Origin of the sequence: Castellaniella sp., assembly GCF_049650445.1 — a bacterium.
Lineage (GTDB): Bacteria > Pseudomonadota > Gammaproteobacteria > Burkholderiales > Burkholderiaceae_B > Castellaniella.
Map to the genome: position 1 here is coordinate 1 of NZ_JBASAD010000012.1, position 50,354 is coordinate 50,354.

46 protein-coding genes and 1 other RNA gene are annotated in these 50,354 nt (G+C 65.7%); 10 read left to right on the forward strand and 37 right to left on the reverse strand.

What is annotated here, in order from left to right; translation table 11 throughout:
* Positions 1–806: tRNA (5-methylaminomethyl-2-thiouridine)(34)-methyltransferase MnmD (gene mnmD / locus WA983_RS03510; protein ID WP_424311606.1), on the reverse strand; the 806-nt coding region annotated here is incomplete at its 3' end.
* Positions 807–889: 83 nt separating this feature from the next.
* Between mnmD and WA983_RS03515 the strand changes: the two genes are divergently transcribed.
* The 6 genes from WA983_RS03515 to WA983_RS03540 all read left to right on the forward strand — a co-directional run bounded on the left by WA983_RS03515 (position 890) and on the right by WA983_RS03540 (position 5,736).
* The gene (locus tag WA983_RS03515; RefSeq protein WP_424251127.1) at positions 890–1,729 is read left to right on the forward strand and encodes an inositol monophosphatase family protein; all 840 of its coding nucleotides are present in this window, start codon (positions 890–892) and stop codon (positions 1,727–1,729) included.
* A complete protein-coding gene (locus WA983_RS03520; RefSeq protein WP_424251128.1) occupies positions 1,726–2,928 on the forward strand; it encodes a M20 aminoacylase family protein in 1,203 nt (400 codons plus the stop codon). The genes WA983_RS03515 and WA983_RS03520 overlap by 4 nt, the downstream gene beginning before the upstream one ends.
* Positions 2,929–3,057: 129 nt before the next feature.
* Positions 3,058–3,450 carry an acyl-CoA thioesterase gene (locus WA983_RS03525; protein ID WP_424251135.1) on the forward strand — a complete coding sequence of 131 codons (393 nt, stop codon included), beginning with the start codon at positions 3,058–3,060 and terminating at the stop codon, positions 3,448–3,450.
* Between the two features lie 13 nt (positions 3,451–3,463).
* Positions 3,464–4,951 (forward strand): magnesium transporter, encoded by a 1,488-nt coding sequence (mgtE, locus tag WA983_RS03530; protein WP_424251130.1) that lies wholly within the window; start codon positions 3,464–3,466, stop codon positions 4,949–4,951.
* A gap of 198 nt (positions 4,952–5,149) precedes the next feature.
* Complete coding sequence (locus WA983_RS03535; RefSeq protein ID WP_424251132.1) at positions 5,150–5,446, forward strand: CopG family ribbon-helix-helix protein; 297 nt, start codon at positions 5,150–5,152, stop codon at positions 5,444–5,446.
* Complete coding sequence (locus WA983_RS03540; RefSeq protein ID WP_424251133.1) at positions 5,434–5,736, forward strand: type II toxin-antitoxin system RelE/ParE family toxin; 303 nt, start codon at positions 5,434–5,436, stop codon at positions 5,734–5,736. The genes WA983_RS03535 and WA983_RS03540 overlap by 13 nt, the downstream gene beginning before the upstream one ends.
* A 390-nt stretch (positions 5,737–6,126) precedes the next feature.
* Here the strand turns inward: WA983_RS03540 and secA are convergent, their stop codons facing one another.
* Both secA and WA983_RS03550 read right to left on the reverse strand, forming a co-directional pair.
* Positions 6,127–8,886, reverse strand: coding sequence for a preprotein translocase subunit SecA (secA, locus tag WA983_RS03545; RefSeq protein WP_424311607.1), 2,760 nt, complete (start codon positions 8,884–8,886; stop codon positions 6,127–6,129).
* A 94-nt stretch (positions 8,887–8,980) separates the two neighbouring features.
* The gene (locus tag WA983_RS03550) at positions 8,981–10,003 is read right to left on the reverse strand and encodes a M23 family metallopeptidase (RefSeq protein WP_424249321.1); all 1,023 of its coding nucleotides are present in this window, start codon (positions 10,001–10,003) and stop codon (positions 8,981–8,983) included.
* 96 nt (positions 10,004–10,099) lie between these two features.
* On the opposite strand from WA983_RS03550, the gene WA983_RS03555 reads away from it, so the two are divergent.
* On the forward strand, positions 10,100–10,564 hold the full coding sequence (locus WA983_RS03555; protein ID WP_424249323.1) for a DciA family protein: 465 nt from the start codon (positions 10,100–10,102) through the stop codon (positions 10,562–10,564).
* An 11-nt stretch (positions 10,565–10,575) separates the two neighbouring features.
* Here the strand turns inward: WA983_RS03555 and lpxC are convergent, their stop codons facing one another.
* The 15 genes from lpxC to mraZ form a co-directional block, all read right to left on the reverse strand.
* Positions 10,576–11,499, reverse strand: a complete 924-nt coding sequence (gene lpxC, locus WA983_RS03560) for a UDP-3-O-acyl-N-acetylglucosamine deacetylase (RefSeq protein WP_424249325.1) — start codon at positions 11,497–11,499, stop codon at positions 10,576–10,578.
* Between the two features lie 296 nt (positions 11,500–11,795).
* Entirely contained in the window at positions 11,796–12,965 is a 1,170-nt protein-coding gene (gene ftsZ / locus WA983_RS03565) for a cell division protein FtsZ (protein WP_424249327.1), read from the reverse strand.
* Between the two features lie 77 nt (positions 12,966–13,042).
* A complete protein-coding gene (ftsA, locus tag WA983_RS03570) occupies positions 13,043–14,269 on the reverse strand; it encodes a cell division protein FtsA (protein WP_424249329.1) in 1,227 nt (408 codons plus the stop codon).
* Positions 14,266–15,069 carry a cell division protein FtsQ/DivIB gene (locus WA983_RS03575; RefSeq protein WP_424249331.1) on the reverse strand — a complete coding sequence of 268 codons (804 nt, stop codon included), beginning with the start codon at positions 15,067–15,069 and terminating at the stop codon, positions 14,266–14,268. The genes ftsA and WA983_RS03575 overlap by 4 nt, the downstream gene beginning before the upstream one ends.
* Before the next feature lie 15 nt (positions 15,070–15,084).
* Positions 15,085–16,026 (reverse strand): D-alanine--D-alanine ligase, encoded by a 942-nt coding sequence (locus WA983_RS03580; protein ID WP_424249333.1) that lies wholly within the window; start codon positions 16,024–16,026, stop codon positions 15,085–15,087.
* Positions 16,023–17,429, reverse strand: coding sequence for a UDP-N-acetylmuramate--L-alanine ligase (gene murC, locus WA983_RS03585; RefSeq protein WP_424249334.1), 1,407 nt, complete (start codon positions 17,427–17,429; stop codon positions 16,023–16,025). Before murC ends, WA983_RS03580 begins: the two co-directional genes overlap by 4 nt.
* A complete protein-coding gene (murG, locus tag WA983_RS03590) occupies positions 17,426–18,499 on the reverse strand; it encodes an undecaprenyldiphospho-muramoylpentapeptide beta-N-acetylglucosaminyltransferase (protein ID WP_424249336.1) in 1,074 nt (357 codons plus the stop codon). The genes murC and murG overlap by 4 nt, the downstream gene beginning before the upstream one ends.
* Entirely contained in the window at positions 18,496–19,704 is a 1,209-nt protein-coding gene (gene ftsW, locus WA983_RS03595; protein ID WP_424249338.1) for a putative lipid II flippase FtsW, read from the reverse strand. The genes murG and ftsW overlap by 4 nt, the downstream gene beginning before the upstream one ends.
* Positions 19,704–21,242 (reverse strand): UDP-N-acetylmuramoyl-L-alanine--D-glutamate ligase, encoded by a 1,539-nt coding sequence (murD, locus tag WA983_RS03600; RefSeq protein ID WP_424311608.1) that lies wholly within the window; start codon positions 21,240–21,242, stop codon positions 19,704–19,706. Before murD ends, ftsW begins: the two co-directional genes overlap by 1 nt.
* Positions 21,239–22,411, reverse strand: coding sequence for a phospho-N-acetylmuramoyl-pentapeptide-transferase (mraY, locus tag WA983_RS03605; protein ID WP_424252071.1), 1,173 nt, complete (start codon positions 22,409–22,411; stop codon positions 21,239–21,241). Before mraY ends, murD begins: the two co-directional genes overlap by 4 nt.
* A complete protein-coding gene (gene murF / locus WA983_RS03610) occupies positions 22,401–25,187 on the reverse strand; it encodes a bifunctional UDP-N-acetylmuramoyl-L-alanyl-D-glutamate--2,6-diaminopimelate ligase MurE/UDP-N-acetylmuramoyl-tripeptide--D-alanyl-D-alanine ligase MurF (protein WP_424252073.1) in 2,787 nt (928 codons plus the stop codon). Before murF ends, mraY begins: the two co-directional genes overlap by 11 nt.
* The gene (locus tag WA983_RS03615; RefSeq protein WP_424252075.1) at positions 25,184–26,920 is read right to left on the reverse strand and encodes a peptidoglycan D,D-transpeptidase FtsI family protein; all 1,737 of its coding nucleotides are present in this window, start codon (positions 26,918–26,920) and stop codon (positions 25,184–25,186) included. The genes murF and WA983_RS03615 overlap by 4 nt, the downstream gene beginning before the upstream one ends.
* Positions 26,917–27,207: a cell division protein FtsL gene (gene ftsL / locus WA983_RS03620; protein WP_424252077.1), complete on the reverse strand. Its 291-nt coding sequence runs from the start codon at positions 27,205–27,207 to the stop codon at positions 26,917–26,919. Before ftsL ends, WA983_RS03615 begins: the two co-directional genes overlap by 4 nt.
* Positions 27,204–28,262: a 16S rRNA (cytosine(1402)-N(4))-methyltransferase RsmH gene (gene rsmH, locus WA983_RS03625; RefSeq protein ID WP_424252079.1), complete on the reverse strand. Its 1,059-nt coding sequence runs from the start codon at positions 28,260–28,262 to the stop codon at positions 27,204–27,206. The genes ftsL and rsmH overlap by 4 nt, the downstream gene beginning before the upstream one ends.
* 8 nt (positions 28,263–28,270) lie before the next feature.
* Entirely contained in the window at positions 28,271–28,699 is a 429-nt protein-coding gene (gene mraZ / locus WA983_RS03630) for a division/cell wall cluster transcriptional repressor MraZ (protein ID WP_424252081.1), read from the reverse strand.
* A 471-nt stretch (positions 28,700–29,170) separates the two neighbouring features.
* On the opposite strand from mraZ, the gene WA983_RS03635 reads away from it, so the two are divergent.
* Positions 29,171–30,520, forward strand: coding sequence for an ABC transporter substrate-binding protein (locus tag WA983_RS03635; RefSeq protein WP_424311609.1), 1,350 nt, complete (start codon positions 29,171–29,173; stop codon positions 30,518–30,520).
* 105 nt (positions 30,521–30,625) lie between these two features.
* On the opposite strand, the gene WA983_RS03640 is transcribed toward WA983_RS03635, so the two are convergent.
* The 5 genes from WA983_RS03640 to rnpB form a co-directional block, all read right to left on the reverse strand.
* Positions 30,626–31,831, reverse strand: a complete 1,206-nt coding sequence (locus tag WA983_RS03640) for a branched-chain amino acid ABC transporter permease (RefSeq protein WP_424252085.1) — start codon at positions 31,829–31,831, stop codon at positions 30,626–30,628.
* Positions 31,832–31,841: 10 nt separating this feature from the next.
* Entirely contained in the window at positions 31,842–32,915 is a 1,074-nt protein-coding gene (locus tag WA983_RS03645; RefSeq protein ID WP_424252087.1) for a branched-chain amino acid ABC transporter permease, read from the reverse strand.
* Between the two features lie 4 nt (positions 32,916–32,919).
* Positions 32,920–33,627, reverse strand: coding sequence for an ABC transporter ATP-binding protein (locus WA983_RS03650; protein ID WP_424252089.1), 708 nt, complete (start codon positions 33,625–33,627; stop codon positions 32,920–32,922).
* Entirely contained in the window at positions 33,608–34,435 is an 828-nt protein-coding gene (locus tag WA983_RS03655; RefSeq protein WP_424311610.1) for an ABC transporter ATP-binding protein, read from the reverse strand. Before WA983_RS03655 ends, WA983_RS03650 begins: the two co-directional genes overlap by 20 nt.
* 143 nt (positions 34,436–34,578) lie before the next feature.
* Positions 34,579–34,982: RNase P RNA component class A (gene rnpB, locus WA983_RS03660), an RNA gene on the reverse strand.
* 167 nt (positions 34,983–35,149) lie between these two features.
* Between rnpB and WA983_RS03665 the strand changes: the two genes are divergently transcribed.
* Entirely contained in the window at positions 35,150–37,003 is a 1,854-nt protein-coding gene (locus WA983_RS03665; protein WP_424311611.1) for an ATP-binding cassette domain-containing protein, read from the forward strand.
* On the opposite strand, the gene pyrC is transcribed toward WA983_RS03665, so the two are convergent.
* Positions 37,000–38,082 (reverse strand): dihydroorotase, encoded by a 1,083-nt coding sequence (gene pyrC / locus WA983_RS03670; protein WP_424252119.1) that lies wholly within the window; start codon positions 38,080–38,082, stop codon positions 37,000–37,002. The two genes, WA983_RS03665 and pyrC, sit on opposite strands and share 4 nt — an antisense overlap.
* Positions 38,083–38,212: 130 nt before the next feature.
* Between pyrC and WA983_RS03675 the strand changes: the two genes are divergently transcribed.
* On the forward strand, positions 38,213–38,485 hold the full coding sequence (locus WA983_RS03675) for an SWIB/MDM2 domain-containing protein (RefSeq protein ID WP_424252094.1): 273 nt from the start codon (positions 38,213–38,215) through the stop codon (positions 38,483–38,485).
* Between the two features lie 60 nt (positions 38,486–38,545).
* Here WA983_RS03675 and WA983_RS03680 read toward each other — a convergent pair whose 3' ends face one another.
* The 13 genes from WA983_RS03680 to WA983_RS03740 form a co-directional block, all read right to left on the reverse strand.
* Positions 38,546–39,046: an Lrp/AsnC family transcriptional regulator gene (locus WA983_RS03680; protein ID WP_424252096.1), complete on the reverse strand. Its 501-nt coding sequence runs from the start codon at positions 39,044–39,046 to the stop codon at positions 38,546–38,548.
* 54 nt (positions 39,047–39,100) lie between these two features.
* Positions 39,101–39,862 carry an SDR family NAD(P)-dependent oxidoreductase gene (locus WA983_RS03685; RefSeq protein WP_424252098.1) on the reverse strand — a complete coding sequence of 254 codons (762 nt, stop codon included), beginning with the start codon at positions 39,860–39,862 and terminating at the stop codon, positions 39,101–39,103.
* Between the two features lie 14 nt (positions 39,863–39,876).
* Positions 39,877–40,896, reverse strand: a complete 1,020-nt coding sequence (locus WA983_RS03690) for a zinc-binding dehydrogenase (protein WP_424252100.1) — start codon at positions 40,894–40,896, stop codon at positions 39,877–39,879.
* A 90-nt stretch (positions 40,897–40,986) separates the two neighbouring features.
* Positions 40,987–42,501: a class I adenylate-forming enzyme family protein gene (locus WA983_RS03695; RefSeq protein WP_424252102.1), complete on the reverse strand. Its 1,515-nt coding sequence runs from the start codon at positions 42,499–42,501 to the stop codon at positions 40,987–40,989.
* 7 nt (positions 42,502–42,508) lie between these two features.
* Positions 42,509–42,940, reverse strand: coding sequence for a PaaI family thioesterase (locus WA983_RS03700; protein WP_424252104.1), 432 nt, complete (start codon positions 42,938–42,940; stop codon positions 42,509–42,511).
* Positions 42,941–42,970: 30 nt separating this feature from the next.
* The gene (locus WA983_RS03705) at positions 42,971–43,750 is read right to left on the reverse strand and encodes an ABC transporter permease (RefSeq protein ID WP_424252106.1); all 780 of its coding nucleotides are present in this window, start codon (positions 43,748–43,750) and stop codon (positions 42,971–42,973) included.
* Positions 43,743–44,525 (reverse strand): ABC transporter permease, encoded by a 783-nt coding sequence (locus WA983_RS03710; protein WP_424252108.1) that lies wholly within the window; start codon positions 44,523–44,525, stop codon positions 43,743–43,745. Before WA983_RS03710 ends, WA983_RS03705 begins: the two co-directional genes overlap by 8 nt.
* A 55-nt stretch (positions 44,526–44,580) precedes the next feature.
* The gene (locus WA983_RS03715) at positions 44,581–45,336 is read right to left on the reverse strand and encodes an ABC transporter ATP-binding protein (RefSeq protein WP_424252110.1); all 756 of its coding nucleotides are present in this window, start codon (positions 45,334–45,336) and stop codon (positions 44,581–44,583) included.
* A gap of 40 nt (positions 45,337–45,376) precedes the next feature.
* Positions 45,377–46,456, reverse strand: coding sequence for an ABC transporter substrate-binding protein (locus WA983_RS03720; protein ID WP_424252112.1), 1,080 nt, complete (start codon positions 46,454–46,456; stop codon positions 45,377–45,379).
* A 69-nt stretch (positions 46,457–46,525) separates the two neighbouring features.
* Complete coding sequence (locus tag WA983_RS03725; protein ID WP_424252114.1) at positions 46,526–47,167, reverse strand: VOC family protein; 642 nt, start codon at positions 47,165–47,167, stop codon at positions 46,526–46,528.
* Between the two features lie 16 nt (positions 47,168–47,183).
* Entirely contained in the window at positions 47,184–48,293 is a 1,110-nt protein-coding gene (locus WA983_RS03730) for a DUF2817 domain-containing protein (protein ID WP_424252116.1), read from the reverse strand.
* Between the two features lie 45 nt (positions 48,294–48,338).
* A complete protein-coding gene (metC, locus tag WA983_RS03735) occupies positions 48,339–49,550 on the reverse strand; it encodes a cystathionine beta-lyase (RefSeq protein WP_424311612.1) in 1,212 nt (403 codons plus the stop codon).
* A 248-nt stretch (positions 49,551–49,798) separates the two neighbouring features.
* Positions 49,799–50,167, reverse strand: a complete 369-nt coding sequence (locus tag WA983_RS03740) for a DUF4870 family protein (RefSeq protein WP_424311614.1) — start codon at positions 50,165–50,167, stop codon at positions 49,799–49,801.
* Positions 50,168–50,354: the final 187 nt, after the last annotated feature.

A 50,354-nucleotide genomic window follows, 5' to 3' on the forward strand; every position in this document is an offset into this window, starting at 1 on the left:
GCCAGGGCCTGCGCCACGCCAGCGCCCGCCAGACCGCCGCCCACCACCGCCACCCGGAGGCGGGCCGGATCGGGCAGCGCAGCGCCCAGGCCGGGACGCAGGACAGCCGTGGTGATCTCGCGCTTGCCGGCAATGCCCGGGGTCTTGTCGACCAGAAAACCGGCATCGCGCAGATCGCGCCGCACCTGCCCGGCCGAGCACCACGTGGCTACCGTGGCACCGGCCACCGCCAGACGCCGCAACTGGCCGAAGACGGCGGGCGACCACATGTCGGGATTGACCCGGGGCGCGAAACCGTCCAGGAAAAAGGCGTCAACACGGGCGTCCGCCTGGCGTGCCAGGCGGCGGATGTCGCCAAACAGCAAGGTCAGGGTGACACGGCCGCCTTGCAATTCCAGGCGATGGACGCCCGGCAGCAGCTCGGGCCAGCGATCCGCCAGTTCACGGGCCAGACTCTGGTGATCATCCGACAGCCGGCTCCAGGCCCGCCGCAGGTCGGCCACCGCAAAGGGATGCGCTTCGAATGCCAGATAATGCAGCCGGCTGCTGCGCTGTGCATCGTCCAGCCAGGCCCGCCAGGCCGCCAGAAAATTGTGCCCCAGGCCAAAGCCGGTCTCGGCGATCGTGAACGCCGCCCGCCCGCGCCAGCGATCGGGCAGGTCGCTGCCTCTCAGGAACACGTGCCACGCCTGCGGCAACGCCCCGGCTTCGCCGTGGTAGAAGTCCCCGTATTCCAGGCTGCGAGGCACGCCTCGCGCATCCTCGTGCCATACGGCAGCTTGCAAGATCTGATGGGAGTCCGACATGGTTCCGGTGTCACGTACAATGGGGTGAACCCGCCGCGCGGGCCGGCTGGCGGCCATGCGGGCGCATCACGGGAATCAGGCGCATGTCCAGTTCGCATTTCCTGTCGGCAGACTGCCTGGATGCCGCCGTCACGGCGGCGCATGCCGCAGCCGCCATTCTACAAACTCACGCCCTGCACCGCGCGGATCTCGTGGTCGACCACAAGATGCGCAACGACCTGGTCTCCCAGGCCGATCGCGAGGCCGAACAGGCCATCATCGACATCCTGCGCGACCGCACCCCCGACATCGGCATCATCGCCGAAGAATCCGGCGGCCAGCCCGGCGCCCAGGCGACCTGGTGCATCGACCCGCTGGACGGCACCACCAACTTCATCAGCGGCATTCCCCATTATGCCGTGTCCATCGCCTTGATCGGCCATGCGGGCTGCCGCATGAACAGCGGCAACCCGCTGCCCCAGGACACACCCCTGATCGGCGTGGTCTACGACCCCAACCGCGAAGAACTGTTCTCCTCGCTGCACGGCCTGGGCGCATGGCTCAACGGCCGCCGCATCCGATGCTCGGCCACATCGACGCTGGATCAGGCGGTGCTGGCCACGGGCTTCCCCTTCCGCGATTTCTCCTTCGAATCGCGCTACATGCCGACCCTGCACGCCGCCATCCACGCCACGCGTGGCATCCGGCGCCAGGGCTCGGCGGCCCTGGACTTGGCCTGGACGGCCTGCGGGCGCTACGATGGCTATTGGGAAATGGGCCTGGCGCCTTGGGATGTAGCCGCCGGCACGGCGCTGGTCCGCGCGGCAGGCGGGGTCTGCGAAGACATCCGCCACCAGGAGCCCTGGCCCGAGGGCGGCTACGTCTACGCCGCCAACCCGCATATCGCCACTGCGCTGGACGAGTTGATCAATCGACCCACATGACGCAAAAGCTCCTCGATACCCTGGGCGACTGGCTGCCCGACCTGACCGACATCCGCCGCGCCATCCACGCCTGGCCCGAACTCGCCTTCCAGGAAGTCCGCACGGCCGACACCGTGGCGCGCCTGCTGGAGTCCTGGGGCATCGAAACCCATCGCGGCCTGGGCGAAACCGGCGTGGTGGGCCGCATCGACGGGCGCGGCCCAGGCCGGTCCATCGGCCTGCGGGCCGACATGGACGCCTTGCCCATGCCGGAAACCAACACCTTCGCGCACGCCAGCCGCAACCCGGGGGTCATGCATGCCTGCGGCCACGACGGTCACACCACCATGCTGCTCGCCGCCGCCCGGTACCTGGCCGGACACCGCGACTTTGACGGCGTCGTGCATGTGATCTTCCAGCCCGCCGAAGAAGGCGGGGGCGGCGCGCGGCGCATGATCGAAGACGGTCTGTTCGAACAATTCCCCATGGACGCGGTGTTCGGCATGCACAACTGGCCCGGCCTGCCCGCCGGCACGTTCGGCCTGACCGACGGCCCCATCATGGCCTCCAGCAGCACCTTCAAGATCACGCTGCGGGGCAAGGGCGCCCACGCCGCCATGCCCCACCTGGGCGTGGACCCGGTGGTCGCCGCCGCCCAGTTGACCCTGGCCTTCCAGACCATCCTGACCCGCGATCTGGACCCGCTGGAATCCGGCGTCATCAGCGTGACCCAGATTCATACCGGATCGGCCGACAACGTCATCCCAGACCAGGCCGTGATGCGCGGCACGGTACGCACGCTGTCGCAAAACGCGCTGGACCTGATCGAGACCCGCATGCGAGACCTGGCCGGGCCGCTTGCCCAGGCGTTGCGCTGCGAGGCGGACTTCCACTTCCACCGCGAATACCCGGCCACCGTCAATCATCCCGAACAAGCCGCCCTCTGCGCCCAGGTTCTGACCGACCTGGTCGGCGCCGACCAGGTCGACGCCCAGGTGCAGCCCTCCATGGGGGCAGAGGACTTCGCCTTCATGCTGCAGGCCCGCCCCGGATGCTACGTCTGGATCGGCAACGGCACGGGCGATCACCGCACGGCGGGCCACGGCCTGGGCCCCTGCACCCTGCACAACGGCAGTTACGATTTCAACGACGCGATCATCCCATTGGGCGCCGCTTACTGGGTGCTGCTGGCCCGGCGCTTTCTCGAACCCGCCGCCTGATCGTTTCCGGGAAAAAAGAGACCGCGCACCGTCACGGGATCTTCACGCCGAACGGTTAAAATACGCGCTTTGCCGAAAGGCGCGCGCGTCGTCCCGGACGCCGCGCGCGACATCCACTTCGAGGCCTCCATGTCCACTACCCTGCCCTCATCCGATCGCCCGGTCACGCTGCGCGTCATGCCCATGCCGGCCGACGCCAACATCCATGGCGATGTGTTCGGGGGCTGGATCATGTCCCAGGTGGACATCGCCGGCTCCATCCCGGCCGCACGGCGCGCGGACGGGCGGGTGGCCACCGTCGCCGTCAACGCATTCTCCTTCAAACAGCCCGTGTTCGTCGGCGATCTGCTGAGCTTCTACACCGAAATCACCCATACGGGGCGAACTTCCATCACCGTCTCGGTCGAAGTCTACGCCGAGCGCCAGCGCCTGGAAGCCGAAGTCGTCAAGGTCACCGAGGCCACCCTCACCTACGTCGCCACCGACGAGGACCGCCACAGCCGCCCCTTGCCCCCGATCTGAGGAGCCTGCACCAATGGCCGATCAGCCCATCGTCAACGAAAACCCCATCCCGGTCGTCATTCCGCGCCGGCTGGACCCCGAGGATGCCCAACTCGCGCTGCAGGAACTGCAGTCCATCCTGAAACGCCAGGAGGTCGTGGACGCGCTTGCCCAGCGCCAGCACGAAGACGAGGACGAGGACGGCTCGAACCTGCTGGAAGGCATGCTGCAGCGCCAGCACGAGGACGAGATCCGCCAGATCGTCAACACGCTGCACCCGGCCGACATCGCCTTCATCCTGGAATCCCTGCCGGTGCAGCAGCGCCAGGCGGTCTGGCAACTGGTCAGCCAGGAACACGACGCCGACGTGCTCCTGGAAGTCGAGGACTGGGCCCGCGAATCGCTGATCGAGTCCATGGATCACGAGGACCTGATCGCGGCCACGGGCAACATGGACGCCGACGAGATCGCCGACCTCGCGCCCGACCTGCCCGCCGGCATCATCGCCGAAGTCCAGAAAGGCCTGACCGACGCCGAGCGCGCCCAGTTGATCGCGGCCATGGGCTACCCGGAGGACACCGTCGGCGCCATCATGGACTTCGACATGGTGCGGGTGCGCGAGGACGTGACCCTGGAGGTCGTGCTGCGCTACCTGCGCCGCCTGCATGAACTGCCCGACCACACCGACCAGATTTTCGTGGTGGACCGCGACGACCAGTTGCGCGGCACGCTGTCCTTGTCACGCCTGCTGCTGAGCGAACCCGAGACCCTGGTCAACGCGGTCATGGAGCCCGACGTCCTCAGCCTGAACCCGATGGACGCCGACACCGACGCCGCCAACGCCTTCGAGCGCTACGACCTGGTGTCGGCCCCGGTGGTGGACGAACAGGGCCGCCTGATCGGCCGCGTCACCATCGACGAGGTCGTGGACGTGCTGCAGGAAGACTCCCAGGAACAGGAGCTGTCACGCGCCGGTCTGCAGGAAGAAGACATCTTCGCCCCCGTCCAGGCCGCGCTGCGCAACCGCGCGCCCTGGCTGCTGGTCAATCTATGCACGGCGTCCATCGCGTCCTTCGTGGCCTCCCGCTTCGAGGACACGGTCAGCCACATCGTGATCCTGGCCTTCCTGATGTCCATCGTCGCCGGGATCGGCGGCAATTCCGGCAACCAGACGATGACGATGATCATCCGCGCCATGGCCACGGGCCGTGTGACCGGTGCCAACATCGCTCAACTGGTGAAGCGCGAACTCCAGGTGACCTTCCTGGTGGGCGCCTGCGGCAGCCTGGTGGCGGCCACTTTCGCCTGGATGATCTCGGATTCCTATGCGGTCGCCGGAGTGATGATGGCGGCCATGGTCGGCAATATGCTGATCGGCGCGGCGCTGGGGGTGATGATCCCCCTGCTGCGCGACCGCTTCGGCAAAGACCCCGCCGTGGGTTCGTCGGTGCTGCTGACCTTCGCCACGGACTCGCTGGGATTCTTTTTGTTTTTGGGGCTGGCGACGGTGTTCTTGCTGTAGTTTCTGGCTGCTGTCGCGCGGTGCTGCGGGTGCACGGCCCCTCCAGGACGCGCAGTTCACCCGGTTCCGGCTACGCCGGAACTGCCCAAGCTCCAGGTCGTCATCGGGGCGTTCGCCAAACTCGCAAGACACAGTAGGCAACGGGAATGTCTTGCAGTAACATCAGGTGTTACCTATAGTCAACCGAAGGCGAGACCCATGTCCAAGCACGCGACCGCCGCAAAAACCGTCTCCGTGAAGCTGGATAGCGAAATGCGTGACCGGATCAAGCACCTGGCAGACGCACGAAACCGGACAGCGCATTGGGTGATGCGTGAAGCCATTGCTCAATACGTTGTCCAGGAAGAAAAACGTGAGTCGTTCCGACAGGCCACGCTGGCCGCCTGGCGGGAATACCAGGACACGGGATTGCACGTCACCGGGGAAGAAGTGGATGCCTGGCTGGCAAGCTGGGGCACGGACAATGAACTGCCCGCTCCCGCATGCCACCCGTAAGATTCGCCCCTGGCGCACTTCAAGACCTACAACGCCTACGGGAGTTCTTACGCCCCAAAAGCCCGGGAGCAGCCCGCAGGGCGGGCCAGGCTATTCAGCAGGGCATCCGGGTTCCGAGTCAGCAATCCCGGATGGGCCGAACGATTGAAGATATGCCCGAGCATTTCCGGGAATGGCCAATCCACTTCGGCGATAGCGGCTATGTGGTGCGTTATCGCATCAGCCCAGACGGCAGCGTGACGATTTTAGCCATCTGGCACCAGCGAGAAGCTGCCACGCCCTCCCCCTGAGCGCCTCATCTCTCGTCAGGCGGCGCCCTGTGGCCACACCGGGCGCTGTTGGAGTCCGCCGGTCAGAGGCCTGCCAGCGGGGGTACAAGTGAGCCACTGCTTGAGCGGGACGCTTGTGGTCAGTCCGGAGGACTGACCACCCCGCGAGTTTGGCGAACGCCCCGATGGCTGGCCGGCGACCGGGCAGTTCCGGCTCAGCCGGAACCGGACGACCTGCGCCCGGGGGGGCATAGGGCGACGCCGAGGCCTCACAAAAGAACACCGCCGATCCTGGAGTGAACTCAACTAAACGCACCCTGCATACCAAACCTGCAAGAGTGCGTCAGCAACGCGTCCCAGGCAAGCAAAAGGCCGGAACACAGTCCGGCCCTTTCATCGTCCAAGAAAGCCTTACTTCAACTGCCCGTGACAGTGCTTGTACTTCTTCCCGCTGCCGCACGGGCAAGGATCGTTGCGCCCCACGCGAGGCACGGCACCAGCGGGCGTCTCCGCCTTCTGGCCTGCCGCACCCGCAGCCGTCTCATCCAGCCCCAGGTCCTCGCCACGCAGCGCCGCATCGTAGTCCGCGTGGTGATAGCGCACGTTTTCCAGTGCCGGGGAAGCCGGTTCCTCGACCTCCACCTGTTCGCGCGACTGGATGCGCACCGTCATCAGCACGCGGACCGTCTCGTTGCGGACACGATCCAGCATGTCGGAGAACAACGTGAACGCCTCGCGCTTGTAGGCCTGCTTCGGATCCTGCTGCGCGTAACCGCGCAGGTGAATGCCCTGACGCAGATGGTCCAGGGCCGCCAGGTGGGCGCGCCAGTTCGTGTCCAGCGACTGCAGCAGCACCGAGCGCTCGAAGGGCCGCCAGCCGTCCTCGCTGACCAGGGCGACCTTCTCGTCGTACAGCCGCTTGGCCTCGGCCAGCACCCGCTCCAGCAGATCGTCGTCCGTCAGATTGGGTTCCTTTTCCAGCATCTCGGCCAGCGGCAGCGCGATCGCCCAGTCGGAGTCCAGGGACGACTGCAGTCCCGGGATGTCCCACTGCTCTTCCATCGTCTCTTCGGGCACGTAGCGGCGGAACACCGACGTGATCTCCGCGTCGCGCAGATTGGCGATCGTGTCGGCCACCGACTCGACTTCCAGGACCTCGTTGCGCTGAGCGTAGAGCACCTTGCGCTGGTCGTTGGCCACGTCGTCGTATTCCAGCAATTGCTTGCGGATGTCGAAGTTGCGGCCTTCGACCTTGCGCTGCGCGGATTCGATCGAACGCGACACCATGCGGGCCTCGATCGGCTCGCCCTCGGGCAGGCGCAGGCGGTCCATGATGGCGCGCACCCGGTCACCGGCAAAAATCCGCATCAGCGAATCGTCCAGCGACAGATAGAAACGCGAGGAGCCCGGGTCGCCCTGGCGGCCGGCACGACCACGCAACTGGTTGTCGATGCGCCGCGATTCGTGGCGTTCCGTGCCGATGATGCGCAGGCCGCCGGCCTGCTTCACGGCCTCGTTGGCAGGCGCCCATTCGGCGCGGATGGCCGCAATGCGGGCGTCCTTGTCCTCGGGGGACAGGTCAGGATTGGCACGCACCAGATCGACCTGCTTCTCCACGCTGCCGCCCAGCACGATGTCCGTGCCTCGGCCAGCCATGTTGGTGGCAATGGTGATGTGGCCCGGCTTGCCGGCCTCGGCGACGATCTCGGCCTCGCGGGCGTGCTGTTTGGCGTTCAGCACTTCGTGGGGCAGACCGTCCTTTTTCAGGGCGTTGGACAGCAGTTCGGAATTTTCGATGCTGGTCGTGCCCACCAGCACCGGCTGGCCGCGCTTGTGGCAATCGACGATGTCGGCCAGGATGGCCTGGTATTTTTCTGCGTCGGTCTTGAAGACCTGGTCGTTCTGGTCCTGACGCGCCATCGGCCGGTTGGTCGGAATGATGACCGTTTCCAGGCCGTAGATTTCCTGGAATTCGTAGGCCTCGGTGTCGGCCGTCCCGGTCATGCCCGACAGCTTGTCGTACATGCGGAAATAATTCTGGAAGGTGATCGAGGCCAGCGTCTGGTTCTCGTTCTGAATCCGCACGCCTTCCTTGGCCTCGACGGCCTGATGCAGACCGTCGGACCAGCGGCGGCCCGCCATCAGACGGCCCGTGAATTCATCGACGATGACGACCTCGCCGTCCTGGACGACGTACTGCTGATCGCGGTGGAACAGATTGTGCGCCCGCAGAGCCACCAGCAGGTGGTGCATCAGCGAGATATGGCGCGGGTCGTACAGCGATTCGCCTTCGGGCAGGATGCCCTGGCTTGCCATGATCTGCTCGGCCTTGATCTGGCCGGCCTCGGACAGATGCACCTGCTGGGCCTTTTCGTCCACCCAGAAGTCGCCTTCGGGTTCAGGCTCGTGGGGCTTGGGTTCTTCCGTCATGCGCGTGAGCAGCGGCGGCACCGAATTCATGCGGATGTAGAGTTCGGTGTTGTCCTCGGCCTGACCGGAAATGATCAGCGGCGTGCGCGCCTCGTCGATCAGGATCGAGTCCACTTCGTCGACGATGGCGTAGGCCAGACTGCGCTGACGGCGGTCTTCCGGGCGGAATTCCATGTTGTCGCGCAAATAGTCGAAGCCGTATTCGTTGTTCGTGCCGTAAGTGATGTCGGCCTGGTAGGCGGCGCGTTTTTCTTCGTTTTCCTGCTGCGGCACCACCACACCGACCGTCATGCCCAGGAAACCGTAGAGCCGGCCCATCCATTCGGCATCCCGGCGGGCCAGGTAGTCGTTGACCGTCACGACGTGAACCCCGCGACCCTCCAGGGCGTTCAGGTAGACCGCCAGCGTCGCCATCAGGGTCTTGCCTTCGCCGGTACGCATTTCGGCGATCTTGCCGTTGTGCAGGGCAATCGCGCCCAGCATCTGGACGTCGAAGTGGCGCATGCCGAACACCCGCCGGCTGGCCTCGCGCACCACGGCAAAGGCCTCGGGCAGCAGAGAGTTCACGGATTTTCCATCCGCGATCCGCTGACGGAATTCATCCGTCTTGGCCTGCAGCGCATCGTCGGACAGGGCCTGCATGGAAGGTTCGAACGCATTGATCTGCGCGACCTGCTTGCGATACTGCTTCAACAACCGGTCATTGCGGCTGCCGAGAATTTTTTTGAGCAGAGAAACCATATCGTGTCGTCGCTGCGGGTCCGAACGGAAATCGGACACCGGGAAATTGTGAGATGCGGCCACCAGAATGGTGACCGCAGGTAAACGCTGCAGTTTAACGCAGCACGGACACCCCCGCATCGGCGGAAGGCTCTGCGGCAAACCCGGCCTGCGCAACCTGATCCGCCCCCTGCGCCAGGCGCGAACGGGCGTCATCCTGGATGAACAGGGTCGGGTCCAGGGGATAGTCCGCCATCCGCACCTCGAAATGCAGATGCGAGCCGGTGGACCGGCCGGTGCTGCCTACCCGCGCGATCAACTGGCCCTGGCGGACGATGTCGCCCGTCTTCACCAGCACGCTGGAAGCATGCGCGTAGCGGGTACGCAGGCCGTTGCCATGGTCGATCTCCACCATCCGGCCGTAGCCGTGCCAACTGCCCGCCCGTGTCACCAGCCCCCCGGAGGCCGCCCGGATCGGTGAGCCGCGCGGTGCGACGAAATCCAGGCCCTCGTGCATGGTGTGACGGCCGCTGACCGGATTGCGGCGCCAGCCGAACGAAGAACTGAGCGCGGGATAATCGACCGGCGACAGGGTCGGCAGGCTGGCCTGGAAACCCGCCTGGCGGGACAAGGCCGCGTCCACCAGGGTATAGGCGTCCTCCTGGGTTTCCAGACGTCGCCCCAGCGCATCGATGTGCCGCCCCAGCAGTTCCGCCGAGCCGATCGTGGGCGCCGGCAGCGACTGGGCGGGTATGTCGTCCATCACCTGGGCATCGCTCGTGTCGGCCGACAGGGCGGTCAGCCCTTCGGCAGACGCTGCGGGCGGAATGGTGGAAGTGATGGAGGCGATGGAAGTGGCTGCTGCAGACGGGGCGGCGGCAGCGCGGGGGGCGAGCTCCGGCGCCGTGTAGTTCAGGCCGGCCGCCTGAGCGACACGCGTACGCACGGATTCCATGGCCAATACACGGCCCTGCAATTCGCCCAGCTTGCCTGCCAGGCCCGCGATACTGCCTTGCAGCGTCGCCGAATCCTGCCGCAGGCGGGAATCGATCGCCTCGCGCTGGCCGGGGTCCATGGCCGGCGTACGCCATGCCTGCCATTGGGCGCCCCCCCAGGCTGCCAATGTCAGGGCGCACACCCCGCCCAACCCTCGCAGAAGCCGCGCGTTAGAATGCAGCCAGAGCGCTGCGCGAGCAGTTTGTTTCGATTTCTTCACTCAAAATTCCTTATGTCCATGGCGATGCCGCCCCGGCGGAACCGATCATCCGGCACCCCGGCCCTGGAATGGCTGGATCGCAATCCCCAGGGCGCGCACATGATGCGTGCGGTGCGCGAACTGCTGGCCGTGCAGGCCGTGGTGGCAGGCACCTTGCCGCCCGCCCTGGCACGCCACATTCGCGTCGCCAGCATGGATGGACAGCACATCACCGTGATGGTTCCCGGCCCCGCGCACGCCGCCCGGCTGCGCCAACTGACCGAAGCCGCCGCCCGCAGGGTCCGGGAGGCGGGCTGGCCCGTCGAACGGATTGTCGTCCGGATCGACGCCGCCATGGGCAAGACCTGGACACAAAAGCCTCGGCGGGAAGCCGAACCCCTGGGGGAAAACGCCCTGCAATCCTTCGAGGATCTGGGGCGCCAGGTGGCACCCGGCCCGCTGGCCGACGCCATCGGCCGGCTGCTGCGCCACCATCGTTCGTAGAAAAGAGAGTGTCAGGCGAGTTGCCAGTCGCGGGTGAAAGCGGCGGGTGCGGTGTCGCGCGATTCGTAGCTGACCAGTTCCCAGCAATCCTGCCGGGCCAGCAGGGCGCGCACCAGTTGGTTGTTCAGGGCATGACCGGACTTGCAGGCAACGTACCGCGCCACCAGCGGCTTGCCGGCCAGATACAGATCCCCGATGGCGTCGAGGATCTTGTGCTTCACGAATTCGTCGTCGTAGCGCAGCCCGTCGGCGTTCAGGACGCGGTATTCATCCATGACGATCGCGTTGTCCAGGCTGCCGCCGCGCGCCAGGCCCATGGAACGCAGAGCCTCGACTTCGCTGGCGAAACCGAAGGTGCGCGCGCGAGCGATGGTCTTGACGTAGGAGTCCTTGGCGAAATCGATTTCGGCCGCATTGGCCGTGGAATCGATGGCGGGATGCCGGAAATCGATCGAGAAGGACAGGGCGAAGCCGTCGTGCGGCTCCAGCCGTGCCCATTTGGCGGCAGGGCCTTCGCCCTCGCGGACTTCGACGGGCTTGAGTACCCGCAGGAAACGCTTCGGCGCGTTCTGCTCCAGCAAGCCGGCGCTGCGCAGCAGGTAGACGAACGTGCCCGCGCTGCCGTCCATGATGGGGACTTCTTCGGCGTCCAGGTCGACGTGCAGATTGTCCACGCCCAACCCGGCCAGGGCCGACATCAGGTGTTCGACGGTGGAGACGCGCACCGAACCCTGCTGCAGGACCGAAGCCATGCGGGTGTCGCCCACGGCGTCGGCGCGCGCAGGCAGGTCTACGATTTCAGGCAGATCCACGCGGTGGAACACGATGCCGGTATTGGGCTCGGCCGGGCGCAGCGTGATTTCCACGCGGCGGCCGGAATGCAGGCCCACTCCGGTGGTGGACACAGCCTGTTTGATGGTGCGCTGCAAGAGCATGTGAGTCTTTGTCAAAGAAAAAAAACGGCACGGCGAGACGCGCCCCACGTTGCCTGACTGCTTGCATTGTAATCAATATCCGGGTTTTCCACGATAGTTGAATGCAACACGGACAGATGCATGTGCAAGGAAATCCCCGGGATGACCGGAGCCTCTCTGAATGAGTCGAGCATTCTGCGACGTCCCAAAAAACCAAAGCGAAGGCGCGCCTTCCCCCAGGGGCAGGGGAAGACGCGCCAGGCGCCGCGAACTGCTGTACGACAGCCGCGATGTGAGGTTGCGCGAAACGGGCCGGGTCAGTCGGCCTGCTTGCGCAGGAAGGCCGGAATGTCGAAGTGATCCATACCGGCCGTCTCCAGGGCCCGGACCTGGGCCGAGGCGTGGCTGCGCGGATTGCGGATCACCGACGGCACGTCCGTACCGGAGAAGTCATGGCCGACACCCACCGGCATATTGTCCGTGCCGGTGCGCTGGGCCTCGACATTGGTCGACACCAGTTGCGGACGCGACGACGTGGCGCCCAGGCCGGTGGCAACCACGGTGACGCGCAGGTTCTCGCCCATGGATTCGTCGTAGGCCGTGCCGAAGATCACGGTGGCATCGGCCGAGGCGTAGCTGCCGATGGTGTCCATGATCTCGCGGGTCTCGCGCATCTTCAGCGTCCGGCTGGCAGTGATGTTGACCAGGACGCCGCGTGCACCGTGCAGATCCACGCCTTCCAGCAGCGGGCAGGCGATCGCCTGTTCGGCGGCGATGCGGGCGCGGTCAGCGCCGGAAGCCACGGACGTGCCCATCATGGCCTGGCCCGGCTCGCCCATGATGGTCTTCACGTCCTCAAAGTCGACGTTGACGTTGCCCTCGACGTTGATGATCTCGGCAATCCCGGCGCAGGCGTTGTGCAGCACGTCGTCGGCGGCGCGGAAGCAGTCGTCCTGCGTGGCATCCTCGTCCATCAACTCATACAGGTTTTCGTTCAGCACGACCACCAGGGAATGCACGTGTCGCGACAGTTCGCGGATGCCTTCCTCGGCCATGCGCATGCGCTTGGCGCCCTCGAAAACGAAGGGCTTGGTGACCACGCCGACCGTCAGGATGCCCAGTTCCTTGGCGACCTCGGCCACCACGGGGCCGGCCCCCGTCCCGGTGCCCCCGCCCATGCCGGCGGTGATGAACACCATGTGGGCGCCGTTCAGCGCCGCGCGGATTTCTTCACGGGCGGTCTCGGCGGCGGCACGGCCCTGTTCGGGTTTGGCGCCAGCGCCCAGGCCGGTACGACCCAGACGGATCTGGACCGGCGCCTCGCTGGTCAGAAGCGCCTGGGAATCGGTATTCGCGCAGACGAAATCCACACCCTGCACGCCCGAACGGATCATGTGGGCCACCGCGTTGCCGCCTGCCCCGCCGACGCCCACGACCTTGATCATGGTGCCGTTTCTGCTGGTATCCAGCATTTCAAAATTCATCATGGTTGACTCCCTCACATATACGGAAAACGAACAACTTCCCCTGAAAAGCTCACGGCTGCGGCAGCTTTGACGCCGCCTCAGTTCATGAACCATTCCTTCATGCGCGCCAGAATGGACTTGACCGTTCCCTTCTGTTGCGCCACCTTGCGACCGCGGGCGCGCTGGACGCGTGCCTCGGTCAGCAAGCCCATTACCGTCGAGAAGCGCGGATTGCGCATCACGTCGGCCAAACTGCCCTCGTACATGGGCACGGCGACGCGAACCGGCTTGAGGAACACGTCCTCGGCCAGTTCCACCATGCCCGGCATGAGCGCCGTCCCGCCGGTCAGCACGACCCCGGACGACAGCAATTCCTCATAGCCGGATTCGCGCACCACCTGCTGCACGAATCCGAACAATTCCTCCATGCGCGGCTCGATCACCGCTCCCAGGGCCTGGCGCTTGACGCTGCGGTTGGGGCGATCCCCCAGGCCCGGCACTTCGATCATTTCCTCGGCATCGACCAGCGTCTGCTTGGCCACGCCGTGACGCAACTTGATTTCCTCGGCGTCCGGCGTCGGCGTGCGCAGCATGGCGGCGATGTCGCTGGTGACCTGATCGCCCGCGATCGGGATCACCGAGGTATGACGGATCGCACCGCCGGTGTAGATGGCGATGTCGGTGGTGCCCCCGCCGATGTCCACCAGCACCACGCCCAACTCCTTCTCGTCGGCCGTCAGGCACGACAGGCTGGAGGCGAGCGGCTGCAGGATCAGATCCTGGACTTCCAGGCCGCAGCGGCGCACGCACTTGACGATGTTCTGGGCCGCGCTGACCGCACCCGTGACGATGTGCACGCGCACTTCCAGGCGCATGCCGCTCATGCCGATCGGCTCGCGGATGTCCTCCTGCGCGTCGACGATGAATTCCTGCGTCAGCACGTGCAGCACCTGCTGATCGGTCGGGATGTTGACCGCCTTGGCCGTCTCGATCACGCGCGCCACGTCGGTGGCGGTGACCTCCTTGTCCTTGACCGCCACCATGCCGCTGGAATTGAAGCTGGTGATGTGGCTGCCCGCGATGCCGGTATAGACCTCGCGGATCTTGCAGTCGGCCATCAGCTCGGCTTCCTCCAGCGCGCGCTGGATGGAGTTCACGGTGGACTCGATGTTGACCACCACGCCTTTGCGCATGCCTTCGGATTCGTGCTGTCCCAGGCCCAGCACCTCGAACCCGCCGTCGGGCAGGATTTCGGCAACGACGGCGGCCACCTTGCTGGTGCCGATATCGAGTGCAACGATCAGGTCTTTGATGTCACGGGTCATGGTCTGGTCGATCGGGAAGATGCAGAAGTTTCGGGGGACAGCGTGATGGCGAATCCGTTCGGATAGCGCAGATCGGCGCTGGCGATCATGCGACCGCCCAGGCGGCGGGTCAGTTCCGGCCAGGCCTGGACGAAGCGTTCAATGCGGGCGGCAAAGGGCAGCGCACCGGAGCGCCCATGGGGGTCGGCCACGTCGGCGGCCGGATCACGGCCCAGCGCCAGGCGCACGTCATCGGACAGGGTGACCTCCCAGGCGTAGCGGGGCGTCAGCGTGGCTTCGCGCACGCTCAGGCCCAGCGGCGCAAACCAGCGCGCGATCTCGGCGTAGCGCTGCACCACCAGCCGCTCGGAATTCACCGGGCCGTTCAACTGGGGCAGATCCAGGTCATCGGGCAGTTCGCCCTGGTTGGCCGTGAAGGCTTCGCCCCAGGTGTTGATCATCTGGTTCTCGTTCCAGTAGGCCAGCGGCTGCTGCTCCTCGATGCTCACCTGCAGCGTCGCCGGCCACACCCGCCGGACGATGGCGTGGCGCACCCAGGGCGCGGATTCGATGCGCTGCCGCGCCGCATCCAGGTCCATCAGAAAGAAATTGCCCCGCACCTGGCCCGCCAGCGCGGTCTGCAGGTTCAGCGGCGTGACGTATTGCAGGGTCGAGCCGCCCGCCGGGGCCAGCTCGATATGGGAAATCGCGAAATAAGGCCGCCGGATGGTCCAGACCAGGGCCCCGACCACGATCGCCAACACCGCCAGCAAAGCCAGCAGGTTGGCAATCAGATTGGTCAGTCGGGCTTCGGCGAACACGTCCGGTTCCTCCCCTCAGGCTGTCTGGCGCAGCTTGCAGCGCGCCGTCGACAGAATTTCCACACACAACCGGCCGTAGCTCATGCCGGCGGCCTTGGCGCCCATGGGCACGAGCGAATGGCTCGTCATGCCCGGCGAGGTGTTCATTTCCAGCAGCCAGGGCTGGTTCTGCTCATCGAGCATCACGTCGGCCCGGCCCCAGCCTTCACAACCCAGGACCCGATAGGCCTGCACGACGATCTCCTGAATCCGGCGCGTCAATTCGTCCGGCAGCGATGCCGGGCACAGGTAGCGGGTGTCGTTGGACACGTATTTATGTTCGTAGTCGTAATTGCCCTGGGGAGCGATGATCTCGATCACCGGCAAGGCCCGGGCCTGCAAGCCCGAGCCCAGGACCGGAACGGTCAGTTCGCGCCCCCGGATGAACTGCTCGGCCAGGGCCAGGTCGTCGAAACGGCAGGCCAGCGCCTGCGCGTCATGCAGTTGATCCGCCGATTCGACCCGGGTCAGGCCCAGCGTCGAGCCCTCATGCGGCGGCTTGACGATCAGCGGCAGACCCAGGGTCTGGGCCAGGTCCGACGGGTCGGCATCGCATGCCAGTTCGGCAAAGCGCGGCGTGGGCAGCCCGTGCTGCAGCCACAGGCGCTTGGTGGCGATCTTGTCCATGGCCAGGCAAGAGGCCAGCGGGCCGCTGCCCGTATAGGGAATCCGCAGCAACTCCAGCGCGCCCTGCAGCGTGCCGTCCTCGCCGTAGCGCCCGTGCAGGGCGATGAAGACGCGGTCGAAGCCCGCCGAGGCCAGTTCCGCCAGACTGCGTTCCCCAGTGTCGAACAGATGGGCGTCGACGCCCTCCTCGCGCAGCGCGGCGCAAACCCCGGTGCCCGACATCAACGACACTTCACGCTCGGCGGAACTGCCGCCGTACAGCACGCCCACGCGGCCGAATGCCTGGCTCATAGCGGACTCCCCAGTTGCGCGGGGACACGACTGATGGAACCGGCCCCCATGATGATCACGACGTCTCCGTCGCGAGCGAAATCCCCGATCGCGGTCGCCATATCGGTCACGTCCTCGACGAACACCGGCTCGACCTTGCCGGCCACCCGCAGGCCGCGCGCCAGCGCGCGCCCGTCAGCGGCAAGCAAGGGTGCCTCGCCGGCCGGATAGACCTCGGTCAGCAGCACCGCATCGGCCGAACTCAACACACGCACGAAATCCTCGAAACAGTCCCGCGTGCGCGTGTAGCGGTGCGGCTGGAAGGCCAGCACGATGCGGCGGTCCGGCCAGGCGCCGCGCGCGGCCGCCAGGGTGGCCGCCATCTCGACCGGATGGTGGCCGTAGTCGTCGACCACGGCATACGAGCCGCCGCCGTTCTTCGCCGACACCGGAAAGCGGCCAATCTGGGTAAAGCGCCGGCCCACGCCGCGAAACTGCGCCAGCGACTCGGCGATGACCTCGTCGGGCACGCCCAGTTCGGTAGCGACGGCGATGGTGGCCAGCGCATTGAGCACGTTGTGCCGGCCCGGCAGATTCAGGCGCACGGACAGGGGCGCCAGATCCCCCTGGGCGCCCTGGCGCTCGACCTCGAAGCACATGACGGTGCCTTCGGCGCGCAGGTCGCGCGCGCGCACCTGGGCCGGCGTATCGATGCCGTACGTCGTCACGGGCCGCGACACGAAGGGAATGATCTCGCGCACATTGGCGTCGTCCACGCACAGCACCGCGCTGCCGTAGAACGGCAGGCGCTGGGTGAACTCGACGAAGGCGCTCTTGAGACGCGCCACGTCGTGCCCGTAGGTGTCCATGTGGTCGAGGTCGATGTTGGTGATGATGGCCATCACCGGCAGCAGATTCAGGAACGAGGCGTCGGACTCGTCGGCCTCGACCACGATGTAGTCGCCCTGGCCCAGCCGCGCATTGGCGTCGGCCGCATTCAGTCGTCCGCCGATGACGAAGGTGGGGTCCAGCCCGCCGGCCGCCAGCACACTGGCCACCAGACTGGTGGTGGTGGTCTTGCCGTGCGTGCCGGCGATGGCGATGCCGCGCTTCAGGCGCATCAGTTCGGCCAGCATCAGGGCGCGGGGCACCACCGGGATGCGCGCGGCGCGGGCCGCCAGGACCTCGGGATTGTCGGCATGGATGGCGGTGGACGTGACCAGGGCGCCAGCGCCACGGATGTGCTCTGCGGCGTGGCCGATCAGGATGCGGGCACCCAGCGACGCCAGGCGCCGCGTCACGGCGGTTTCCTGGACGTCGGAGCCGCTGATGGAATAACCCAGGTTCAGCAGCACTTCGGCGATCCCGCTCATGCCCGAGCCGCCGATGCCGACGAAGTGAATATTACGAATGCGGTGCTTCATGCCGATTCCTCCAGACTATGGACGCAGGCATCGGCAATCTGCTGCGCGGCGTTCAGACTTGCGTGTTCGCGGGCATGGGCGGCCACGGCGGCCAGTTCGGGCCGTTGACGGGCGGCCAGCCAGGCCGACAGGCCGGCTGCGTCCAGATCGGCCTGGCGCATCATCCAGCCGCCCCCGCACTCCGACAGATAACGGGCATTGGCCGTCTGGTGATCATCGATGGCGTGCGGCAGCGGGATGAACAGGGCCGCCACGCCGACGGCCGCGACCTCGGCCACGGTCATCGCACCCGCCCGGCAGACGATCAGGTCGGCCCAGCCCAGGGCTTCGGCCATGTCGTCGATAAAGGCCGCGACCTCGCCCTCCACACCCAGGCGTTCGTAATGCTGGCGCACGCTCTCGGCGTGGCGCTCGCCCGCCTGATGGCGCACCTGGGGCCGCGCATCCGCCGGCAGCAGCGCCAGGGCCTCGGGCACCAGTTCGTTCAGGCGCGCCGCACCCAGGCTGCCGCCCACGACCAGCAGGCGCAGCGGCCCTTGGCGCCCGGCGTAGCGCTCGCTCGCAGGTGCAGTCGCCGCCAACGCGGCACGCACCGGATTGCCCACCATCAGGGCATTGGGCAGCGCCCCGGGAAAGCCGCACAGCACCCGGCGGGCAAAGCGGGCCAGGACGCGGTTGGCAGTGCCTGCAATGGCATTCTGTTCGTGTACGACCAGCGGGATGCCGGACAGGCGTGCCATCAGGCCGCCCGGGAAAGCTGCATAGCCGCCCATGCCCAGCACCACGTCGGGGCGCTGGGCGCGCAGCAGTTTGCGCGCACGCAGGCAAGCGGCGCCCAGGGTGAACGGCAGCTTCAGCAAGGCTGCGGCACCCTTGCCGCGCACACCGCCGAAACGCAGCGGCAGCAGCTCGATGCCGCGCGCCGGCACCAGCCTGCCTTCCATGCGGTCGGGATCGCCCAGCCACAGCACCCGCCAGCCGGCGGCGCGCAGGACTTCGGCCACGGCCAGCCCCGGCATGATGTGCCCGCCCGTGCCGCCCGCCATGATGAGGATCGTGCGCGCACTCATCGCCGTTTCCCCCGCATCATGCAGCGGGTCTCGTAATCGACTCGCAGCAGCAGCGCCATGGCTGCCAGGTTCATGACGATGCCCGAACCACCATAGCTGACCAGCGGCAGGGTCAAGCCTTTGGTGGGCAGCAGGCCCAGGCAGACGCCGACGTTGATGAAAGCCTGCACGCCCATCCACAGGGCCACGCCCTGGGCGACCAGGCCGTCGAAGACCCGCTCCAGCACCATGGCCTGGCGAGCGATGTCGAAGCCGCGTATCACGATGTAGACGAACACGGCGATCAGGGACAGCACCCCGACCAGGCCCAGTTCTTCGCCAATGACGGCGACGATGAAGTCGGTATGCGCCTCCGGCAGATAATGCAGTTTCTCGATGCTGGAGCCCAGGCCGACGCCGAACCATTCGCCCCGCCCCAGGGCGATCAGCGAATGAGACAGCTGGTAGGCGCTGCCGTAGGCGTTGTCCGGATTCCAGGGATCCAGGTAGACGAACAGGCGCTCACGCCGCCAGGGCGACAGCCAGATCAGCATCAGGAAACTGGACATCACCCCGCCCAGCAGCAGGGTGAACAGCTTGAGATTGATCCCGCCGATGAACAGAATGCCCACTGCGATGGCGCCGATGACGATGAAAGCGCCCAGATCGGGTTCCAGCAACAGCAGGACCCCGACCAGCATGAGCGCCAGCGCCATGGGCGTAAAACCGCGCACGAAACCGCGCACAAAACCTTGCAAGTGAGTCTGCTTGCGCACCACGTAATCGGCTGCGTACAGCAGAATGGCGGCCTTCATCAGCTCGGAAGGCTGAAAATTCACCGGCCCCAGCGGCAACCAGCGCCGGGCGCCGTTGACCTCGCGGCCGATTCCGGGCACCAGCACCACCACCAGCAGGACCAGCGACAGGGCAAACAGCGGCAGGGCGGCCTTCTGCCAGATGCGCATCGGGATGCTGGCGGTAAACAGCGCGGCCAGCAGACCGATGACGATGAAGGCGGCATGGCGGCCGACGAAATAGAAGCGGCCGTAGCTTTCGTAGCGCGGCCCGTCGGCCAGAGCGATCGAGGCCGAATACACCATGAGCAGGCCGAACAGGACCAGGGTGCTGACCGCCACGATCAGTCCCACGTCCACGCTGGGCATGGCCGTGCGGCCCGACCGCGCCGTCGTGTTCACACCGCCGCTCAGGGAACCCAGCATGCTCATCACACGATCTCCCCTCGTTCAGCTGCCAGCTCACGCACCGCCTCGACGAAGCAGGCACTGCGGTGGGCGTAGTTGCGGAACATGTCCATGCTGGCGCAGGCCGGCGACAGCAGCACGGCATCACCCGGCCGCGCCAGCTCCAGGCCCCGGACCACGGCGTCTTCCAGCGTCACGCAGGACCGCAGCGGCACCCCGCAATCCGCCAGCGCCTGGCCGATCAGCGGGCCGTCCTGGCCGATCAGCAGCACGGCCCGCGCATGGGCGCGCACGGCCGGCGCCAAGGGCGCAAAATCCTGTCCCTTGCCCAGGCCGCCGGCGATCAGCACCACCGGCCGGCCCAGCCCTTTCAGGGCGGCCAGCGTGGCGCCCACATTGGTGCCCTTGCTGTCGTCGATGAAATCCACCCCGGCAATCGCACGCACGAATTCCGTACGATGCGCCTCGCCCCGGTAGTCACGCAGGGCGTGCAGCATCGGTGCCCAATCCAGGCCGATGGCGCGGCCCAGGGCCAGCGCCGCCAGCGCGTTGAGCGCGTTGTGGGTGCCCTGAATCCGCAGCGCCTCGGCCGGCATCAGCGCCTGCGCGGGCACGGCGGGGCGCCGGGCGGGGGTTTCTTCGCGCGCCGCACGGCGCCGACGCGCCGGCGTCTGGGCGGTCGGATCGGCCTCGACTTCGGGCGCGGCCGCCAGCCAGGCCAGGCCCTGCTGCGTCAACAGGCCGAAATCCCCCGCCAAGGCAGGCGCATCGGCGCCGAAACTGCGCACCCGTTCGTCAGCCAGGTCGCGGACCATGTCCCGCACCAGCAGATCATCACGGTTGACGACGGCGATCCGCGCCATCTCCAGCAGCCGCGCTTTGGCCGCCGCGTAGGCCCGCATCGAACCGTGCCAGTCCAGGTGATCCTGCGTGACGTTGAGTACGGTCGCTGCATCCGGCGCCAGAGAGGTCGTGGCTTCCAACTGGAAGCTGGACAGTTCCAGCACCCAGACTTCCGGCAGCTCGCCCTGCTCCAAAGCATCTTTCAGGCTGGCGAGGGCGGCGGGGCCGATATTGCCGGCCGCACGCACACGGCGGCCGCAGGCTTCGACCAGATGACGCGTCAACGAGGTGACCGTGGTCTTGCCGTTGGTGCCCGTCACCGCCAGCAGCGCGGGCGCGTAGCCCTGCGCGCGCAGATCAGTCAGGGCGCGGGCGAACAGTTCGATCTCGCCCAGGATTTCGATACCCCGTTCACGCGCGGCCGCCAGCAAGCCGGCCACCGGCGCCTCGTGGGGATTCAGCCCCGGGCTGAGCACCAGCGTATGAACGCCGTCGAGCGCCTCGACCGCCAGAGCCCCGGCGCCCAGACGCAGATCGACCTCGACACCCTCCGCCTTCAGGGCGTCCAGCCCGCCCGGCTGCGTGCGCGTGTCCAGCACCCGCAGGCGGGCGCCTTGCGCAGCGCACCAGCGCGCCGCCGCCACACCGGTTTCCCCCAATCCCAGGATCAGGGTCAGGCCGTCGCGGCGAATGGAGGGGAAGTCGTAGATGATCGTCATCGCAGCTTCAGGCTCGCCAGGCCGATCATGACCAGCATCATGGTGATGATCCAGAAACGGACCACCACCTGGGTTTCTTTCCAGCCGCTCACCTCGAAATGATGGTGCAGCGGGGCCATGCGGAAGATCCGGCGGCCTTCCCCATAGCGCTTCTTGGTGTATTTGAACCAGGTGACCTGCAGCATCACCGACAGGGTCTCGACCACGAACACCCCGCCCATGATGAACAGGACGATCTCCTGGCGCACGATGACGGCGATGGTGCCCAGCGCGCCGCCCAGCGCCAGGGCGCCCACGTCCCCCATGAAGACCTGGGCGGGATAGGTGTTGAACCACAGGAAGGCCAGACCCGCGCCGGCAATGGCCGCGCAGATCACCATCAGTTCGGAGGCGCCCGGAATATAGGGGAACAGCAGGTACTTGGAATAGTCCACCCGTCCGACCACGTAGGCGAAGATGCCCAGGGCCGAACCGATCATCACGGTGGGCATGATGGCCAGGCCGTCCAGGCCGTCGGTCAGGTTGACGGCATTGCTGGTGCCCACGATCACCAGCCAGGTCAAGGCGCCAAAGCCGAACACGCCCAGCGGATAGCTGACGGTCTTGAAGAAAGGCACGATCAGGTCGGCACGGGCCGGCAGCGGCATGGTGAAGCCGCTCAGGACCCATTCGCGGAACAAGGGCCAGAGTTCCGTATTGGCAGGCACCGACACGGCAAAGCTGAGATAGACGGCCGCCACGGCACCGATCAGCGCCTGCCAGAAGAACTTCTGCCGCGCCGGCATGCCCTCGGGGTCGTGGTGCACGACCTTGCGGTAGTCGTCGGCCCAGCCGATCCAGCCAAAGCCGAAGGTCACCAGCAGCACCACCCAGACGAAGCGGTTGGTCCAGTCAGCCCACAGCAGAGTGCTGATGCCGATGCCGATCAGGATCAGCGCACCGCCCATGGTGGGCGTGCCATTTTTCTGCAGGTGCGTCTGCGGGCCGTAGCTGCGCACCGCCTGGCCGATCTTCAGCGCCGTCAGGCGGCGGATCAACCAGGGGCCGGCCAGCAGGCCGATGGCCAGTGCCGTAGCGCAAGCCAGCAGCGCGCGGAAGGTGATGTATTCCACCACGCCGAAGGCGCGGAAATGGGCGTCGGACAGCCAGCGCGCCAATTCAAGCAGCATGATCGCCCCCCCCCACGGATGCGTCCGTATCGAGTGCCTGCACCACACGCTCCATGCGCATGCTGCGCGAACCCTTGACCAGGATGTGACCCGGGCGCGCCGCCAGCAGGTGCGGCAGCAGCTCGTCAAAGGCGTCGAAAGCCTGGGCCTGCGGGCCAAAAGCCTGCGCGGCCCCGCGGGCCGCCGGCCCCAGCGTCAGGAGCGCATCCACGCCGCACTGCCGGGCGTAGGCGCCGACCTCGGCATGCATGGCCGGCCCCTGGTCGCCCACTTCGGCCATGTCGCCCAGCACCAGGATGCGCCGGCCGTCCAGACCAGCCAGCACGTCGATGGCGGCGCGCACGGAATCCGGATTGGCGTTGTAGCTGTCGTCGATCAACTGAAAGCCATCGGCCATCGGCCGAGGCTGCATCCGCCCGCCCACCGGCGCGAAGACCGCCAGACCGGCGGCAATGGCGGCTGCAGGCGCACCGGCCGCCCAGGCGCAGGCTGCCGCTGCCAGGGCATTGCGCAGATTGTGGCGTCCCGGGGCGTGCAGGATGACCGGGACCGTTTCCGCGCCCAGATGCAGGCGGAACTCCGTCTGCGCCGTCCCGGCCCGGATCTGCGAGGCATGCGCGTCGGCCGTGTCGGCAAAGCCGAAGCGCCGCGTCCGTCGGTTGCCGGCCAGTTCCTGCCACAGCCCGGTGTAGTCCTCGTCGGCCGGGAACACCGCCACGCCATCGGCGGGCAGGGCCTGCAGCACGGCGCCGTTCTCGCGCGCCACGGCTTCGACCGTGTTCATGAATTCCTGGTGCTCGCGCTGCGCATTGTTGACCAGCGCCACGGTGGACTGGGCGATGGCTGCCAGCACGGGGATTTCTCCCGGATGGTTCATGCCCAGTTCCAGCACGGCGGCGCGATGCGCCGGACGCAGACGCAGCACCGTCAACGGCAGGCCGATGTCATTGTTCAGATTGCCGCGCGTCGCCAGACGGCCTTCCTCGCCGCACCAGGCCGCCAGGATGGCACTGATCATTTCCTTGGTCGTGGTCTTGCCGTTGCTGCCGGTGACCGCGATGACCGGCATGTGGAACTGACGCCGCCAGGCCGTGGCTGCGCGCCGCAGGGCCAGGCGGGTGTCGCCCAGCACGATCTGTGGCAGACCGGCGTCCGGCACACGGCGGGCGACGATGGCCGCGCGCGCACCGGCCCGGGCTGCCGTGTCCAGATAATCATGACCGTCGTAGCGTTCGCCTTCCAGTGCCAGAAACAGGGCACCGGCCGGCAGCGCACGGGTGTCGGTGGACAGTTCTGCGCCCTGTTGCCAGGTCAGCGCAAAGCGCGCCCATTCGCGGTCGTCGAAGGGGCTGCGCACATGGTGGACTTCCTGGTAGGTCTCGTGACCCTTGCCGGCCAGCAGCACCACGTCCCGATCACCCGCCCCCCAGATGCCTTCCAGAATGGCGTCGGCCCGATCCGTTCGCACGTCCGGACGGTTCGGCATGCCCGCCACGATCTGTTCGATGATGGCCTCGGGCGATTCGGTGCGCGGATTGTCGGTGGTGACCACGATCTGGTCGGCCAGCCGGGCCGCCACGGCGCCCATCAGGGGGCGTTTTCCGGCATCCCGGTCGCCGCCGCAGCCGAACACGCAGCGCAGGCGGCCGCCGCGATTCCGGGCCAGCGGCCGCAAGGCCGTCAACACCCGTTCCAGCGCGTCCGGCGTATGCGCATAATCCACCACCACCAGCGGCTGGGGCCGCGCCGAACTGGCGCCGCCCAGTGCCGTGACCACTTGCAGACGACCCGGCACGGGATGCAGCACGGCCAGGGCGCGCGCAATGCGGCTCAATCCCCAGCCCAGTTCGCGCAGCACTCCGGCCACCAGCAGCAGATTGGAAATATTGTGCTCCCCGACCAGATGGGTCAGGATCTGGGCGCTGCCGTCGGGCACCACCAGATTGAAGACCAACCCATTGGCACCGTGCTGGATGTCCTCGGCCCGGAAGGCCGCCGCAACGTCGCGCTGCAGGCCGTAGCCCACCCGGTGGCCGGACGGCGCCGCGCCTGCCAGCAGTTCCCGCCCCGCCGCGTCGTCGGCGTTGATGACGGCGCCACGCAGGCCCGGACGCGCGAACAGAGCGAACTTTGCCTGTTTGTAGCGCGCTTCCGTGCCGTGATAATCCAGGTGGTCGCGGGTCAGGTTGGTGAAGCCCGCAACCTGGATGCTGACCCCGTCCAGGCGACCCTGCTCGATCCCGATGGAAGATGCCTCGATGGCGGCAGCCACGCCGCCCGCGCGCACGATGGCGGCCAGGCTGCGATGCAGCGTCAGCACATCCGGTGTGGTCAGCGCGCCGCCCAGGTTGCTGCCGTCAGCCAGCGTCACACCCAACGTCCCGACCGTGCCGCAGGGCATGTCCTCGGCATTCAGCGCCGCCGCGATCCACTGCGTGGTGGACGTCTTGCCGTTGGTGCCTGTCACGGCGATCACGGTCAAGGCGTCGGAGGGCCGGCCGTACCACAGGTGGGCGACCTCGCCCAGCAAAGCGGCCAGACCCTCGACCTCCAGGACCGGCACGGCGGCGGGCGAAGGATGATCGCCGCCCGCCTGTCGGACGATGGCGGCCGCGCCGGCGGCCACGGCGGCTTCCATGAAGGCACGGCCGTCCGAAGCAATCCCGGGACAGGCGAAAAACACATCGCCCGGCCGCACCTGACGCGAATCCAGGCAGAGGTCTGCTTTGCGATCGACCCGCTCGTCCAGCCAGGCCATAATGTCTAATAGGATCATTGAGTGCGTCCCCCCTGCTCTGCTGCGGCCACGAGGGCATCCACGGGCGCGTCCGGCCGCACGCCGAGCCGGCGCAGGGTGCTTGAAACGATGTCGGAAAAAACGGGCGCGGCCACGCGGCCGCCATAATACCCCCCGGCGCCGGGCTCATCGATGGAGACGGCCACGACGATGCGCGGGTCGGACACCGGAGCCAGACCCACGAAGGACCCACGATATTTGGTCTTGCTGTATTGGCCGTTGACGATCTTGCGCGCCGTACCGCTCTTGCCGGCGATCCGGTAGCCCTGGACCTGGGCGAGCTTGGCGCCATCGGGACCGGCGGCGGCCTCCAGCATGCCTCGCATCAGCAAGGCGATCTGGGGCGAGTAGACCTGCACGCTGGTGGGCTGGCCTTCGCGGCGCAGCAGGGACAGCGACACCATGTCGCCGTTACGGGCGAAGACGGTGTAGGCGTGTGCGACCTGCAGCAGGGACACGGACAGCCCGTAGCCGTAGGCCATGGTGGCGCGCTCGATCGGCCGCCAGCGCTGCCAGGGCCGCAGACGCCCCGAAGCCATGCCGGGGAAATGCGTCTGAGGCGCGCGCCCGAAGCCCAATGCCGAGAATTTCTCCCACATCGACTGGGACGTCAGTTTCTCGGAAATCATCGTCATGCCGATATTGCTGGAACGCCGGATGACGCCGCCCACATCCAGCACGCCATTGCGGCTGACGTCGGAAATCACGGCACCCTGATAGCTGTAGCGGCCGTTGCCCGTGTCGAACTGCGTGCGGGTCGTGATCTTGCCCTCGTCCAGAGCCAGCGCGGCCGTGAACGGCTTCATGATGGAGCCGGGCTCGAATGTGTCGGTGACGACGCGGTTACGCAGCGCATCGCCCGTGCGTTGGGTGTTGTCGTTGGGATCGTAGGACGGCAGATTGACCATCGCCAGGATCTCGCCCGAACGGGCGTCCAGCACAATGGCCGCCGCCGCCCGCGCCTGATGTTCCTTCATGGCGGCCTTGAGGGCCGTGTACGTGTCGAACTGGATGCCGGCATCGATGGACAGTTGCAGGTTCTGGCCATCGACCGGCGGCACTACAGCCTGGACGTCCTCGACCACGCGGCCCAGCCGGTCCCGGATCACACGCCGGGAGCCCGGCTGGCCCGAGAGGCGGTCGTTGAACGCCAGCTCGATGCCCTCGATGCCGCGATCCTCGATATTGGTGAAGCCGACGATGTGCGCCATGACCTCGCCTTCGGGATAGACGCGGCGCGTCTCGGCCAATTGCTGGACCCCGGGGATCTTCAGTTGCTGGATGGCCTTTGCCGTGTCGGCGGCCACCTGCCGCTGCAGGTAGACGAAAGTCTTGTCCTCGTCCTGGGTGCGCCGGCGCAGTTCGGCCGGCTTGATGTCCAGCAGGCGCGCCAGTTCGGCGACCTGGGCATCGGTGGCCTTGTGAAAATCCTCGGGGATCGCCCAGATGGCCCTGGCCGGCACGCTGGAAGCCAGCACCACCGAGCCACTGCGATCCAGGACTTTGCCGCGCGAGGCCTGCAGGACCAGGGTGCGCTCGTAGCGGCGCTCGCCCTGGCGTTGCAGGAATTCGTTGGACAGGATCTGCAGGTTCAGCGCCTTGGCCGCCAGCGCGGCAAAGCCCAGCATGAGCACGATCACCACCAGCCGCGCGCGCCAGAAGGCCGGGCGGCTGGCCAGCACGGGGCTTTCGTGGAAACCGAAGCGCTTCATTTCGGCGCTCCCTGCGCGGCGGGAGCCGGCTGCTGCAGATAAATCGTGCGATCCGGCGTCACCGACACCAGATGCAGGTCCGCACGCGCCAGCGAGTCGATGCGGGCGTTACGGGCCAGTTCCGCCCGCTCGAGCTGCAAGCGGCGCCATTCTTCATCCAGTTCGTGGGCGTGGGCCCTGAGCCGCTCGGACGCCACGAACAGCTCGCGCGTCTGGAAACGCACCGTGACCAGCGAAATCGCCGAGGCCATCAGCAGCAGCGCCAGAAACAGGTTCACGCGTATCATCGCCCCGCCCTCCCCGCCCGGCGCGGCGCGGCCTTGCGGCCCGGCAGGCGGACGAAGCCCATGGCCTCGCTCAGCGACAAGGGCACATCGGTGCGTTCAGCCACTCGCAGCACGGCAGAGCGCGAGCGGACATTGTCGGCCACCTCGGCCTCGTCCGCCTGAACACGGCCCAGCAGAGTGACGTAGGGCTGCGGCATGTCCCGCTCGGGAATCGGCAACCGCGCCTGTTCCCGCCCCGGGTGGGCGGCAGCGGCAAGACACTGCTTGACCATGCGATCTTCCAGCGAATGGAAGCTGATCACGGCCAGGCGGCCTCGCGCGCGCAAACGGGTCAGCGCTGCCGGGAGGGCGTGCGCGAGCTGCGCGAGCTCTTCATTGATGTGAATCCGTATAGCTTGAAAGGTGCGGGTTGCCGGGTGTTGACCCTTTTCGCGCGTACGGACGGTACCGGCGACGAGCTGGGCAAGTTCGCCCGTGGTGCACAGCGGCCCGGATTGGCGGCGCGCAACAATCGCCTTTGCAATCTGAAAAGCAAACCGTTCTTCGCCATAATCTGCGATGACCTCCTTGATCTGTTCCTGGTCGGCCTCGGCCAGCCATTGAGCCGCCGTCTGTCCACGGCTGGTGTCCATGCGCATGTCCAGCGGGCCATCCCGCATGAACGAGAATCCACGTTCCGCCTCGTCGATCTGGGGTGAAGACACGCCCAGGTCCAGCAGCACGCCGTCCACCTGATCGATGCCCAGGCGGTCGAGTTGTGCATCCAGCGTCGCGAAACCATCGTGGGCGATCTCGACCCGGGCGTCAGCGGCGCGCAGCGCCTGCGCCTCGGCAATCGCCATCGGGTCCTTGTCGAACACCAGCAGCCGCGCCTGCGGGGCCAGCCGGCTCAGCAGCAGGCGACTATGTCCGCCGCGCCCGAATGTCCCATCCACGTACACCCCGTCCAGCGGCGGGGCTTCCGCCGCCGGCACCGCCGACCGACGACCGAACGCGGGACTCAACAACGCGTCGATAGCCGGTTCCAGCAGAACGGTGCGATGGGAATACGCCATGTACGGGCTCAGAAAGAGATCTGTTCAAGGATGGCCGGATCGAGGTTGCCCACGTCCGTCATGCAACGCGCCTCCCATTGGGCGCGATCCCACAATTCAAAATTCGACCCCAGTCCCAGCAGCATGACGTCCTTGCCCAGGCCGGCCGCTGCGCGCAATTCGGGAGCCACCAGAATGCGGCCCGCCCCGTCCATGTCCACATCCTGGGCGTTGCCCAGCAACAGGCGCTGCAAGGGCCGCGCCGCAGCCGTCAGCGACGCAATCTGCTTGCGCTTTTCTTCCCAGATGGAACGGGGATACAGCATCAGGCAACCGTCAGGATGCCGCGTCAGAGTCAGACGCCCCTGTTCGTCGGCCAGCAGGACGTCACGATGCCGAGCCGGAATGGACATCCGGCCCTTGGCATCCAGCGTGAGCGCGCTGCTTCCTTGAAACACGAGGGTTTTTCTCCCACTTCATGACACAAAAATCTACTTTGCCCCACTCTACGGGATGGATCGGTGCCGGTCAAGGCAAAAATTGAAATTTCTTCAATGACAACAAGCACTTACAACTATTTTTAATAATTAATTGATAAATAAAGACCTGAAAAATCAATGCATTGCAAACTAAACTGAAAGTCCTTTGTCAGGTCAGGGCCTTTGCGGATGCCGCCCTGCACTGCTCAACCTGCACCAATTCCCGATTGACACGCCCGGGTCCAGCCGATGTAATGAAATTCCACCACTCCGGGCTGCAGCGTTGGTACTCCCGGGTGGCAGACTCGAAAGCATCCGAGCCTTTTTGTCGCCGGGCCGTCCCAAGACAAAATGCGCCCCCTCGGGGGGCAGCAAGCCCGCAGGGCGCGCGTGGGGGCATTTTTTGCGTTTGTCTGCCGTCTCGTCAGTCACCAGAAAGGAGATCTCTACATGTCGGATCAGAACCATCCCCCCCAATCACGCCGCCATTTCCTCCAATCCGTCGGGGCCACGGGCGGCGTCCTGATGCTCGGTGGCGTCCTGCCGCTGCATCGCGCGTTGGCTGCAAGCGCCCCGCCCGCCATCAACCTGGGACAGGTCTTGCCCATGACGGGTTCCGCAGCCGAATTCGGTCCCTATTACCGCGATGCCGTGCGGCTTGCCGTCGACCAGATCAACACCGCTGCCAAGGAAGTCTTCGGCGGCCCCCTCATCGCCCACCACGTCACGGCCGACAGCGCGACCCTGCCGACGGTCGGCGTCCAGGCCGCCCGTCAGATGATCGACACCCAGCACACGCCGGTCATCATCAACGGCTGGTCCAGCGGCGTCACGGTCGCCGTGGCGACCTCGGTCACCATCCCGGCAGGCGTGCTGCAGATCGGCAACGGCACCACCTCGCCGCTGGTCAGCGTGCTGCCCGCCGACGCCAAGGCCGATCTGCTGTTTCGCACCAGTGCATCCGACGCCATGCAAGGCGTGGTGGCCGCTCAATTCGTCAACGGCGAAATCGACCCGAACTACAAGTTCAAGCGCGTCGCCACCATCTACATCAACAACCCCTACGGGCAAGGCCTGTCCAACGCCTTCGCCGCAGCCTTCAAAAAGCGCGGCGGCACCGTCCTGGCCGAAGTCCCGCACCCCGAGGAAGTTCAGCCCACCTACAAGTCCATGCTGTCCCAGGCGCTGAAGGACAAACCCGATCTGCTGCTGATCGTCAGCTACCCGGCGCACACCATCGCCATCTGCAAGGAATCCCGCGACACCTTCAACTTCACGAACTGGCAGTTCACCGATGGCAACGCCAGCATCGACATCATCAAGGAGGTCGGCGGCAAGGACATGGACGGCCGCTACGGCACGGCCCCCGGCGAGGACACCACCACGCAGTCCTACAAAGACTTCGCCAAGACCTACCTGTCCACCTACAAATACGATCACTTCCCGCCCTTCACCACCTGCTCGTACGACGCCGGGATGGTCGCGGGGCTGGCCATGGCGGCCATCGTGGCCGGCGGGGCCACCGACGTGGCAAAGATCACGGGCGTCATGCTGCGCGACGAACTGCGCAAGGTCGCCAACCCGCCGGGCGAAATGATCGACGGCGGCGATCAGGACCGCGTCACCGCCATGCTCAAAGCGCTGAAGGACAAGAAGAAGATCAACTACAACGGGGTCGCCGGCCCGTGCGACTTCGACAAGAACGGCGACGTCATCACTCCCGTCAATATCTGGAAGTACGCCGGGGACCAGATCGAAACGGTCAAGATGGTCGCCGCCAAGGACATTCCTGCCAGTTGATTCTCCGCCGCCGCAACGACAAAGGCCACGTTCACGTGGCCTTTGTCACATCATGCGCCCGAGAGCGGTACGCCCATCGGCGGTGGCGCCGGACGCCAGGCGCCCTCAATCCTCAGGCTCCTGGTCCAGAAAGCGGGAGACCCGCTTCTTCTCGGGCAGGATGCCCTGCGGACGATACAGCACGATCAGCGCCAGCAGCAGCCCCACAAAGGCCCAGCGCAGGAAGGACATCCGCGAGGCCACGTCGGGGGCGATGCCCTGCAGGGCAACCTGCAGGTAATCCGTGACGAAGCCCGTGCCGCTCCAGACGGCCCAGATCACGAAAGCGCCCAGGATAGCGCCCTTGTTGTTGCCACTGCCCCCCAGCATCAGCATGACCCAGACCAGAAAAGTGGCGAACAAAGGCTTGAAGTGACTGTAGTCGATCGTCACCATATACGGCGCATACAGGGCTCCGGCCACGCCGATGACCACGGCACCCAGCACGAAGGACTGCACGCGCAGGGACTTGACGTGCTTGCCGCTCATGGCGGCCGAGTCTTCCTCGTCACGGACGGCGCGCAGCGCGCGCCCCCAGGGCGAGCGCACCATGGCTTCCAGCACGACGTACACCAGGGCCAGCGCGAGCGTGACGATCACCAGGTACAGATAGCTGTAGTCCCTGGGCTGCATGGCGGACAAGGCGGCATGCAGGGCCTCCGGCAGCCAACTGCACCCTGCGCTGTCAAACACACAGGACAGGGGCTGCGGGATGCCCGACATGGGCTGGGGCCCGTTGGCCAGCCAGCGCTCGTTCTGGAAAATGAGCCGGATGATCTCGGCGATCCCCAGCGTGGCGATCGCCAGGAAATCCGCCCGCAGATGCAGGATGGGCTGGGCGATCAGCCAGGCCACGACGCCCGCCATGATGCCGGCGGCCACCACCCCGAGCAGATAGGGCGCGTTCAGGCCGAACCACTGCTGGGCATAGGCCGCCATCAGGCCGGAAGGCGGCGAGGTGACGAACAGGGCCATGGTGAACGCCCCCACGGCAAAGAATCCTGCCACACCGAAGTTCAGGTGGCCGTTGTAGCCCCACTGCGCGTTCAGCCCCAGCGACAGGATCGAGTAGATGATCGCCATGATGCTGAAGGACACCAGGTAATCCATGATGCCGGGCATCAGGCCCGCGACCCCGAAGGCCAGCACGCCCCCCAGGATCAGGGCGGCCGGCAGGCGCGTGCGCCAGCGTCGACGTGAAAACAGCAGGCACCCCAGCAGAAAAGCGGGGACCAGCAGGAAGCAGGCTTTGAGCAGAAGCAAAGCGTCCATGGCATAGCTCCTAACGCTGGGCGAACAGCCCCTGGGGCCGCATCAACAGCACCAGCACCATCAGCACGAAGGCGACTGCCGGTCCATAGGCCGGATTCAGGAAGGCGGACGTCAACTGCATGGCGATCCCGATGATGATGGAGCCGACCAGCGCCCCCCAGGCGCTGCCGATTCCGCCCATGATCACCGCCGCGAACAGAGGCAGCAGCAGGACGAACCCCATGTCCGGGCGCATCTGCGACGCCAGCCCATACATGACGCCACCGATGGCGGCCAACCCCGCGCCGATGGCCCAGGTCCAGGCGACGACCTGCTCGGTGTCGATGCCGCGCACCTGGGCCAGATCGGGATTGTCGGCCGTCGCGCGCATGGCCTTGCCGATGCGCGTGCGAGTCAGCATCCAGTACAGCAGCGCCACCAGGACGAGGGCCAGGGCGAAGACGAAAAGCTGGTCCGCCTGCAGACGCAGGCCGAAGGGCAGGTACAACGCCGGATTGGAACGCCCCGAATAGTAGAAATGGAAGTCCGATCCCCAGATCAGATACACGATGCCCCGCAGCAGGAATTCCATGCCCAGCGAGGCCATGGCCAGCAGCACGAGCGGCGACTGGTACCGGCGCAGCGGCCGGTACAACAGCCGGTCGATCACGATCGCCACGACGGCAGTGACCGCCGCCGCCAGCAGCAGGCCGACGACGAGTTCCCAGCCAAAGGAAAATCGCCAGATGGGATCGGACTGCGGCAGGACGAGCACCATGCCGTAGGTCACGTAGGCCCCCAGGGTCAGGAATTCTCCGTGGGCGAAATTCGGAAATTTCAGAACGCCGTAGCACAGGGTCAGGCCGATGCCGCCCAGCGCAATGATGCCGCCCAGCATCACCCCCCAGGCGGTCAGGGACAGCATATCCTCGGCGCTGGTGCCCGAGAGCCAGCCGGCGACCCACATGCCGACCAGCACCAGCAGCAGCACCCCGCCGACGAAGCGGCTGCTGCGCGCGCCGCCGGCATCGCGGGCATCGACCGCCTCGACGGCCGAAACATCCGGGGATGCGGCGTCCGCCGCAGGCTGCGCCGACTCGTTCATCGCATCATCCTCCGAGATAGAGGCGCCCGACATTCGGGTCATCGAGCAGATCCCGGCCCGTGCCTTCATGCCGGTTTTCGCCATTGGCCAGCACATAGCCGCGATGGGCCATCCCAAGGGATTGCCGGGCGTTCTGCTCGACCATCAGGATGCCCACGCCGCTGTCATTGATCCGGGCGATGCGCTCGAAGATCTCATCCACGAGCTTCGGGGACAAGGCGGCCGTGGGCTCGTCCAGCAGCAGCAACCTGGGATTCATCATCAGGGCGCTGCCCATCGCGACCATCTGCCGCTCGCCGCCGGACATCTTGCCCGCCAACTGGCGGCGACGCTGGCGCAGCTTGGGAAACATCGAATAGACCCGTTCCTTGTTCTCCGACAGATCGACCTTGCCCATCGGGAAAGCGCCCATCTCCAGATTTTCCTCGACCGTCAGCGCGGTGAAGACATTGGCCACCTGCGGCACATAGCACATGCCCAGGCGGACGATGCGGTGCGGCGCCTGATGCGTGATGTCGTGACCGTCGAAGGTGATCGCACCCTGGTGCGGATGCAGCAAGCCGAAGATCGTCTTCATCAGCGTGGACTTGCCCGCCCCATTGGGACCGATGATGGCAACGACCTCGTCGGCCTCGATCCGAAGGGATACGGCGCGCAGGATTTCGGTGTCGCCATAGCCCGCCGTGACGGCGTCAACCTGCAGCAGCGGCATATTGCCCTCCCAGGTAGGCCTCCAGCACTGCCTGGTCGTTGCGCACGGCATCGGGCGCGCCTTCGGCCAGCTTGCGCCCTTCGCTCATGACGATGACCGGGTCGCACAGGCTCATGACCATGTTCATGTCGTGCTCGATCAGCAGGAAAGTGATCCCGCGCTCGCGCGACAGGGCCTGGATGTTCCGCACGATGCTTTGCAGCAGCGTGCGGTTGACCCCGGCTGCCGGCTCGTCCAGCAAAATGATCTGCGGGTCCGCCATCAGCATGCGGCCCATTTCCAGCAGCTTCTTCTGCCCACCCGACAGGTTGGCCGCGTATTCGTGGCGGACGTGAGTGAGCTGCAGGTATTCCAGGACCTCCCGCGCCTTGGCCAGATGGCGGGCTTCCTCGATCCGCACCCGGCCCGGACGCAGCAGCGCGTTCCACCAGTGCTCTCCCGATTGCCCGGGCGGCACCAGCATGAGGTTTTCCAGGACGCTCATGGTGCCGTGTTCGCGGGGAATCTGGAATGTGCGGCACAGCCCGCGGGCAAACACCTGATCCGGACGCAGATGGCCGATGTCCTGCCCGTCCAGCAGAATCCGCCCCGAATCGGGGGGAATGAAGCCGGTCATGAGGTTGAACACCGTGGTCTTGCCGGCGCCGTTGGGGCCGATCAGACCGGTGATGGTGCCGCGTTCCACCTGAAAGGAACAATGATCCACGGCCCTCAGGCCGCCGAAATTTTTCGTCAGATCACGAACTTCGAGCAGCGGATGCCGCTGGCCGACATCCGTTTCCGACAGGGATGCTGTCGAATCTGCCACCGATGCCTCCTGCTGGATTTCCACGACGGGAATCCGGCCGGCGTACCCCCGCGTATCCACGCGGCAAGTCGTCGGTTCGAAATGGTGATTCAGGGTAGCACACGCGCCACGATGACCGAATGCGCAACATCCCTATAAGAAAAAAGCGGAACAGATCTATAGGCCGGATTCTGTACGCCGGGTTGCCCCGGCGGGCGATCATTCCTCTGGGCGGACCATTGCTGGCCCGCTCTAGCCATCTACCCGCATGCTCGGGCGGGCCGCCCTGTCGGCACGAAGCCGGCGCATGCCTATTTGATGTTGCTCCCGATAGAGGTTGCCGCGTTTCACCCTGCCGCGACCCGCCCGGACGAGCCGGACGGACAGTACGGAGATGGCCGTACCGGTGCGCGCCTTGCGGCACGCCCTCGCGGCAGACTCGTCTCTGTGGCCCTGGTCCTCGGCTTTCCCCGAAGGGATTGCCGGACGGCCGTTAGCCGCTATCGCGCCCGATGGAGTCCGGACCTTCCTCGATGCCTGACGGCACCGCGATCGCCCGATCTGCCCCGCGACGGCATTGTACGACAGCCCGGGCACTGCCCCCGGCCCTCCTCCCGCGCCGGGCGCCACTGCGGATTCCGGGCGCTGCGACACACCCCCGCCCAAACTGCGACAATACCCCTTTGGCCCCGGCGCACCGCCAGGGCCAGCGACCGCCTCACCGCCGCCTGCCTCATGTCCGACACCCTGCTCGCCCTCGCCCAGGCCCAGCTCGCCTACGGCCACCATCCCCTGCTCGACCATGCCGACCTGAACCTGCTGGCCGGCGAACGCATCGGCCTGATCGGCCGCAACGGCGCGGGCAAATCGTCCCTGCTGCGCGTCCTGGATGGCCGCACCCGCCTCGACGACGGCGAAATCCGGCGGCGCGGCGGCCTGCGCATCGCCACCGTCGAACAGGAACCCGATCTGCCCGAGGACGAAACCATCCTCGACTATCTGTCCGGCGACCTGCTGGCCACGGAGGACTGGCAGCGCGCGTCCCGCGCCGGAGCGCTGATCGACGCGCTGGGTCTCAGTCCCGATCTGCCCATCCGCGGGCTGTCCGGCGGCACGCGCAAGCGTGTGGCCCTGGCCCACGCCCTGGTCCAGGAGCCCGACCTGCTGCTGCTCGACGAACCGACCAACCACCTGGACTTCACGGGCATCGCCTGGCTGGAGGACCTGCTGCGCGCCACGCGCGCGGCAGTGGTGCTGATCACCCATGATCGGCGTTTCCTGGATGCCGTCGCCACCCGGATCGTCGAACTCGACCGGGGACGCCTGCTCAGTTTCCCCGGCAATTTTTCCGCCTGGCAAGCCCGCAAGGCCCAGTGGCTGGACGCCGAACAGCAGGCCAACGCCCGCTTCGACAAGCTGCTGTCCCAGGAAGAGGTCTGGATACGCAAGGGCGTCGAGGCGCGCCGCACCCGCAACGAAGGCCGGGTCCGCCGTCTGGAAGCCCTGCGCCGCGACCGCGCCGAACGGCGCGACCAGCAGGGCCAGGTACGCTTTTCCCTGGCCGACGGCCAGCGTTCCGGCAAACTCGTCGCCGAATTGTCGAACGTCACCCACGGTTATGGCGACCGCACCCTGATCCGCGATTTCAGCACTTTGATCCAGCGCGGCGACCGCATCGGCCTGATCGGTCCCAACGGCGCCGGCAAGACGACGCTGCTGCGCATCCTGCTGGGCGAGCTGCAACCGCTGCAGGGCAGCGTGCGCCTGGGCACCAATCTGTCGATCGGCTATTTCGATCAGATGCGCGACCGGCTCGACGAATCCGCCACCCTGGCCGACACCATCAGCCCGGGCAGCGAATGGGTGGAAATCGGCGGTCAGCGCAAGCACGTCATGAGCTACCTGGAGGACTTCCTGTTCCCCGCCGCACGCGCCCATTCCCCGGTGTCCAGCCTGTCGGGGGGCGAACGCGCCCGCCTGGCGCTGGCGCGCATGTTCGCCCAGCCGCACAACGTGCTGGTGCTGGACGAGCCCACCAACGATCTGGATATAGACACCCTGGAACTGCTGGAAGGCCTTCTGCAGGACTATCAGGGCACCGTGCTGCTGGTCAGCCACGACCGCAGCTTCCTGGACAACGTGGTCACGCAGACCATCGCCGCCGAGGACGACGGCCACTGGCAGGAATACGTGGGGGGCTATGACGACTGGGAGGCCCAGCGGCCCCGACCCGCCACGCCGGAAACCGCGCCGCGCGCCGGACGACCATCCGCTCCGGACCGCTCCGATGTGCCGGAGGGCTCGAAGGCACAAACGGCGTCTGCACCGGCCCCGGCCGAGCCCGCCGACAAGCCACGCAAGAACCGCCTGGCGCCCTGGGAGGCCGAAGAACTGTCCGCACTGCCCGACCGGATCTCTGCGCTGGAGTCAGAGCAGGCCGCCCTGGCGGCACGCCTGTCCGACCCCGATCTGTACAGCCAGGGGACCGACGAGGCGCAGCGCGTCCAGCAAGCCCTGGGCGAACTGGACAGCCAACTGGAAGCCCTGTTCGAGCGCTGGACCCTGCTGGAGGAAAAGCGCGGCGATTAAGCTGCGGCTTCAATTCTCCAAGCCAAGGACTCCCCCGCCGCCAGGGGCACGATCACGTCGTCGCCCAGCGGCAGTTCCTGGGGAATGGGATTCGCGACCCGCTCCAGGGTCAGGGTGCCGGAATTGGGCGCCAGACCGTAGAACGCCGGGCCGTTCAGGCTGGCGAAGGCCTCCAGCCGATCCAGGCGGCCGACGGACTCGAATGCCGTTGCGTACAAGGCCATGGCATGGCGGGCCGTATAGCAGCCCGCACAGCCGCAATCCTGCTCTTTGGCGCCGCGCGGATGCGGGGCACTGTCCGTCCCCAGGAAAAAGCGCGGATTGCCGCTGGTGGCCGCCTCCAGCAAGGCCAGGCGGTGGGTTTCCCGCTTCAGGACCGGCAGGCAATACCAATGGGGCCGCAGCCCGCCCTTGAACAAGGCGTTGCGGTTGTACAGCAGGTGCTGCGGCGTCAGCGTGGCCGCGATGGGTCCCTCGGCCTGCGTGACGTAGGCGGCACCGTCCGCCGTCGTCAGGTGCTCGAACACCACCTTCAGTTCAGGAAAAGCGCGCCGCAGGGGCTGCATGACCCGTTCGATGAAAACCGCCTCGCGGTCGAACACATCGACCGCCGGATCCGTGACCTCTCCGTGGACCAGCAGCGGCATGCCGCAGTCCTGCATGGCCGCCAGCGTCGCCTGGCACTGACCCAGCAGGTCCGTCACGCCTGCGTCCGAGTGGGTCGTCGCCCCGGCCGGATAGAGCTTCACCCCGTACACGAAGCCGCTGTCACGCGCCCGGCGGATCTCGTCGGGCGAAGTCCGGTCCGTCAGATACAGCGTCATCAGGGGATCGAAGGCCGGCACCTGCGCGCCCGCCTGCTCACTGGCCTGCAGCAGGGCCGCCAGGATGCGCTCGCGATAGGCGCGCGCATCTTCGGTCGTCAGTACCGGAGGCTTCAGATTGGGCATGACGATGGCCCGCCCGAACTGCTGCGCGGAATCCAGCACCACGCTGTGCAGCACCGCACCATCGCGCAGATGCAGGTGCCAGTCGTCGGGCCGTGTCAGGCGGATGCGAGCGGGCGTGACAGCGGCCATGGACGCGGCGAGATCAGGGGAGGCATGGGTAGAAGTCTGTGACACAGTCTGACAATCCTGTTTTGTCTTTCAAGGAAACACGCGTTATGCTGCGAGGGCTATTCACTTAACACTGTAGGAGCCTGCATACATGGCAACCACCGAAAAAGCCGGTCGCAAACCCAATGCGGCATTCATGAAGCCCCTGACGCCCAGCGCCACCCTGGCGGCCGTGATCGGCAACGAAGCCGTGCCCCGCACCGAAGTCACCAAGCGCATCTGGGACTATATCAAGAAGCACGATCTCCAGGATCCCGCGAACCGCCGCAACATCAATGCAGATGCCAAGCTGCGCCCCCTGTTCGGCAAGGACCAGGTGTCGATGTTCGAACTGACCAAACTGGTCAGCCAGCATCTGAAGTAAGCCGGCCCCAAGGCATGTACGCTCTCGGGGCCGATCCATTCGGCCTCCGGGCGGACGCAGTCACTTGTGCTTGCGCTCAGCGCGCGAGCGCGCCGACGGCTCGGCGAGCAAGTCCAAGGGTAGCGCCGTCGAATACTTGATCCGTTCCATGGCAAAACTGGCACTCACGTCGTGCAGTTCGCACCCCTGGATCAGTTTCTTGTAGACGGCATCGTATCCCTGGATATCCCGGACGACGACACGCAACAGGTAGTCGACATCGCCGCCCATCCGGTAGACCTCGATGATTTCGGGGATATCCCGAACGGCCTGGGCAAACTGCTGCAACCAGGCTTCATTATGGTGATTCGTGGAGATCTTCACGAACACCGTCGTATTCAAGTCCAGGCGTTCGGGATCACACAGCACGACCTGCTTCTGGATGATGCCATCCTCCTTCAGCTTCTGGATGCGCTTCCAGCAAGGCGTGCTGGACAAGCCGACCCTGGCCGCCACTTCGGTCACAGCCAGGTCGGCATCTTCTTGCAAGACCGCCAGGATGTGGCGATCGATCTCGTCCAATGACATATTCCTCCAGTCCATGGCACCGGGGGTCTCCCGGGCATGGAGCACACATCAAATACGCTGGCCTCCGCTGACCTCGATGCACTGCGCCGTCACCCACCGTGCGTCCTCCCCGGCCAAAAACGCGATGACGCCAGCAATGTCGTCCGGCTGCCCCAAACGCCCCAAGGCAATGCTCGCGACCGCCTGCCGCCCGGCCTCCGAGGTGGCAAGCTGAGGATTCATCCCGGTCTCCGTCAGGCCGGGAGACACGGTATTCACCGTGATGCCGCGCGGCCCGAGTTGAGCCGCCAGCAACCGGGTCAGCGCCTCGAGGCCGGCCTTGGCCGGCGCATAAGCCGCCATGGCCGGGAATGCGACACGCGTCCCCAACGACGAGACATTGATGATGCGGCCCTGATCCCTCAAGCGAGGCAAAAGCCCCTGGATCAGGAAAAAAGGCGCCTTCAGATTCACGTTCAGCGTGAGATCGAACTGCGCCGGCGTGACCGCTTCGATGGGCTCGCGCTTGAGCACCCCTGCATTATTGACCAGAATGTCCAGGTCCGGACATCCCAGTCGATCTCGCAGCAAGGCATCGAGCCGTTCACATAACTGCGCCGGACCGTCCTCCTGGGCAAGATCGGCCTGCAAGGCCGCCGCCCGGCCACCTTGCGACTCGATGCCACGCACCGCATCGTCGGCCGCCTGCATGGATCGATTGCCCTGAATCACGACGAACGCCCCTTGGGCCGCCAGCTTGCGGGCGACGGCCAGGCCGATACCCTGGCTGGCACCCGTCACCAGCGCAACCTTGTTTTCCAGTCGAGTCACGGTCCTGTTCCCTTTTACGGCACGATGATGAGTTTGCCGAAGGCTTCGCGGTCTTCCAGCATCTTGAACGCCTTGGGCGCGTCTTCCAGGGAAAAGCGCATATCGACCGGAGGATTCAAGCGCCTCTGCCGCACCAGATCCAGCAGGGCGTGCAGATCCTCGCGCATCCAGCCGTTCGAGCCCAGGATGTTCAGTTCAAAGGTCCAGATGTAGCGCATATCGGTCTTCGGGTCGAAGCCTGCGGTCGCCCCGCAGGTCAGGAGGCTGCCGCCCTTGCGCAAACTCTTGATGGACGGCACCCAGGTATCACCGCCCGTGAAATTGACGATGGTATCGACCCCGCCCTCGCCCCAGATACGGGGCTTGCCGGCGATGCCGTGCAAGGCCTTCATGAAGTCTTCGTCCCGGTAGTTGATGCCGTGGTCCGCACCCAGCGCCTTCAGGCCGTCGAGCTTGGACTGACTGGACGCGGCCACGATGACCTCGGCGCCACTGAGTTTGGCCAACTGCACACAGCAGGTTCCGACCCCGCCCGAAGCGCCCAGGATGAAGACCTTGCGGCCCGCCTGGCTGCCGTCCAGCGCCATGCCGCCACGGGTGACCATCATGCGATAGGCCGTGCCGTAAGCCACCGGCAGCGCGGCCGCCTGATCAAAACCCACCTCGTCGGGCAGGGCGATCAGTTGATCCGCAGGCACCTTGCAGAATTCGGCCAGGCCGCCATCCACCGTTTCGCCCATGAGGCTGTAGCGCTCCCGCGCCAAGGGGTCCACCAGCACACGGTCGCCTTCTTTCCAGGCACCGCAATCCGGGCCGACCGCTGCGACCGTCCCGGCCATGTCGATCCCCATGATGATGGGCATCGGCACCGTAATGCCCGGCATGCCTTTCAAGGTAAAGAGATCGTGGTAATTCAGGGAGCAGGCTCCCACGCGGATCACCACCTGGCCCTTTTCGGGCTGGGGCGTCGGCCAATCCTGTTCGTAGGTGATCTGGTCGATGGCGCCATGGGCGCGGATGACTTGTGCTTTCATGGGTGGCAACCTAATAGGATGATGAAGTGAGTGAGTAAGCGGGCGCGCTGCGCCCCGGAAGCATGGAGACACGAACGCCCTGCGACCGCCTCAGCGGTGCAGGCCGTCCGCCATTTTCTTGATGCGCTGTTTGTCGATCTTGTTCGCGGCCGACAAGGGCATTTCATCGATGAAGCGCACGAAGCGCGGATGTTGATACGCCGGCCCCCGGCTCAGGGCGAACTGCTTGATCTCATCCTCGCCAACCGAGCTTCCGGCGCTGCGCACGATGAAGGCGGCCGGCACCTGGCCCTTGATTTCATCGGGCACGGCCACCACGGCGGCCTGGGCCACACCGGGATGTTTTTCCAGCAGCAGTTCGATTTCGCCCGGGTACATGTTTTCCCCGCCGCAGACGATCATGTCGTCGGCGCGGCTGACGAAATAAAAGAACCCGTCGGCATCGCGCCGCATGACGTCGCCGGTCCGATACCAGCCATCCTTCAGGCACCGGCGGGTCTCGTCTTCACGGTTCAGATAGCCCGGCATGATGGCGCCGTTGCGCACATGCAATTCGCCTTCGTCTGCCGTGCCGCCTTCGAGACGCACCTCCACGCCGGGCAGCGGATGGCCGAGAGACAGGCGGGGCCGGGGCAGTCCCCCGGGATGCGGCCCGAACACTGCGGGCCCGGTCTCGGTGGTCCCCCAGCCGTTCTGGACAGCGGCCTGCGGGAACATCGTGGCAATCCGTTCGAACAAGGCATCCGTGATGGGGGCGGAGCCGACTGCGACGCTGCGCACCGAACTCAGATCCAGCCGCGCCAGCGCCTCTGTTTCCCGGGCACACAAGGCCAGCATGGTCGGCACGGCAGTGACGATACCGCACTGGTGCCGCGCACAACTCTCGAGAAAGGTCCGTGCATCGAACTGCGTCATCAGCACCAGGGTGCCGCCGTAGGCAGCCACCGTCTTGGACAGGAAGAGCGCATTCATGTGGGACAGCGGAGCCGCAGTCAACACCCGGGCTGCCGTGCGACGGATGAAATCACCGCCATTGACCGAGACCTGGCCCAATGTCCAGATATACCCGCCGTGCGTCAGCGGCACGCCTTTGGGTGTCCCGGTCGAGCCGGACGTATAGAGGATCGTCGCGGCGTCCCGCGCCTGGACGAACTCGATCTCGAAAGGTCCTTCATCGAGATGCGCCTGCCAGGCCGCCGGGTCCCCCAGCGGCAGCACGGGCAGCTTGCCGTCCAGCCGTGCGGCCCAGTCGGCATCGGCATACAGGCAGTCCACCTGGGCATCGCCCAGGATGTATTCCACGGTGGGCTGCGCCAGTTTGTAGCCAATCGGCACCGCGCTATACCCCGCCTGCATGATCCCGTAATAGCTCAGCAGATACTCGGCGCTATTCAAGCCGATGAGGCCCACGCGCGCATTCCGCTTCAGGCCACGCGCACGCAAGGCGCGCGCGACACCCGCTGCGGCACGGTGCAGATCATCGTACGTGAAGACGCGCTCGGCACCGTCGGCCTCTACCTCGATCAACCACGGCTGCGCCCCGTCGACAGCGGGGGCGATCATCCCCCCCAGATTGGAGCCCGCCGGAAACGCGGAGTTGTCCATGCGCCCCTCACCCGACCTGCGAGCTATAACAACCACGGCCCACGGCGGTCAGACGGCCCTGATCATCGAAGACATCGACGTCGGCCACACCGACGGTGCGCCCTACCCGCCGGGCCGTGGCCCGCGCCACCAGGCAAGTCCCGCCCGAGGGGCGCAGGTAATCAACGCGGAAATTGATGGTCGGCACGCCACCGCCCGCCATCAGTGCGACGGCGAAGTCTCCGGCGGTATCGATGAACGACGCGATCGGGCCGCCATGGAACTGCCGTGCCTCTGGATCACGCGCCAGTTCGGCCAGCAGCGGCATCTTCATTTCCACGACACCCTTGTCGGCATCGACCAGGGTGACCTCCATGCGACAGAACCGGATGAAAGGCGATGCATCGGCCCATGATTGCAGCAACTCACGGGTGACGGGCGGGTTGGAACCAGCGGTCATTCGAAACTCCTCAATGGAAATGAATTGGGTTCAGTGCTTACGGTATTTCCAGAACACGACGCGGTGGTGAGCCACACGGACAGCCAGCGCGAGCAAAGAGGCCAGGACAGACAGGACGACGACCGCCGCGAACATCGAACTGGCGTTGATGTCGTACGAAGCGGCACGCAGGTAATAACCCAGCCCCGCCCTGGCCGCCAGAAACTCGCCGACGACGCACAGGATGAAGCTCAGGGCCGCGCAGACCTCGAGGCCGCTGAACACGTAATCCAGCGAAGCACGCACCTTGATGGCCAGCGCGATGCGCCAGCGCCGCCCCCCAAAGGCCTGACCCATGTCGAGCAGTTCGATCGGCGCTGCCTGCATGCCCGCCACGGTATTGATGAACATGACGAAGAACGTCCCCACCACCACCAGCGCCATCTTGGAAGCCAGGCCGATGCCAAACCACACGATGATCATGGGCGCCACCGCCACGATGGGCATCGCCTGCAAGGCGAGCACCATGGGGTACAAGGCCCGGTTCAGGAGACGCACCTCGCCGACGATCACACCGGTGACGAACCCCAGCCCGGCGCCAATGCACAGCCCCCCCAGGGCGCCATACACCGTCGCCAGCAGATGCGGCATGAATCCGCCGCTCAGCATCCAGGCCCACAGGTTCCGCCCGACTTGCCCAGGCGTGGGCAGGAGACTTGGATCGGCCACCACGAACTGTGCCAGGCCCTGCCACACGACCAGAAGCAGCACGATACCGATCGTTGGCAAGGCCACGCGCAGCCGGCCTGAAATGATTTCGCCGTTATTCATTGCGACGGCCTCCTTCCCAGAAAACGATGCGCCTCTTGGCTTCGGACAGGACGCCGCCGCCGATGTACCCCAACAGGCCCAGCAGGATCATGGCCGCCACGGCGGTCGCGGTGTCGAGCGCATTGGCGGAGTTGTCGATCAGGAACCCGGCACCGCCCATCCCCATGATGAACTCCATGACCACGCAGCCCACCAGGGCAAACCCCCAGCCCACCTGCAAGCCCGCGACGATCGAACCGGCCGCATGGGGCAGATTGCAGTGGACGTACGTCTTGAAGGCGGAGGCCCTGAGGGTGTGAAACAGATCCAGCAGCACCGCAGGCGTGGAGCGCACCCCGACGAAAGCGCCGACGAAGGCGGGGAAGAAACAGATCAGGCCGACCAGGGTGACCGTGCTGCGTTCGTCGAAACCCAGCCACAGCAGGACGAGTGGGGCAATCGCCACCTTGGGCACCGCCTGGATCAGCACGACCAGGGGATAGACCAGCAGTTCCAGCTTGCGATTCATGGCCAGCACGCTGCCCAGCGCGATCGCAAGCAGGGACCCCAGCACGAAGCCGGCGAACGTGCTTTTGAGCGTCAGCCAGAGATGAGACCAGAGATCGCCCTCTGTGAAGAGCCCGGCATAGATGCGCAGGCCTACGGTGACGGGGTCCGGCATCAGCCGCTCCGGAATGCCGAATCCGTGCACGATGCCATACCAGACGAGCAGCAACGCGGCGATCGGCGCCAGACGCAGCGCGAGGCCTCCTAGAAATTCCGTGGATCGGTTCATGCCAGCCCCCTCGGAAACGACGGCAGGCCGATGCATGCACAGTGCGGTCCCATCGTCACTTCTCCGTATTGAACAGATCGCGTAACTGGTTCGACAGTTCGACGAAACGGGGATGCGCCAGCGTCTGCAAATCGCGGGGACGCGGCAGATCCACCGGAACGTCGGCAATGATCTTGCCGGGCCGGCCACTCATGACCACGACCCGATCCGAGAGAAAGACCGCCTCCTGGATCGAGTGCGTGATGAACAGGACGGAGGGACGCGCATCCAGCCAGATCCGCTGCAATTCCACCATCATGTTTTCGCGCGTCATCGCATCCAGTGCCGAGAACGGCTCGTCCATCACGAGGACCGACGGCCCGCGGATCAGGGAACGGGCCAGCGAAACGCGCTGCTGCATGCCCCCCGACAGTTCATGGGGATACCGGTCGTGAAAGCCCGCCAGGCCCACCAGATCAAGCAGCGAGCGGGCCCGTTCAAGCGCCGGTTCGGCCCGCTGACCCGTCAAGCGGATCGGCAGCAGCACGTTTTCCAGAGCGGTCTTCCAGGGCAGCAAGGCCGCCTGCTGAAACGCCACCCCGACGTCATCGCGCGCGCCGCTGGCCGGTGCGCCATCGAACTCGATCGATCCCGTGGTGGGCTTTTGCAGACCCGAGACCAGACGCACCAGGGTGGACTTGCCGCAGCCCGACGGTCCCAGCACTGAGACGAAGGACGAAGGCTGGATGGTCAGGCTGAGCTTGTCCAAGGCCAGGACAGGCCCGCGCCGGCTCGGATAGCTGACGCTGATATCGCGGAGATTCAACAACATGTTTTTACCCAATCCGTTTCATGTGGCCGGTTCGTGCCGATCAGTGAGCGGCCCGGGCGGCGGCCCGCACGGCTTCGATGTTGAAATCGTTGAACGCCTTTGCAAAGCGGGCGGTATAGAGCAAGGACAGATCGAAGTCCGACGTGCTGATCTGCTCGCCCTCTTTCATTTTCTGGACGACATTGCGCCAGTCGGGTTCGGCATAGGTGCCGTACTTGCCCTCGAGCGCCGACAGTTCCCCGATCTTGTACGTCCCCTGATTGACGGCGACGAAGGTCTGGATCCATTTCGCCTCATGCTCCGGCGTCGGCTTGGCGCTGGGATCGATTTTCCAGTAGGCCCGAACGCAGGCTTCGGTATCCGCCATGCAGGCGACCATGGACTTCGCCACCGCGCGGCCCATGCCCGCCACCAGTTCCGGATTGCTCTGAATGAGCGCATCGCTGGTGGCGATGCCGTTGGAGAACACCGTGCGGAACTCTTCCGGCAGCGTGATGCGACGGATCGGCGTGCCCGCCTGCTCCATCATGACGTTCTGCGTCGCAGGCAGATTGAGCACATCGACGCTGCCCGACTTCAGCCGATCCCAGGCAGCGGGTCCCACGCCGACCGGCAGGACTTGCGCATCCTTCATCCAGGTCACGCCCACATCGCGCAGCATCAGGCGCGACATCGGCAGGTTGCCCCAGCTCAGGGCGCCCACCCCGATTTTCTTGCCCTTCAGGTCAGCCAGGGTCTTGATCGGGCTGTCTTTCAGGACCGTGAACTCAAAAATGTTCCGGGGATAGAAGTTATAGAAGAACTTGATCGGAAACGGTTCCCCCTTGGACGCGGCGATGATGGCCAGGTCCGGGTTCATGATGCCGAATTCCACCGAACCATTGGCCACCTGCGGCAGCAGCACCGCAGTGCCCTGCACAGAGACATAGTCCAGCGCCAGGCCTTCTTCCTTGAAGAAACCCAGGGTATCGCCGAAGGGAATCGCGGCCTCGACGGCGGACCAGGCGGGTGGATAGCCGATCCGCACTTTGTGGAGAGGATCGGCCTGCGCTGCCGCCGCAACGACAAACACGGAAGCCGCAAGGACAGTGCTGCGAAATGCCCGGGAAAATGAAATCATGGTGTCTCTCTCCTGTAACTCTATTTATGAACAATTGATCTTCTGGTGGGATGTATCCGGCATCGGGGGTCAGGACTCACTCGTCGTCAGTGCGACCTCTCCCTGGGGTGTCTTGAACAGCACCCTCATGTAGGGCGCATCTGCGGCCCGCAAAGCCATGTCGACCCCAAGCCCTTGCCACAAGGTCGCCAGGCGCGCAGCGTGCGGGTGCCCCGCTTCGCACGCCAGGACCTCGACATCCGCCGGCAGGCGCGTCGATGGATGCGGAGTATCGAGCCAATCGATGAAAAACGGTGCAAACAGGCCGTAGGCATTGGCTTCGGGAATCATGAGGCGCCACTGGATGGTCTGCCCTTCGGGGGTGATGCGCTGAAGGTCATGTACCGGGGCCTCGATCCCCGCCGCACGGTAGGCCTTGGCCAGCGCAGGAAAGTCATCCGATGTGCAGCGCATGATGAAACGATACAGTTGAGGGCGCGCCAAGGCCTGGAGCCCGATACGCATTGCGCTGTGCACGTCCGACGCGGGATCGGGTGCGATCAGTTCGAGATAGGTCGGCGTCCCCGTACCCACCAGACTATTGTGTGTGCCGAGCGTGGGGTGTCGCCCTCCTTGCCTGGGAGCAACGCCGGTCAAGGCCGTAAACCGGGCAGCCAGGTCTTCGAGGCTCGTGCCGGCATACATGAAATGATCGAGATTATTCAGCATCATCACTCCCGTGGACGATTCAAGACCAGGCGCACAGGCCGTCGAAGGCGCGACGAGCAATGGCAAGGCCTTCCTGCATGACGTCGAGACGCCACTGCGGATCCTGTGGGCAAAACGATTCCATGGCCTGCTCCAGCAAGGCTGCGCGCTGCGCATCGCCCAGTTCCGCATCGAAGCGCAGGCGGTTATCGAGTTGCAAGCCGGCTATCGTAGCATCCGGCGGAGTCGTCCCGAATTCGATCACCGCGCCGGCGAATTCGGCCTGCTCGCAGAACTCTCGCATGCCCTGGAAGACCAGCCCTGAATACCGGGGCCGCGCCGCGCCGTTGAAGCCACCCCTGGTTTCCACGGCATCCCGTCCCCACCAGGCGCAACAGCGCTCCCACTCAGGGCCACCGAACTCGTTGAAGCACAAGAAAAACGGCTTGCCGTACTCGCCCAGCCCGGTATGCCAGTCGACGAAGGCGATCCTGCGCGCCTGCCCCAGGAACCGTTCGGCCAGGGCCTGCAGCGCGCGATTGGACCACTGGCGTTCGGTGCCGCCATAGATCAACCCCTCGGGCACCTCGTATTGACCCCTGAACAGGGCATCGAAGAAACTGGCCTGACCGTGCTCGGCCATCCAGGCATCCAACGCGGCCCGCGCGGCGCGCGCACCGGAATCGCTGCGGTCTGCCGGACACAGCAGCGCATGCAGAGTCCGATATTCAGGGTTGCCAGGTACGGGTTTTGAAAAGTCGATGAAATTGCGATTCAGGTCGACGTTATGCTCGTTGGTGCGCAGCACATGAGCGAATCCATAAGGGTTGACGGCATGCACCAGCAGCACGCCGATGTCACCCTGATGCTCCAGCCACCGCGACGCCTGCGGCAGGAACGCCGTGAGAAGCGGCGAAGCGGCATAGCCCTCTGAGCCGTGCGTGCCGGCCAGCATCACCAGCACGCGCGATGCGTCCTTCGGCCCCAGGTATGCCGCATCCAGCGTCAGGGGATCCCCCATCGCGTCTGCGTAACCTGACAAGAGCTGAGAGTCTACGGTTGCATGGACCGCATGCGCGGCAGCCAGGAATCGGGCACGCGCCTGCGCATAGCTGACGGGATACAGACCCAGGATCTCGGCGTCATTCACTCGGGTGGCTCCTATTCCATGTTCAGGCAGACACAGGCTCGCGCATCATGCGCGCGTCTCGCGCAAAGCCGTAAAGGCACGTTCCATGTCGTTGATCAGATCCTCGACATGCTCAAGCCCGGCATGCACCCGCACCAGTTGCCCACCCACTGCGGCTTCCGGCAGGCGTGAACCAGGCCGTGCCGTCAGGGGAACCATCAGGCTTTCATAGCCGCCCCACGACAGACCGATGCCAAACACGCGCAACGTATCAAAAAACGCCGCGAGCTGCGGCTCGCTCAGGGGCTTGAACACGAAAGAGAACAGACCCGACACGCCGCCGAACAGACGCTTGAACTGCTCATGTCCGGGATGGGACTCCAAGCCCGGCGAGCACACCACGGCGACCTCGTCCTGGCTTTCCAGCCAGCGAGCCAGCGCCAATGCGGACGTCCCATGTTCGCGCAAGCGCACACCCAGCGTCCTCAGCCCGCGCAGGCCCTGGTACAAATCATCCGGAGAAGCCGTTTGCCCAAAACGAGTCACCGAACCCGCCAGAAGCTCCCACGCATCCTGATTGCACGATGCCACCCCCAGGATGCAATCCGAATGCCCGCCGATGTACTTGCTGGCGGACTGGATGGCAATGTCCACACCGTGCGCGAGCGGCTGGAACAACAGTGAAGTCGCCCAGGTGTTGTCCATCAGGACCGGGATGCCTCGCCGATGCGCTTGCTCGGCGATGTGATCCACGTCGCAGATCTCGAAGGTGATGGAGCCCGGCGCTTCCAGGTAGACCGCACAGGTATTCGGAAGAAACCGTGCGGCAACCCCTTCGGCATCCAGCTCCGGGAAGAACTCGACCTCGATCCCCAGCGACCGCAAGGTCTGCTCGGCGAACTCTCGCAGGGGCCAGTAGGCGAATTCACTGATCAGCACATGCCCGCCCGGCCGACACACAGCCAACAGCGCATGGGTGCATGCCGCCAGGCCGGACGGAAAGCACAAGGCCCGGTAGGCGCCATCCAGTTCGGCAACCGCCGACTCGAAGGCGGCCGTCGTAGGCGTCCCGAAACGACCGTAGTTTGCCTGTGGCTTGTCACTCGCGCGCAAGCTGGCGCGCTGTCGCCACTGAGCCAGCGAATCCGCCAGCACCGTCGTGCCCCGCACCACGGGAGGATTGACATACAGGAGCGAGTGGTCCTGACCACGCCCCAAGCGCGTCAGTTGAGTTTCTCGCAGATCGCCACGATCAGACGCACCATGCAGTGACATCATTTATTTTCCAATACAAAGCTATGTCGTAGGAAAATATTATCATATTAAAATTTGATGTGGAATTATTTTTTACTTAAATGAGTGTATCCATAAAATTCCCTCAAGTCTGGGTGTGCGCCATGGCCCCTGGAGCAACACGCATCCGCTCGGCACGGCAGGCCGATAGCACGGAAAACGAGCAGGGGAAATGAACAACCCCCGCTTTGGCCGGGCGGGGGTCGAGAGTGGTGTGTACCTGACGAGGTGGCTTACAGGCCCGGCAGCGGTGTTTCTCCGGCGTAATGCGCCAGCCAGCCCTTGGCAATGCGGTAGATGATCCAGATCATGGCCACCAGGCCCGTGACAAAGCCGATGAAGATCAGGCTGCCCAGGGCGCTGAGCACCAGCCATAGCAAACCCCACCAGAACGTCCGGATGATCCAGTCGATGTGACCGGCATAGACGGTGCCCACCATGTCACCGCGCTTCAGATAAGCCAGCACCACGGCGGCCAGGATCGCCGCACCGAAGATCCCCGCCGTCAGAATGCCCACGGCGAACAGTCCATACATCAGGTGAACGAGCTGACGCTGGTTCAGCCCCTTGTCCAGATCGGGGGTGTCATCGCCTTGAATCATGAAAGCTCCTGCGAAGGCGCAGGGCATGCGCCAGCGTTTGAAAAGCCCATTCTAGCAGGGAAAAAGACAAAGCCCCTGCAGAGAGACTCTGCAGGGGCTTTGCGGAATAAAAGCCTGACGATGACCTACTTTCACAGGTGTCCACCCACTATCATCGGCGCGAAGGCGTTTCACTGTCCTGTTCGGG

Bases quoted from the DNA above. Each gene is read 5' to 3' on its own strand.
- WA983_RS03515 (WP_424251127.1), top strand. From the start codon at position 890: ATGTCCAGTTCGCATTTCCTGTCGGCAGACTGCCTGGATGCCGCCGTC.
- WA983_RS03520 (WP_424251128.1), top strand. From the start codon at position 1,726: ATGACGCAAAAGCTCCTCGATACCCTGGGCGACTGGCTGCCCGACCTG.
- WA983_RS03525 (WP_424251135.1), top strand. From the start codon at position 3,058: ATGTCCACTACCCTGCCCTCATCCGATCGCCCGGTCACGCTGCGCGTC.
- mgtE (WP_424251130.1), top strand. From the start codon at position 3,464: ATGGCCGATCAGCCCATCGTCAACGAAAACCCCATCCCGGTCGTCATT.
- WA983_RS03535 (WP_424251132.1), top strand. From the start codon at position 5,150: ATGTCCAAGCACGCGACCGCCGCAAAAACCGTCTCCGTGAAGCTGGAT.
- WA983_RS03540 (WP_424251133.1), top strand. From the start codon at position 5,434: ATGCCACCCGTAAGATTCGCCCCTGGCGCACTTCAAGACCTACAACGC.
- secA (WP_424311607.1), bottom strand. From the start codon at position 8,886: ATGGTTTCTCTGCTCAAAAAAATTCTCGGCAGCCGCAATGACCGGTTG.
- WA983_RS03555 (WP_424249323.1), top strand. From the start codon at position 10,100: ATGGCGATGCCGCCCCGGCGGAACCGATCATCCGGCACCCCGGCCCTG.
- lpxC (WP_424249325.1), bottom strand. From the start codon at position 11,499: ATGCTCTTGCAGCGCACCATCAAACAGGCTGTGTCCACCACCGGAGTG.
- ftsZ (WP_424249327.1), bottom strand. From the start codon at position 12,965: ATGATGAATTTTGAAATGCTGGATACCAGCAGAAACGGCACCATGATC.
- ftsA (WP_424249329.1), bottom strand. From the start codon at position 14,269: ATGACCCGTGACATCAAAGACCTGATCGTTGCACTCGATATCGGCACC.
- WA983_RS03580 (WP_424249333.1), bottom strand. From the start codon at position 16,026: ATGAGCCAGGCATTCGGCCGCGTGGGCGTGCTGTACGGCGGCAGTTCC.
- murC (WP_424249334.1), bottom strand. From the start codon at position 17,429: ATGAAGCACCGCATTCGTAATATTCACTTCGTCGGCATCGGCGGCTCG.
- murG (WP_424249336.1), bottom strand. From the start codon at position 18,499: ATGAGTGCGCGCACGATCCTCATCATGGCGGGCGGCACGGGCGGGCAC.
- ftsW (WP_424249338.1), bottom strand. From the start codon at position 19,704: ATGAGCATGCTGGGTTCCCTGAGCGGCGGTGTGAACACGACGGCGCGG.
- murD (WP_424311608.1), bottom strand. From the start codon at position 21,242: ATGACGATCATCTACGACTTCCCCTCCATTCGCCGCGACGGCCTGACC.
- mraY (WP_424252071.1), bottom strand. From the start codon at position 22,411: ATGCTGCTTGAATTGGCGCGCTGGCTGTCCGACGCCCATTTCCGCGCC.
- murF (WP_424252073.1), bottom strand. From the start codon at position 25,187: ATGATCCTATTAGACATTATGGCCTGGCTGGACGAGCGGGTCGATCGC.
- WA983_RS03615 (WP_424252075.1), bottom strand. From the start codon at position 26,920: ATGAAGCGCTTCGGTTTCCACGAAAGCCCCGTGCTGGCCAGCCGCCCG.
- ftsL (WP_424252077.1), bottom strand. From the start codon at position 27,207: ATGATACGCGTGAACCTGTTTCTGGCGCTGCTGCTGATGGCCTCGGCG.
- rsmH (WP_424252079.1), bottom strand. From the start codon at position 28,262: ATGGCGTATTCCCATCGCACCGTTCTGCTGGAACCGGCTATCGACGCG.
- WA983_RS03635 (WP_424311609.1), top strand. From the start codon at position 29,171: ATGTCGGATCAGAACCATCCCCCCCAATCACGCCGCCATTTCCTCCAA.
- WA983_RS03640 (WP_424252085.1), bottom strand. From the start codon at position 31,831: ATGGACGCTTTGCTTCTGCTCAAAGCCTGCTTCCTGCTGGTCCCCGCT.
- WA983_RS03645 (WP_424252087.1), bottom strand. From the start codon at position 32,915: ATGAACGAGTCGGCGCAGCCTGCGGCGGACGCCGCATCCCCGGATGTT.
- WA983_RS03650 (WP_424252089.1), bottom strand. From the start codon at position 33,627: ATGCCGCTGCTGCAGGTTGACGCCGTCACGGCGGGCTATGGCGACACC.
- WA983_RS03665 (WP_424311611.1), top strand. From the start codon at position 35,150: ATGTCCGACACCCTGCTCGCCCTCGCCCAGGCCCAGCTCGCCTACGGC.
- pyrC (WP_424252119.1), bottom strand. From the start codon at position 38,082: ATGGCCGCTGTCACGCCCGCTCGCATCCGCCTGACACGGCCCGACGAC.
- WA983_RS03675 (WP_424252094.1), top strand. From the start codon at position 38,213: ATGGCAACCACCGAAAAAGCCGGTCGCAAACCCAATGCGGCATTCATG.
- WA983_RS03690 (WP_424252100.1), bottom strand. From the start codon at position 40,896: ATGAAAGCACAAGTCATCCGCGCCCATGGCGCCATCGACCAGATCACC.
- WA983_RS03695 (WP_424252102.1), bottom strand. From the start codon at position 42,501: ATGGACAACTCCGCGTTTCCGGCGGGCTCCAATCTGGGGGGGATGATC.
- WA983_RS03700 (WP_424252104.1), bottom strand. From the start codon at position 42,940: ATGACCGCTGGTTCCAACCCGCCCGTCACCCGTGAGTTGCTGCAATCA.
- WA983_RS03705 (WP_424252106.1), bottom strand. From the start codon at position 43,750: ATGAATAACGGCGAAATCATTTCAGGCCGGCTGCGCGTGGCCTTGCCA.
- WA983_RS03710 (WP_424252108.1), bottom strand. From the start codon at position 44,525: ATGAACCGATCCACGGAATTTCTAGGAGGCCTCGCGCTGCGTCTGGCG.
- WA983_RS03715 (WP_424252110.1), bottom strand. From the start codon at position 45,336: ATGTTGTTGAATCTCCGCGATATCAGCGTCAGCTATCCGAGCCGGCGC.
- WA983_RS03720 (WP_424252112.1), bottom strand. From the start codon at position 46,456: ATGATTTCATTTTCCCGGGCATTTCGCAGCACTGTCCTTGCGGCTTCC.
- WA983_RS03725 (WP_424252114.1), bottom strand. From the start codon at position 47,167: ATGATGCTGAATAATCTCGATCATTTCATGTATGCCGGCACGAGCCTC.
- metC (WP_424311612.1), bottom strand. From the start codon at position 49,550: ATGATGTCACTGCATGGTGCGTCTGATCGTGGCGATCTGCGAGAAACT.
- WA983_RS03740 (WP_424311614.1), bottom strand. From the start codon at position 50,167: ATGATTCAAGGCGATGACACCCCCGATCTGGACAAGGGGCTGAACCAG.